This is a genomic window from Azospirillum sp., from assembly GCF_035627195.1.
In the GTDB taxonomy this organism is placed as follows: Bacteria; Pseudomonadota; Alphaproteobacteria; order Azospirillales; family Azospirillaceae; genus Azospirillum.
The window spans coordinates 1-53,783 of record NZ_DASPMG010000070.1 but is presented as its reverse complement, the minus strand read 5'-3'; the positions used below and the strand labels follow the sequence as shown (position 1 = coordinate 53,783).

Here is a 53,783-nt window from a genome sequence, read left to right as displayed (position 1 = left end):
GCACCTCGGCGATGCTGGTCGCCATTCGCTTGCCGCCGCTCGCCATCAGCAGCGCGGCGCCGACGTTGACCACCAGCAGCGCGATCACCGCAGCGAAGCCAAGCATCAGGCGCCGGCTTATGCGCAGGTCGTTGTACCAAGTCATGAGCATCCCCCGTCTGAAGCGTGCGCCCGTTCGTTTTGTTCGTATGACGCACAATGAGGATGGGTGGAGTCTCTTAACAGAGCGTTTCAGTGGGGTATAGGGGCGTCCTGATTTTTGGCGTTTGCTGCGATAATTCACAAAAAAACTTACAAAACGACTAAAACCTCTCCACCGCAGGATGTATATTGCAAACTGTTTGTCAGAAGATTTCCTCGCTTAGGAGGAGGCAATTGCATGGGAGCACGTTGCAACCTAGTCCGATCTTGGGTTTCATCGCCCGCTCCTGGTCGAGTAGCTCAGCCATCCGGCTATCACCCTCGCAGATTGGGGAGTGGGGGTTTCCCGCGCCGGATTCTCCCCGAAGGCGAGTTGCATCATGCCGGAGGAGACGTCTATGGGCGCGTGATCTGAGGAACTGGCGAGGGGAAGGGCGCCGTCAGAGCCCTGAACTCGTTCCATCCCATCCGGTGGTTGTGCGACAGGTCTATTCCTGGAGGAACTCGCCGGCCTCAGGTCACAATCAAAACGTGCGCAAAGCTGTTTACGCCGCGGACGGCGCGCTGGTTTGCTTGGCTGCAAGAATATCCGTTCCCGTAACCCACCCACGATCAGAGCTGTTCGACCAGCCGCTTCGCCAAGGGTCGGTCGAGTCCGCTGCCCCGCCGTCCATCCACCGCCTCACCCATTTGCCCGAACGGCAAAGGCTCTGAGAAAGGCTGCGGGAGCGATGTCAACTCCGGTGTCGGTACCCGCAGCAGCGGCCGGCCGCTGAGATCGTGCAACGCGTCCACCGGCTAGGCTATGGCCACCCGGTTGCGTCCAGACCGCTTCGCCTCGTACAGGGCGCCGTCGGCCCGCTGCAGCACGGTTTCTACCGTGGCGTCGTCCGGCTCCCACGTGGTGACGCCAACGCTGATGGTGACGGCAAGCTCGCCCATGGACCATTCCGGCGACGCCCGCTCCACCGTTTCCCGCAGCCGCTCGGCCACGGCGACGCCTGCAGCGCTGTCGGTTTCCGGGAGCAGGACGGCGAACTCCTCGCCGCCGAGCCGCCCGAGGACGTCCTGGTCGCGCAACGCCATCACGCAGGTGTCGGACAGGCGTGACAGGACCTGGTCGCCGGCCGCGTGGCCGTGGGTGTCGTTGACCTGCTTGAAGTGGTCGATGTCGAAGAGGATCAGCGACAAGGGATGGCCGTAGCGATGGAAGCGACGGCTCTCCGCCTCGGCAGTCTCCATGAAGTGGCGGCGGTTCGGCACGTTGGTCAGCACGTCGATGGTCGCCAAGCGCCGCAGGTCCTCCTCGAGCTGCTGGCGCCGCGCGATCTCGACGTTGAGGTCGACGTTCTTCTGGGCGAGTTCCGCCAGGACCCACTGAAGGGCGTCCTTGTTGTTGAAGAGTTCGAGGAAGACCCCGACCTTGGCCAGCAGCACCTGATCGTTGATCGGCTTCTCGATGTAGTCGACGGCCCCGGTCCCGTAGGCGCGCAGGCGGTGCCGCTCGTCCTTGTACGCGGCCGTCAGGAAGATGATCGGGACGGCTTTCGTGCGCTCCTCGCCGGACAACAGCTCGGCCAGTTCGTAGCCGTCCATCTCCGGCATCTGCACGTCGAGCAGGAACAGGGCGAAGTCATGGTCCAGCGTCAGCGCCAAAGCCTCATTGCCCGATGCCGCCGCGATGACCTCGGCATCCACGCGGGCCAGCAGCCGCTTGAGGACAACGAGATTGGCCAGCGTGTCGTCGACGACCAGGATCTTCGGCCGCACATGGCCGGGACCGCCGCGGTCGGCCTGGGTGTCCATGCGCAGGATCGCCCGCTCGCAGGGCTCGGAACAGACCGCGATCTGGCAGATTTGATTGTCGTCGCTCATCGGCCGCCCCGTCGTTTCCGAGCTGTGGTGCTGTCCGGCATGGCGTGTGACGCCGCCGACAATAGTAAGCTTTCTACTCAAATTATTCCAGTTCGCTGGTGCTCCCGTGCGAGCGCCGAGCACAGGAAGCCGGCGATGCCGCCGAGCGGAACAACGTGGACGGCGGCGCCGATGTCGATGGCCGCCTGCGGCATGGTGGCGACCGCCGCCGTCGCCGGATCCTGGGCGACGGTCAGGCCGCCGGCCCGCCGGATGGACAGCAGTCCGCAGCTGCCGTCGCTGTTGGCGCCGGTCAGCAGAACCCCGATCAGGCGCTCGCCGTAGGCATCGGCCGCCGTCTCGAACAGCACGTCGATGGCGGGACGGCAGTTGCAGACCTTGGGGTCGACGGACAGCGAGAAGGTCCCGTCCGCTTCGAGGAGCAGATGGTAGCCGCCCGGAGCGAGATGGACGTGGCCGGGAACGGCCGGCGCCTTCTCCTCGGCGGCGGAGACCTTGAGCGCGCTGTCGCGCTCCAGCACCTGGACCATCAGCGCGTCGCCATCGGCCCCATGGTGGGCGACGACGATCATCGGCACCGGGAAGTCCGCCGGCAAGCCGCGCAGGATCTCCCGCAGCGCCTCGATCCCGCCGGCCGAACAGCCGACGACGATCGCGTCAACGCACGGTGGGGACAGCGACGTCGTCAAGCGCGGGAACCTTCCGGTAAATCTTCTGGGCCGCATCGAGGGTCTCGTAGCGGCCGGCGAGGTCCGAGAACGCCAGGGTCTCCTTGCGGCCGAGGCACAGCACGCCGTTGCGCGCCAGACTGTCGTGGAAGAGGTGCAGCACCCGGTTCTGCAAAGCCCGGTTGAAGTAGATCAAGACGTTGCGGCACAGCAGCAGGTTCACCTCGCAGAAGACGCCGTCGGCGGTGAGGTTGTGGTGCGCGAAGGAGATGTTGCGCTTCAGCCGGTCGTCGACCTTGGCGAAGCCGTAGCGGGCGTGGACATACTCCGTCAGCGAGCGCCGGCCGCCGGACTTCAGGTAGTTGTCGGCGAAGCCGCGCATGCTCGTGAGGGGGAAGACGCCCTCCTCGGCGCGGGCGAGGGCTTGGTCGTTGATGTCGGTCGCGTAGATCTGGACGCGGTCGTACAGCCCCTCCTCCTCCAGGAGGATGGCCAGCGAGTAGACCTCCTCGCCATAGGCGCAGCCCGCCTGCCAGACGTTGATCCGGTCGTAGGATTGCAGCATCGGCACCACCTGGGTGCGCAGGCTGCGGAACATCGGCGGGTCGCGGAACATCTCCGATACCGGCACCGACAGTTTGCCGAGGATCCGCGGCAGCACCCCCTCCTCGTGCAGGATCAGCGGGATGGTGTCCGCGATCCGCGCGCAGCCGAGGTCGGCGGCGATGCCGGCGATGCGGCGCTTGAGCGACGCCCGCGCATAGTCCCCGAAGTCGTAGCCGTGGCGGCGGCGCAGGGCGTCGACGAACAGCTCGACTTCGATGGCTTCGATGTCTGCCGTCTTCATGGCGCGCTCACCCCTCCCCTTGTCTCCAGCGGCCCTCAATGGGCGCCGAGCCAGACCCGCATCATCGACAGCAGGCGCTCGGTGTCGATCGGCTTCGCCAGATAGTCGTTGGCGCCCGCCTCCAGGCACAGCTCGCGGTCGCCCTTCATCGCCTTGGCGGTGAGCGCCAGGATCGGCAGGCTGGCGAATTGCCGCTGCTTGCGGATGTTCCGGGTGGTCTCGTAGCCGTCCATGCCGGGCATCATGATGTCCATCAGCACGATGTCGACCTTCGGGTTGGCGTCCAGCTGGTCGAGCGCCTTCTGCCCGTCCTGGGCGATCAGCACCTTGAGCCCGCGGGCGCGCAGCACCTTGGACAGGGCGAAAGCGTTGCGCATGTCGTCATCCACCACCAGGGCGGTGCGGCCACGGAACACGCCTTCCGCGTCCTCCCCGGTGAGGGCCATGACCCGGCGCTCCTCCTCCGGCAGCTTCGCCTTGACGCTGTGGAGGAACAGCTTGACCTCGTCGAGCAGCCGTTCCTGCGAGCGGCCGCCCTGGACGATGATGCTGTCGGTGTACTCGCGCACCCGCAGGCTCTCGTCCTTCGACAGCGGGCGCCGCGCGTGAACGATCACGGACGGCAACACCGGCACCGCCGCCCTGGCCCGCTCCAGCAGCGTCGCCCCGTCGGTGTCGGGCAGATCCAGATCGAGGACGATGCCGTCGACCGCCATGCGCCCGAGAATCGCCAGGGCCTCCGCGCCGGTATCGGCACCAACGACCTCCACAGCCTCGTTCTTGAGGAGATCGGCCGCGGCCTGCCAGCCGCCGGGCTCGGGATCGACGACGAGCACCCGCTTGGTGCCGTTCGTTCCACAGCGGGAGGGGGCCAGCCGGTCGAGCAGGGCATCGAGCTGCTCCTTGGTCACGGGCTTGGTGAGGAAGCTGGCCGCGCCCTTGAACAGGCCCTTCTCCTGCTCGCCCGAGGCCGAAATGAAGTGCACCGGAATGCGGCACAGGTGCGCGTCGTCCTTCAGCCGGTCGATCACCGCCCAGCCGTCCATGCCCGGCAAGCCGACGTCGAGGATGATGCCGCTGGGCCGGTGCTCGCCGGCAAGCCGCAGGCCGGTTTCGCCGTCCGCCGCGGTGAGCGTCCGGAAGCCCCGCTTCGCGGCGAGATCGGACAGCACCATGGCGAACACCGGGTCGTCCTCGACGATGAGGATCAACCGCTGCCCCCCGTCCGGGGAGGGGCCAGCCATCGCGTCGAGCGTCCGATCCACAGTCGAAACCGTGGGCTTGGCGGCATCAACGGCCGTTTCGCCGGGCGTGAGCGGCACCAGCAGCGTGAACGCGCTCCCCTTGCCCACCTCGCTGCGCACGCCGATGTCGCCACCGAGCAGCCGGGCCAGCTTCTGCGAGATCGACAGGCCCAGTCCTGTTCCGCCGAACCGGCGGCTGGTCGTGCCGTCCGCCTGCTCGAACGCACCGAAGACGCGGTCGATCTTGTCCGGCGGGATGCCGATCCCGGTGTCGGTGACGGTCACCGACAGCATCGGCGCACGGCTGTCCGGGGCCTCGGCGCGGCCGAAGCGAACGAGGACGCGTCCCTGTTCGGTGAACTTCAGGGCGTTGCCGACCATGTTGGTGATGATCTGGTCGACCTTGCCGCCGTCGGTGCGCACCGTGTGCGGCAGGTCGGGAGAGATCTCCACCTCCAGCCCCAGGCCCTTGGACTCCGCCATGCGGCCGAATTGCCGGGTGACGGTGTCCGCCACGGCCCGAATGGAGACGTCCTCCGGCCGGACGTCCATCTTGCCGGCTTCGACCTTCGACAGGTCGAGGATGTCGTTGATCAGGCGCAGCAGGTGGCTGCCGCTCTCGTGCACGATCGTCGCCGACTCGACCTGATCGGGGTTGAGGTTCCCTTCCTCGTTGTCCGCCAGCATCTTGGACAGGATGAGCATGCTGTTGAGCGGCGTGCGCAGCTCATGGCTCATGTTGGCCAGGAATTCGGATTTGTACTGGCTGGCGCGGCTCAGCTCCTGCGCCTTGTCTTCGGCCTCGGTGCGCGCCCGCTCCAGGGCGATCTGCTGCTCCTCCAGCGCGGCGGTCTTCTCGGTGAGCTCCTCGTTGATCGCCTGCAGCTCTTCGCGCTGCGCCTTGAGCTCCTCCTCGGACGCCCGCAGCTCCTCGGCCTGGTCGGCGAGATCCTGCGACTTCAGGCGCAGGCCCTCGTTGGCCGTCTTCAGCTCGGCCTGCTGCGCGGTCAGCGCCTCCTCCGACTCCCGCAGCGCCGTCGCCTGGCGCTGGGTCTCGCCGAGCAGCGCCTGGGTCTTCAGGGAGCGGTCGAGGTTTTCCAGGATCAGCGCCGCCACCGGCAGCGCCTCGTCGAGCAGCGCCTGCTGGAAGTCGGAAAACTCCTGGAAGGCGGCGATCTCGAGCACGCCCAGCAGGGTGTCCTTGAAGCACATGGGGGCGGCAATGATGCGCCGGGGCGAGGCCTCGCCCAGACCGGAACTGATTCGCACGTAGTCGTCCGGTACTACGCTGAGCACGATCGGCTTGCGCTCCAGCGCGCATTGCCCGACCAGCCCCTCGCCCAGCGCGAAGCTGTTGCTCAGCGACTTGCGCTGCGTGTAGCCGTAGGTGCCGAGCAGGGCGAGCCGCTCCGTCCCGCGGTCGTAGGTGTAGAAGACGCCATGCCCGCCGTGCAGCAGGGGGACCAGGGTCTGAACCAGGGTCTGCGCGAAGTCGCGGTGCGTTTCCGTCTGCTGCAGAGCGCGGCCCAACTCGGCGACGCTGGTCTTCAGCCGGTGCTGCGCCTCGGTGCGCTCCGCCATCCGCTTGAAGACGTCCGCCGCCCGCGCCATGTCGCCGATTTCGTCGCGGCGCTCCATGCAGGGGATCTCGACGGACCGGTTGCCGGAGGCGAGGCCGTTCATCGCTGCCGTCAGGCGCACGATGTGCGGCGCGATGCTGCGCGAGACGACGGCGGTGAGCAGGGTCAGCAGGGCGGCGGCGAGCACGGCCACGACGATGCCGACCCGTTGCGACCAGGCCAGGGTCCGCACCGCCTCGTCGCTGGTCTCCGACGCCCGCGACCACGCGGCCTCCCGGGCTTCGCCGGCGGTGCGGGCGATGGCCTGGACGGCCAGATCGAGATCGTGCAGCCCGGCCTTGAGGATCTCCTCGTTCTGCAGCCACGTGGTGATCAGGCGCAGGTAATCCTGGGTGACCGCGCGCAGCTCGGCAAGGCGCTTGCCCAGGTCCGCCGGGATCCGGCGCTGCTCGGTCTCGCGCAGCACCGCCAGCAGTTCGGCGCCCTTCGCCCGGACGGCCTCGTAGTCCTCGGCCAGCCCGTAGATGATGTGGTTCTTTTCCGAGATCCGCATGTCGAAGGCCAGCCGTTCGATGCGGACCGCGGCCTTGTGCAGCTCAGCGCCGGCGAAGACCTCGCTGAGTTCGGCCCGGCCCGTCGCGGTGTCCTCGACGCGCTCGGCGGCCGCGGCCAGCTCGTTCGCCTGGGTGAGGACGGCGATGCCTTGTTGGCGCAGCTTGGCCTCGGCCTTGGCGTTGTCGTCGATGGCGCTCAGGCTGCGCTTGGTGATCTCGGCGAAGGCCTGGGCGTCGCGCCGTGCCCGTTGCGCGATCTCGAGCGTGCGGGCGTCGTTGATGCCCCGGGCCACGTCGACGAGGCGGTCGAGCGCCCCGTAGATGCGGTCGAGCGCCTGCAGCATCTCGGCCTTGCTCGCGTCATCGCGCTTGTTGAGGAAGCGCTGGGCCTGGAGCCCGGCGACGAGCGCCTGCTCCTCGACGTCAACGACGGCGGTGATCTTCGGGAAGATCTGTCCGGTGATCCGGCTGACAATTCCGTCGACCGCGCCCATGGAGACCATGCCGACGCCGCCGGCCAGCGCCACCAAGCCCAGGGCGGCCACGAAGCCGCCGAGAATGCGCACCCCAATCCGCATACCGCCATCCCCAAGATGTCCGCGCACCGACACACCGGGAGCGGGTGCCGCCAGATGCCCATCAAAAAAAACCACAATCGCCGGACAGGCATTAAGGATCGGTAAGGGGCAGGCCGGAGGGTTCCGTTCTGGCCATCGTGGAAGACGTGAATCGCGCCAGGGTTGTTGGTGTGGGCGGCTTACGGCGTTGCAAGCTTTCCGTTACAGCATCCGGACGTGGATGAAGAGGGCCTTGGATTCAATAAGTTCAGGCGGGGGCGCTGAACAGGGCGGGGATCGCCGAAGCTGTGGCCAAGCTGCAGTTCCCCGATTGGCCGGCAGACTTCCGTCGGATCGAATGATGATCAAGGGGACCGCCACGGCGCCTTTCTGAGTGCTGCTAAGGCTGGCTTTTGCCCGACCTCGGGTCCAGGGGGTTTGTCAGGCCTGAACTGAACCGTGCCGTGTTTGCGCTCGCTTCCAGGCCTGATGCCGCGCCTGTTCGGCAGCCCGAATGCGGCGAGCGAGCACCGCCTTGCCCAAAGCCCGAAGCGTTGCATTTGCCTCAGGAGCGGACCACGGCCGCCGCAACCGGAGCGCCCCCTTCCTGAGGACAGGATGCGCCGGCGGGCGGCATGCCGGGCGCCGGCGCACCCAGCTTGGCGCCCGGGTGCGGAAAGCGGATGGTGTGGACCATGCCGTCATCTTCGACGGTGCGGAGTGTGCCGTCGATGCCCTGCACCAGGGAGCGCACGAGCGACATGCCGAGGCTCCCGTCGCGGGGCGCCTGCCCCTCCATGCCGACACCGTCGTCGCGGATCACCAGCTCGCACGCGTGCGGTTCGCGACGCATGCTGATGTCGACCCGGCCGCTCCGCCCGTCGCGGAAGGCGTACTTGAGGGCGTTGGTCAGCAGTTCGTTGACGACCAGCCCCATCGGCACGGCGTGGCTCAGCGGCATGGTGACCGGGTCGGCCTGCACCCGGACGGCCACCGGCTGGACGCCGACCAGCGTGTTGCGCAGGTCGTCGCACAGGCCTTCGAGAAACTCCTTCATGTCGACGGTCGCCTCGGTGTCGCGCCGGGTCAGCCGTGCATGTACCCGGCCCATGACGCCGACCCGGTCGGCGGCCGTGGCCAGGGCTTCCCTGGCTTCCGGATTGCCCAGTGTCCGCCCTTGCAGGTGGAGCATGGCCGAGACGAGTTGGAGGTCGTTCTTGATGCGGTGATTGACCTCGCACAGCAGGACGTCCTTCTCGGCGTCCGCCGCCTGGAGGCGCCGCACGAGGTCCTGCAGATCCTGTCCGCGCTGGTTGACCGCATCCACGGCCTTCCGCAGATCCTCAATGATGCGGACCATCAGCAGGGCAATGGGCACGTACAGGGCCAGCGCGACGCCGTTGGGCAGATCCGGCCAGTCGAACGAGAAGCGCGGAGGAATGAAGAGGAACCAGGCGCACACCGTGCCCAGGACGGCCGCGTAGAGGCCGGTGCCGTGATCGAACAGCAGGGCGATCAGCATCACCGCGGGAAGCAGGATGAGGAACGGGTAGCCCGGCAGGACCGTGTCGAGGGCGAGCCGGACGACCACGAACACGGCGAGGATGGCTGTCGCCGCCGCGTACTGCTGAAAACGGGTGAACGTCCTCAGGGCGGAGGCCCGGGCGATGATGCGGTGCATGGAAGGCTGGGTTTACGCTGGTGTGCCGGAGTAAAGAACCGTTCAATGCCCGCAGGAGCGCCGGGATCTGAATAGCTGGGGATACCGGCAGGCCCCGGCCAGGGGGGCGGTGTGATGAAAATGGAACAAGGGCCGGAGTTGGGCGGCCGGAGCCGGCCCCGCTCCCTGCCAACGCCAACGCGCCAAAAGAAAAGCGTCAACGGTCGTTTCCAGCAATCACCCAGCAATCACCATACGGGAAAATCGCGCGCAATCCGGCGCCTCTCGTGGCATCATCGCGGCGATCAAGTGCTTGATAGAGAAGATATAGTAGCGTCTTGTCGCATATCGGCGCTGCTCCGTCCCATCAATGGCATTGTAGAGGTCAGGAGTTCGATCCTCCTTGGCTCCACCAAACAAGACAAGGGCTTGGCTCAGAGATGGGCCAAGCCCTTGTCGTTTTCGGGCCACCGGCTGGCCACCGGCCGGAAGCGTCGGGGCGTGCCATTTTGCGCTCCGGGCTGTTCCCTTCATGCCTGACGAACATCCGGCATACGTCTGAAGAAAGACCGGGAGCATCCCATGACTCACCATGGACGGTTCGGCATCGGCCCGGCGCGCGCCGGGGCCGCTTTCAGCCAGGGCGGCATCGACGCCTCGGCGCCGCGCCTGCTGGTCGTCGACGATCATGGGCTGGTGCGGCACGGACTGGCGTTGGCGATCCGCACGCGCTTTCCCGCCGCCGCCGTGTTCGAGGCCGCCTCCCTGGCCGAAGCGGTCCGGCGGGTGCGCTCCGTCGGCCACTTGTCGGCGGTGCTTTATGACGTGCAGTTGGGCGACGCCGACGGGCTGCCGGGGGTCGAGGCCATGCTGCGCGTCCTGGGCGACGTGCCGCTGGTGGTCATGTCCGGCTCGCAGGACGCGGCGCTGGTCGCCGCCTGTCTCCAGGCCGGGGCGCGCGGCTTCCTTCCCAAGGGCGGCGAGGCCGAGATCCTGGACCACGCCCTGCCCATCATCCTGGGCGGCGGCATCTACGCCCCGCTGCCGCGCCCGGCGACGGCATCGGCACCGACGGCGTCGGCAGCACCGCCCTCCAAGCCGCCGCTGCCGCACGGCGCGGTGGAGGCGCTGACCGACCGCCAGCGGGAGATCCTGCTGCTGCTGCTCCAGGGGCAGTCGAACAAGGAGATCGCCCGCTCGCTCGGCATCGTCGAGGGCACCATCAAGGTGCACCTGCGCAGCGTCATGCAGCGCCTGGGCGTACGCAACCGCACGCAGCTCGCCCTCATGGCCGCCAGCGCCGGCCTGGGCTCGCGAGGCGGTTCGTGAAGGGGGAGGACGGGTTCCGTCGCCCCGGCACGACACCGCCGGGCTGAACCGCCGCCGCCCCGATGAAGGCGCGCCGCGGAGACCGGGAGCGACCGGCGGCCACCCCAGGTGCGGCGCGTCATTTGCCGATCAGCACCTCGGAGGCCTTGATGATGGCGAGCGCTAAGCTTCTTGTTCGGCTTCCTTGAGTTTGGCACGATGCCGCACGGAGCAGGTGCCGCGCGAAGGCGCGATAACCAACCCATTGCGAAGACAATGCTGGTGTTCTTGCGCACATCGCCGGCCTAGCCGGACGACATGCACAGAAAATTGGCATTCTATATTTGATGCCAAACAGACCGTGCCTTGCCGATGCCGCGACGACGTGCGGACGACACCTTGGCTTGGCCGGCACAGCCGGTGTGAATGCGCAAAGAATACAGGGTTCCTTTCCGGCGTCAATGGCGTTATATAGTCACAGTACACATCGCCAGCACGCATCGGCCGCGACCGCCGGCCGGGAAAGGAGATCCGGAATGAAGAGGCTGCTGCTCGCCACCGCCCTGCCGCTGTTGGCCGCCGCCGGTGCCACCACGGCCGCGCACGCGGCGGAGACCAACGTCGCGGTGGCCGCCAACTTCACCGAACCGGCGAAGGAGATCGCCAAGGCGTTCGAGGCGAAGACCGGGCACAAGGCGGTGCTGAGCTTCGGCGCGACCGGCCAGTTCTACGCCCAGATCCGCCAGGACGCCCCCTTCACCGTGTTCCTGGCGGCCAACGACGAGACGCCCGCGAAGGCGGTGCAGGAGGGTTTGGCCGTCGCCGACAGCCGCTTCACCTACGCCATCGGCCGGCTGGCGCTGTGGAGCAAGGACCCGGCCAAGGTGACCGGCGAGGAGACGCTGAAGAAGGCCGCCTTCGAGAAGGTCGCCATCGCCAACCCGGCCACCGCCCCCTATGGCACCGCCGCCGTGCAGGCCATGAAGAAGATGGGCGTCTACGACGCGCTTGCCCCGAAGCTGGTGCAGGGCAACACCATCGCCCAAACCTATCAGTTCGTCGAAACCGGCAACGCCGAGGTCGGTTTCGTGGCGCAATCGCAGGTCATCGCGAAGAACGAAGGCTCGCGCTGGCTGGTGCCGGAGCCGTTGCACGAGCCCATCCGCCAGGACGCCGTCCTGCTGAAGAAGGGGGCTTCGGACGAAGCGGCCAAGGCCTTCCTCGCCTTCCTCAAGGGGCCCGAGGCCGGCGCGGTGATCGCCCGCTTCGGCTACGGCACGGCCACGCTGAACTGATGCTGCTCACGCGTCGTTGGCGGGGTGGCCGATGCGGGTGGCGAGGACGGCGGCGATCCGCCCGTCGGTCGGCAGCGGCCCCTGCCCCTTCAGGGCGTCGCGCATCATGCGGTTGATGGTGTCGTCCGGTCTCTTATCCCAAAGCAGCGCGTTGAACGTGTTGCCGAACACGGTGCGGTAGCGGCTCAGCAGGTCTCCGTCGATCATTCGGGCCTCCTTTCGTCCAAGGCCTGTTTCGACTTTGGGACGTCCGGCGGTCCGATCAAGCCCTCCGAAGGAGGAAGGGGAGAGCCGCCCGCCTCACACCGGGCGGGCGGGGGCAAGCGTCTCCAGCGTGCGCAGGAAGGTCGTGGCACCGCTGCTGCGCAGCGGGATGAAAGGCTTGCGCATGCGCCGGCACAGGCCCTTCACGCGCAGGCAGGCGTCGTGGCTGACGCAGTCGATGGGGCAGACGACGAGGTCGGCCCGCTCCACCAGTCCTTCCAGACAGTGCGTGGCCTGCTCGACTCCGCCGTCGTGGTGCAGCAGGTCGCCGTTCAGCGTCTGCACCGTCTCGCGCAGGCGCGGCACCAGATTGGGCCGGCCACCGACGTAGAGGATCGCCTGCCCGCCGAGGTCCGGCGGCGCCGCCGGCAAGGCCGGCGCGGCCGGGGTGGTCGGTTCCGGCACGGCGGCACGCTGGCCGACCGTTGGGACCGCGTCGAACAGTATGCGCAGGCGGGCGAGTTCGCCCTCGGCCGCGCGGGCGCGGGCGCGTTCGGCGGCGACCCGGCGGTTGGCGCGGGCGAGCCCGCGTTCCAGCCGCCCCGCCGAGGGCGACGGGCGGGCCGCCGGCCGGGCCGGGGCCGCCTGGGCGGCGCGGGCCTGGGCCAGTTCCGCCTCCAGCGCGCGGATGCGGGCGTCCTTCTCGGCGATGCGTTCGGCGGTCGAGCGTTCGGCGCGCGCCAGCCGGTCTTCCAGTTCCGCGCAGCGCGCCTCCAGCGTGTGCTGCTGGCGCAGCGTCCGGCGGTTCTGCGCACCCAGCAGGTGGGACAGCATGTGCACGTCACCGTAGGCGCGCATGGCCACGCTTTCCGGGACCCCGGCGTGGCTCAACACCGCCCAGTAGGCGGCGGCGACGCTGCCGGAGGCGACCGCCTGCTCCCACAGGGCCAGCCAGCCCTCCTCGTCGGTGGCGCGGGCGAATCGGCGCACCTCGCCGGCGTACTTCTCGTCCAGACGCTTGTGGAGCAGCCGGGCCGGCGCCCCGCTGTTGCCCACCTGCTCGACGAAGTAGCGGTGCAGGTCATAGTCGCGCAGGCCCGGCGGCCGTTCGATGCCCAGGCGGCGGCAGGCCCATTCCAGGTCCTCGTGGCTGAGGCAGGTGCCGACGATGGAACAGTGGTGCTTGCGGTCGATCTGCCAGATCTTGCGACGCTTGGCATGGCTGATCAGGCGCGCCGGTTCGGACTTCCTGCACTGCTCGCACATCGTCGCACTCCACAGACGACCTCGGTCCCTCCTTGATAATGCGAATGATTTGCATTTGCAAGCCTGCAGAGGGGCTGCGACATCGTGCGTTGACGCCGGTCAAGGCAATGCGGCACACCGGCGTGCCACAACGTCGCCCACCATCACTCGCAAGGCCCCCACCATGACCGAACCGCTCGGCGCCGACACGCGCCTGGACGCCCTCGCCGCCAGCGACCCCGCCGCCATCGCGCGGCTGGCGCAGCTCCACCCCGCGTTCCACCCGGAAGCCGGCCGCGAGATGGGCGTCCCGCCCGAGGCGAGCCTGGGCGACCTGGCGCGCGCCATCGGCCTGCCGGTCGACGCCGTGCTGTCCATCGCCCGTGGCGAAATCCGCGTCCAGGTGCACGAGGGCGGTGGCTGCGGCTGTTCCTGCGGGGGCGGCAAGCACTAGCGGAGGGAGGGGAAGCGCCTCACCTTCGGGCGGGTTGGCAGGCGGGCGCGGCCGCTTCATGGTGTGGGCATGTCGCTCGTCCACACCGCCATCGTGCTCCTTGCCGCCGCCGTCCTCGCGGTTCCGCTCGCCAAACGTCTGGGCTTCGGCAGCCCGCTGGGATACCTGGCGGCCGGGCTGGCCATCGGACCCAGCGGCCTCGCCCTCGTCACCGACGTGGAGGCCATCGCGCACGTCTCCGAACTGGGCGTCGTGATGCTGCTGTTCCTGATCGGGCTGGAACTGCGGCCGCAGCGCCTGTGGGTCATGCGCAAGGCGGTGTTCGGATTGGGTGGCGCCCAGGTGGCGCTGAGCGCCACGGCGCTGGCCGGCGGCGCGCTGGCGCTGGGCCTGCCGTGGCCGGCGGCGGTGGCGGCCGGCGCCGGGCTGGCGCTGTCGTCCACCGCCATCGCCCTGCCGCTGCTGGCCGAGCGCGACCTGCTGGCGACCCAGGCCGGGCGCGACAGCTTTTCCATCCTGCTCTTCCAGGATCTGGCAATCATCCCGCTGGTGGCGCTGCTGCCGCTGTTGGGCAACGGCGGCGCCATGCCGGACCACGGCGACGGCCTGGGATGGCCGATCGCCAGGGCGGTGGGGGCGGTGCTGCTGGTGCTGGCCGGCGGGCGGCTGCTGGTGCGGCCGGTGTTCCGGCTGGTGGACGCCGCCAAGACGCCGGAGATCTTCACGGCCACCGCGCTGCTCATCGTGCTGGGCACCGCGGCGCTGGTCGAGGCGGCCGGGCTGTCGATGTCGCTGGGCGCCTTCCTGGCCGGCGTCCTGCTGTCCGAATCGGAATACCGGCACGAGGTGAAGGCCGACATCGAACCGTTCGAGGGCCTGCTGCTGGGCCTGTTCTTCGTGTCGGTCGGCGTGTCGGCCGACGTCGCCGGCTTCCTTGCCAACCCCGGCGGCATGCTGCTGCTGGCCATCGGACTGGTCGCGGTGAAGGCGGCGGTGCTGGCCCTCCTCGCCCGCATCGCCGGGCACCGGCCGGGCGGCGCCGTGCGCATGGCGGCGGCGCTGTCGCAGGGCAGCGAGTTCGGCTTCGTCCTGTTCGGCGTCGCCGTCGCCGACGGCGTCATTGCGCAGCCTCAGGCCAACGCGGCCATGCTGCTGGTGACGCTGTCGATGATCGCCACCCCCTTCCTGTTCGCCGCCGAGGAGCGCTGGCTGGCGCCGCGCCTGACGCGCAAGGCGGCGCGGCCGTTCGACACGATCGACGACACCGCCGGGAACGCGACGCCGCCGGTCATTATCTGCGGCTTCGGCCGGGTCGGACAGATCGTCGGCCGCGTCCTGCGGCTGCGCCGCATTCCCTTCACCGCTCTGGAGAAGGACGCGGGCCAGGTCGATTTCGTGCGCCGCTTTGGCAACCAGGTGTTCTACGGCGATCCCACCCGGCCCGAGCTGTTGCGCGCCGCCGGAGCCGACACCGCGCGCCTGCTGGTGGTGGCGCTGGCCGACGTTCAGGAATCGCTGACGGTGGTGGACATGGCGCGCCGCCTGTTCCCGAACCTGCGGATCGCCGCCCGCGCCCGCAACCGGCGGCATGCGCACCAACTGATGGACCGCGGCGTCGAGGTCATCGTGCGCGAGACCTTCGACTCGAGCCTTCACCTGACCGAGCGGGTGTTGGAATCCTGCGGCCTGCCGCCCGACGAGGTCCGGCATACCATCGACACCTTCCGCACGCACGACGAGCGCACGCTGATCGCACAGCACGGCGTCCACCACGACGAGGAGCGCCTGATCCAGAGTGCCCAGGAAGCCGCACGCGAGCTGCGCCGGCTGTTCGAGGCCGACCGCCCGGACGGCTGAGGGCCGCGCGCCACACCTTCTGCTTGTGGGTTCGTGGACTCCAAACACTTCCTTAGCCTTCCAACCGATACATTCAATAAACTTCAAACGAATCCGGGGTAGCTAAAACGCAGGCTCGGCGTTCTCGCAGAATCTGCAATATTAGTGATTGATCAGCATCCGAAGTCCGGTAAAGCTGGCGGCACACGATGAAACGCACGGCTCTTCTCTGGATTGTCGCAGCAGGAACGGCGCTTCCCGTCGCCATTCTGGTGACGGTCGGCCTGCTGCTGTTCGGCGACCAGCACGCAGGCGCGGTGCAACGACAATTGATGCAGGCGTCGTATTCATCTGTTTCCGCCGTGGAGAATAAGATTTCCGGCGACCTCGATCTTCTGGAAACGCTGGCGCTGGACGCCGGCACGTCCTCCACGGATCTGTCCGCTCTCTACCGCAAGGCGAAACTGGTCGAGGCCCGGCGGCCGGACTGGCTGGGCGTGGTGCTGACCGACCAGCGCGGCCAGATGCTCAACACCACTCTGGCGTTCGGGGCGGCGCTGCCGCCGCTGATCGACGCGCGCGGCGTCGAAACGGTGCTGCGCACCGGCCGTCCGCACGTGAGCGGCGTCCTGCGCAGCGCGGCGACAATGAACGAGCCGGTGGTCGTCCTGCGCGTGCCGATCGCCATCGACGGGATGATCAGCCACACGCTGGCGGTGCTGACGCGCGCGTGGTCGTTCGCCGAACTGCTGCGCCAGCAGGGCCTGACGCCGGAGGGCAGCATCCTGCTGGCCGATCAGGACCACCGTCTGATCGCCCGCACGGGCGCCACCGATCCCCAGGAAGGGGCCATCGGCTCGCCGGTGCCGCAGTCTGTGGTCCAAGGCATGGAGCACGCGGGCGACGGCTTCTTCTACGCCACCACCGTCGACGGCACGCCGATGATGGGCGTCGGCGCCCGCGTGGCCGCGACCGGCTGGACCGTGCTGACCGGCATCCCGTCCGCCGCACTGGTGTGGCAGGCGCGCTGGTCGCTGGCGCTGGCCGTGCTGGGCGGCCTCGCCGTGCTGGGCACGGCGCTGGCGGTGACGGCGGTCATGCTGCGCGCCCGCCAGCGGCGGATCGCCGCCGAACGCGAACGGCTGGGGCTGAAGGCGGACCGGCAGGCCGAGCGGCGCCTCGCCGACATCGCCGCCAACTTCCCCGGCATCATCTACCGCCGCGAGCTGCGGCCGGACGGCCGCATGGCCTACACCTACCTGAGCCCGAACCGCGATCTGGTGGAGGCCGCCGGCCGGCCGCCCCCCACCCTCAACGACTGGCAGCCGCTCGACCGCGTGGTCGAGACCCTGCCGCGTGAGGTCCGTCTGGAATGGCTGGCGGCGCTGCGCCGGTCGGCGGAGACCCTGACGCCGTTCGTGTTCGAAAGCTCGATCACCGACGTGCACGGCCATGCGCGCTGGGTGCGCAGCACGGCCGGCGTCCACCAGCGCGGCGACGGCACGGTGGTGTGGGACGGCGTTTTCCTCGACGTCACCCACATCAAGCGGACGGAGAGCGCGCTGGCCGCGGCCATGCGCGACGTCGAGCGGGCCAACTCCGCCAAATCGCGCCTGCTGGCCGCCGCCAGCCACGACCTGCGCCAGCCGTTCCAGGCCATGAGCCTGTTCTCCGCCCTGCTGCTGGCGCACCTGCCCGACGACGGCCCGCGGCGCATCGCCGAGCGCCTGGACGAGGCGGTGCGCACGGCGCTGGAGTTGCTGAACGCGCTGCTCGACCTGTCCACCGTCGAGTCCGGCACCATCACACCGGTGGTCGGCCCGGTGGCGGTGGCGGACCTGCTGGAGCGGCTGCGGCGCGAGTACGAGCCGCTGGCGACGGCCAAGGGCCTGACCCTGCGCGTGGTGCCCTGCGGCACCGGTGTCCTGAGCGACCGTGCGCTGCTGGAGCGCATGCTGCGCAACCTGCTGGTCAACGCGCTGCACTTCACCGAACGCGGGCGTATCCTGGTCGGCTGCCGGCGGCGCGGGCCGGATCTGGCGATCGAGGTGTGGGACACCGGCCGGGGCATCCCGGACGACCAGCACGACGCCATCTTCGAGGACTTCCACCGCGTCAACGGACCCGAACCGGTACGCCACCGCGTCCGCGGCCTGGGCCTGGGGCTCGCCATCGTTCGGCGGCTGGCGCAGTTGCTGGGGCACCGGATCGGCGTGCAGTCGCGGCCGGGCCGGGGCTCCTGCTTCCGGATCGTGGCGGCGCGGGTGGAGGTGCCGCAACGCGCCATCCCGGCACCGGCTGTCGACCGCCCGGCGCGGGTCCAGCGCATCCTGGTGGTCGAGGAGGACGAGGCCCAGCGCACCGGCCTGCGCCTGACGCTGGAGGCTTGGGGCCACGTCGTGTGGGCGGCGGCCGACGCCGACGGGGCGCTGGCGCTGGCCCGCCGGAGCGGCGAACGGCCCACGCTGATCGTCAGCAACCACCGGCTGCCCGGCGATCGGTCCGGCGCCGACCTGATCCGGCAGATCCGCCGCGAACTGGACGAGGACATCCCCTGCATCCTGGTGACCGGCGACGAGGACGCCGCGCAGCTGGCCACCGCGCGGGCCGTCGGCTGCCGGCTGCTGCAAACACCCTTCCGGCCGGAGGATCTCGCGGACGCGGTGTCGTCGCCGGGCCACCGCGTCGCCTGAGTTGTCCCTCGCTTGACCGTGATCAAGTCCATTACATAAGGGTATTCTAACGTAAAGGGACAATGTCGGATTTGGGAGGACAACATGCCCGGAATGTTGCCGCGCACCGATGACGAAGGCTATCTGATCGACCCCGGCGACTGGACGGACGAGGTTGCCGAAGAACTGGCCCGGCGCGAGGACATAGACCTTACGGACGAGCACTGGGAAGCCTTGACGTTCATGCGCCGATATCTTGACGAGCATCAAGTTGCGCCGGACGCCCGCCACGTCATGAAGCACCTGACGCAGACGCGCGGCGCCGGCCGCAATCGGCTGTTCGAACTGTTCCCCTACGGCTACGTGCAGCAGGCCTGCAAGATCGCCGGCATGAAGCGCCCGCGGGCCTGGAGCACGGGGTGATCACCGCCTGAACCCAAGCTCGGCCAGCGCGGCGGCGATCTCCGGCGCCTCCAGGGCGGCCAGGAAGCGGCGGACGGCGGGGCGGTCCAGGCGGTCGCGGGGGATGGCGAAGTCGTAGTGCTCCTCCTGCAAGGGCAGGAAACCCAGGCCGTAGAGGCGCGCCACGCTGTCGATCGCCACGCCCCAGTCGGCGCGCCCCTGCGCCACCGCGGCGGCCACCGCGTTGTGCGATTTCGCCTGCGTCCAGTAGCCGACGGGCCGTAGGCTGCCCCCGACACCACCCAAGATCCGGTCCGTCAGGATCCGCGTGCCGCTGCCGGTGTTGCGGTTCATCATGATGCAGGCGGCGTCGGCCCCGGCGGCGGCGATGGCCTGTTCCGCCGTGCGGCCCTCGAACCGGGCGTCGCCGGGGCGGAACACCACGCCCTGCAGACGGCGGTAGCCGGCCACCAGTTCCAGCGCCGGGGTGAGGAAGGGGCGGTTGTAGGCGCCCGTGGCAGGATCCATCAGGTGGATGGGCGCCACGTCGCACTCGCCGCGCCGGGCGGCGTTGAGGCCGCCCATGCTGCCGACGTTCAGCGCCTTGACGCTCACCCCCGCTTCCACCAGCCGGCCGACGACGGCGTCCAGGCCGACGCAGTGGCTGCCGACGACGATGAGGTCGGCGGGCTCCACCCGGCGGCCGATCAGCTGCACCGACACCGGCGTGCCGGCCTCCACCGCCTCCGCCTGGGCGTCCACGGCGATGAAGCCGTCGGCCTGGGAGAAGGCGGTGACGGCGCCGGAGCCCTTGCCCATCGGGTAGGCCGCCAGCCCGTCCGCCCCGCCCACCAGGGAGACCATGACGTACTCGGTCCGTCCGCGCTCCGACGGCACGCGCAGCGGCAGGGTGGCGGGCACGCTCTCCTTCGCCGCGGGCGGCAGGCCGGCCAGGGCGCGGATCACCGGGGCCAGGAACTCGTGGAAGGTGAACATGGCGGAGGTGGGGAAGCCCGGCAGGATCGCCACCGGCTTGCCGGCGCTGACGGCGAGGCAGAGCGGCTTGCCCGGCTTCAGCGCCACGCCGTGCGCCACGATGCCGGGGTCGGCCAAGCGGCTGATGATGCGGTAGGACAGGTCCCCCGCCCCCTTGGACGTGCCGCCGGACATCAGCAGCACGTCGTGCTTCAGCCCTTCCTCGACGAGGCGGGCCAGCGTCGCCTCGTCGTCCGGGCTGACGCCCAGGCGGACGGGACGGCCGCCCAGCTCCTCCACCGCGGCGGCCAGGATGGCGCCGTTGGAGTCGTAGACGGCCCCGGTGCGGATCGGCTCGCCGGGGGAGACGATCTCGTTGCCGGTGGACAGGATGGCGACCGTGGGCTTGCGGACCACCGGCACGGTGGCGCGGCCGATGGCGGCGAGCACGCCGATTTCCCGCGCGCCGAGCACCTGGCCCTTGCGCAGGACGGTCTCGCCCCGGCCGATGTCGGAGCCGGCGGCGGCGACGAACTGGCCGGGAACGGCGGTCTTGCGGATCTCGACGCGCACGGCGCCGTCGTCCTCGCGGATGTCGGTGTGCTCGACCATGACGACGGCGTCGGCGCCGCGCGGCAGCATGCCGCCGGTGGCGATCACCGTGGCGGTGCCGGGGGCGACGGTGCCGGACGGCACGGTGCCGGCGGCCAGCACCTCGTCGTTCAGCGCCAGCAGGACGGGGCTGTCCTCCCCCGCCCCGGCGGTGTCGGACGCGTGCACGGCGAAGCCGTCGACGCCGGAACGGTCGAAGCCGGGCACGTCCACCCCGGCCACCACGTCCTGCGCCAGGACGCGGCCCAGCGCCTCGGCCAGTTCCACCTCCTCCGCGCCGCGCGGGGCGAGGTCGAGGTGGGCGGTGAAGCGCGCCCACGCCTCGTCCCGGCCGATCACCTCAAGGAACTGCTCCTGCCGCGCCGCCTGACGGACGAACCGCCGGACATCCTCGTTGGACACGCTGCCTTCTCCCGAACTGCACCGACCGTTGTTCTCATTTCAGCATAGCGCGTTCGGCGGGGGATCATAGAGCCAGACATTGGTCGGGGCTCCCGGCGCCACCCCCTCGCTCTCCGCCGGGATCAGCACGAAGCCGTCGGCGCGCGCCGCGGCGGCGAGGCCGGGCACGGCGGCCGACGCCAGCGGCTCGACCCCACCGTCGGCGGTGAGGCGCACGCGGTAGAGTTCGGCCGTGCCGATCTCCGACACCAGCTTGCGGGCGGCAATCCGCCGCACCACCGCGTAGGGCGGGCGGCCGTCCAGCCCGGCGCAGCGGCGCACGGCACGCGCCCCCAGCAGGTCGTAGGCGGCGAGGCAGGCCGCCGGCTCGCCCGGCAGCAGCACGGCAGGCATGGAACCCGCGAGCCCCAGACCGGCCGAGTCGCCGGGGCGCAGCGCCACGCCGTGGATGGCCAGGGTTCCGGCGTCGGCCAGCGCCAGGGGGGCGACGTCGTCCTCGCCCACGCCGGTGCGGCCGCACACCAGCACCACGTCGGCGCCCGGTTCGGCCAGCGCGGCGGCCAGCGCCGCGCGGTCGGCGGGCAGCGGGCCGCGCACCTCGGCCAGCCCGCCGTCGCGCGCCACCAGGGCGGCCAGCAGCGGACCGTCGGCGTCGGGACCACCCCCGGAGTCATCGTCGCGCGGCCCGCCGACGACCAGCACGCGCACCCAAGGACGCCGCACCACGGATACCCCGTCGAAGCCCAGCGCGGCGAGCAGGCCGACGTCCTGCGGCCGTAGCACCCGCCCGGCCGGCAGCAGGGGCGCGCCGGAGCGCGCCTCCTCCCCCCGGCGCTCGACGCCGTCGCCGGCGGCCAGCGGCGCCAGCACCTCGACGCCCAGGGGGGAGCCTTGCGCCGCCTCCACCGGCAGCACGGCGTCCGTGCCCGGCGGCAGCGGCTGCCCGGCCGCGACGGGTGTCGCGGCGCCGGCCATCAGCAGGACGGGGGCGTAGGCGCCGGCCCCCAGCGTTTCTTCCGCCCGCACGGCGACGCCGTCGCGCGTGGCGCGGTCGGCGGCCGGACGGTCGGCGGGGGCCGCGACGTCCACCGCCAGCACGCGCCCGACGGCGGCGGCCAGCGGCACCGTCTCGGCCGGCAGCGGGGCCGTGCGGGCGTCGATCCAGCGCGTGGCGTCGGCCAGCGCGGTGCGCCTGGGAAAGCCGCGCCCGCGCACGTCGTTTACCGGCCCGGCGGTCTGGGTGGGGGCGTCGTGTTGCGGCATGGCGTCACCGTCCGTCTCTCGCTCATGGTGTGCCATTGTGCACCGTTGTGCTGTCTGCGCGGAATGCACCGTTTGCACAACGCCGCCGGACCGGGCCACCGGTCCGGAGCGAATCGTAACGGGGAAAGCGGAACTTTTCAAGAACAACCGCGGTTGGATGGCTGCGGCGTTGGGTTTTCGCCGTGCTCAACCCAACCTCCGCGGAAGGCCCAACGTCACGCCTCGCGCAACGCGGCCAGTGCCCTGTCGGCGGCGTCCACGAGGGCAGTGGTAAGGGGCTGGGCGTCGGCGCCGCCGGTGCGGAGCGCGGCGCAGAGCGCGCGGGCGGCCGAGGACAGTTCGCGCAGGCCGACGTTGGCGGCCAGCGAGATCACCGCGTGCGCCTCGAAGCCCTGGCGTTCCGGATCACCCGTGGCGGCCTGCACGCGGGCGATCCGGGCGGGGAGTTCCGCGGCGAATTCGGCCACCAGGGCCCGGGCGCGCTCGGACCCGAACTCACGCTCCAGGGCCTGCAGAGCGGCGGGGTCGAGGACCGCCGGCTCCGCCGGAGCGGCGGGAGCAGCGGGAGCGGCAACCGGTAGGTCTCGGTTCTGCAGGGCATGGTCGATGGCGGCCAGCATCTCGTCCCGCTCGATCGGCTTGGCGACGTGGCCGTCCATGCCGGCGCTCCGGCAGCGCGCCACCTCCGGGGACAGGGCGCCGGCGCTCATGGCGAGGATGGGGATGGTGCCGGCGGGCGGCGGCAGCGCGCGGATGGCGCGGGTGGCCTCCAGCCCATCCATGACCGGCATCTGCACGTCCATGAGCACGAGGTCCCAGGCACCGCCGCTCACCGCATCCACCGCGGCGCGGCCGTTCTCCACGGCCTCCACCGTGTGGCCGGCGTTGCGCAGCAGCGTGACCGCCAACTCGCGGTTCATCGCCAGATCCTCGGCCACCAGGATGCGCGCGGCCCGACGACCGCCGCCCGCGACGTCGGCGGCGGGTCCGGTGCGCGCGGCTTCCGGCAGGGCGACCGTGAACCAGAAGGTGCTGCCCACGCCGGGCTGGCTCTGCACGCCGATGGCGCCGCCCATCCGCTCGACGATGCGGCGGCTGATGGCGAGGCCGAGACCGGTGCCGCCGCGCGTGCGGTCGATCTGCACGAAATGGCGGAACAGCTGCGCCTGCCGGTCCTCGGGAATGCCGATGCCGGTGTCGGAAACGCGCACCATCAGGGTCGGACCGCCGAACGCTTCCTCCACCCGCGTGACGTTCACGAGGATGCTGCCTCGCTCGGTGAACTTCACGGCGTTGCCGAGCAGGTTGAGCACCACCTGGCGCAGCCGGTCGGGGTCGCCGCGCAGCCGTTCCGGCACTTCGGGTGCCACGGTGACGTCGAGGGCGAGCCCCTTGGCCAGGGCGTCCGCGCGCACCACCGCCTCGCACCCCGCCATCAGTTCGCGCAGCGAGAAGTCGGCCGCGCGCAGGTCCAGCGTACCGGCTTCGATGCGCGAGAAGTCGAGGATGTCGTTGATCACGGTCAGCAGCGCCCGGCCGGCGTCGCGCACATGGGTGGCGTAGCGGCGCTGCTGGTCGTCCAGCGGCGTGCCGAGCAGCAGGTCGGCGAAGCCGACGACGCCGTTCATCGGCGTGCGGATCTCGTGGCTCATGGTGGCCAGGAACTCGTCCTTGGCGCGGCTGGCCGCCTCCGCCTCGACACGGGCCTGGACCAGGGCGCGCTCGTCCTCCTTGCGGGCGGTGACGTCGTCGATGATGCCGACGAACGCCTGCAGGTGCCCGTCCGCGTCCTGCACGGGGGAAACGTTCAGCTTGGCCCAGAACGGCCGGCCGTCCTTGCGGTAGCACAGCACCTCCAGCCACACCGGCCGGCCGGCCTCGCCCGCCTCCAGGATCCGCGCGGCGGCGTCCGGATCGGTGTCGGCGCCGTGCAGCATGAATCCGCTGCGGCCCAGCGCCTCTTCGGCGGTGTAGCCGGTGATGGCGGTGAAGGCGGGGTTGACGAAGACGATGGGGTGGTCGGCCCGGCGGGCGTCGGTGATGACGACCCCGGTGCCGGTGGCCTCGATGGCCTTGGCGAAGCGGGCGTTGAGGGCGCTGGCGCGCTCGGCCGCTTCCTTGGCCTCGCGCAGCAGTTCCTCCTCGCGCTTGCGGTCGGTCACGTCGACGAGGAAGCCGTCCCAGACGACGTCGCCGTTGGCGCGGCGGTGCGGCTGCGAGCTGCCGCTCAGCCAGCGCACCGTCCCGTCGGACCAGACGATGCGGAACTCCTCGTTCCAGGGCGTCAGCGCCCTGGCGGAGGCGCGGATCGAGGTGCGCAGCCACGCGACGTCGTCCGGATGCACCGCCTGCGTCAGCCGCTCGATGGTCACCGCCTCGCCGTCGGGAAGGCCGAACAGCTTGTAGAAGCCGGGGCTGCAGAAGGGATAGGTCAGACCGCCGCCGGCGGTGAGCACGCGCTGGTACACGCCGCCCGGCGCGTTGGCGACGATGGCGGCGAAGCGGCGCTGGCTCTCCGCCAGCGCGTCGGCGAGGCGCTGGCGCTGCACCTCGCGCATCAGCAGCCCGCCCAGCACCAGGATGCCCAGCGCGTTGGCGACGGTCAGCGGCACAAGGGCGGAGCGCAGCATCCGTTGCGCCATGTCCGGCGGCAGCAGCAGGAAGGCCGATGGCGTGATCAGTGTGACCGCGATGGCGAGCAGGGCGAGGTGCGGCCAGCGGAACGGGCGCCCGCTGCGGCGCAGCCAGACCTCCAGCCCGATCCCGGCCAGCGCGATCAGCGTGATGGAATAGACGCCGGGCCAGGCGCCGCCGCCGCCCAGCCACAGGCGGTAGCCGCCGATCGTCAGCGCGGCGACCACCCCGGCCAGCGGCCCGCCGAACGGGCCGGCCAGCGCCGCCATGACGTTGCGCCCGTCGACGATCAGGCCGGAGGCGAGGCGCACGGGATCCAGCATGCCCAGCACGGCCACGCCGCCGAACACGCAGCCCAGCAGCATCTGGCGCAGCAGCACTTGGCGCAGCGGCGCGCGGGCACCGTTCGTGGGCGCGCGCAGCCGCAGGAACACCAGCACCACCAGGGCGAACAGGCCGATGTTCTTGGCCAGGTCGAGGAGGAAGAGCCTTACGGTGTCATCCACGCGCACCCTCCCCTCTTGCCGCGTTCCGGGACCGGCCGGTCCATTGCGCCACCGCGTCCAGCAGCGCCTCGCGCTCGACCGGCTTGACCACCACGTCGTCCATGCCGGCGTCGCGGCACTTGGCGACCTCGTCGGGCATGGCGTTGGCCGTCATGGCGACGATCGGCACCTCGCGCGCCGGGCCGGACAGCGCGCGGATCGCCACCGTCGCCGCCAGACCGTCCATGACCGGCATGCGCACGTCCATCAGGATCATATCATATACCGTATCGTGCACCGCCGCCACCGCCGCCGCGCCGTCGGGCACCACGTCCACCGTATGCCCGGCGCGCCGCAGCATGGTGGCCGCCAGCTCCTGGTTCATCGGCAGGTCCTCGGCCAGCAGGATGCGGGCGGGCGCCGTGGTCCGCGGCGGCCCGTCCGGCGCCACCCCGGCGGCGGCGGCGCCCGCCGTCGCGGCCGGCAGCGGCACGGTGAACCAGAAGGTCGAGCCGACGCCGGGCGTGCTGAGCACGCCGATTTCGCCGCCCATCAGGGCGACCAGCTGCTTGGAGATGGCGAGCCCCAGCCCGGTGCCCGGGTGTGCGGACCCGAGCTGCGTGAAGCGCTGGAACAGGCGGGGCCGCTCCTCCTCCGCGATGCCGGGGCCAGTGTCGGTGACGGCGAACTTCAGCACGGCGGCGGCGCCGTCATCGAAGGCGCCGCCGGTGTCGCCAACGGAATCCGACGACACGGACAGCGCCACGCCACCCTGGCGGGTGAACTTCACGGCGTTGCCCAGCAGGTTCAGCAGCACCTGGCGCAGGCGGTCGGCGTCGCCCAGCACGCGGTCGGGCACGTCCGGCGCCACCGTGATGCGCAGCGCCAGCCCCTTGGCCGCGGCAGCGTCGCGCAGCACGGCCCCACAGGTGGACGCCACGTCGCGCGGGCTGAACGGGGCGGAGCGCAGAACCATGCGCCCGACCTCCAGCCGCGAGAAGTCGAGCACGTCGTTGATGACCGTCAGCAGGGCGCGCGCGGCGGCGCGCACGTTGTCCGCGTGGCGGCGCTGCTCCTCGCCCAGCGGCGTGTCGAGCAGCAGGTCGGCGAAGCCCAGGATGCCGTTCATGGGCGTGCGGATCTCGTGGCTCATCATCGCCAGGAAGTCGGACTTGGCGCGGTTGGCGCGCTCCGCCTCCTCGCGGGCGTGGGCCAGCTCCTGCTCGATGCGCTTGCGCCCCTCGATGTCGCGCAGGCCCATGACGAACTCATCCGCCTCCACGCCGGCCGGGTCGCGGACCAGCCGGACCGCCGCCTCCACCCAAGCGAAGCAGCCGTCGCCGCGCCGCGCGCGGTACTGGATGGTGGCGCGCTCCGCCCCCGGCCGCAGGGAGCGCAGCGCCGCCACCATGCCCTCCAGGTCGGCCGGGTGGCAATACAGCGAGGCCACCCGCCCCTTCAGCTCGGCCGGCGGGTAGCCCAGGATCTCCTGCGCGGCCGGCGAGACGTAGAGGAAGCGCAGCTCCGGGTCGAGCCGGGCGATCATGTCGGTGGCGTTCTCGGCCAGCAGGCGGTAGCGCCCCTCGCTGACCCGCATCGCCTCCTCGGCCAGGATGATGTTGGTGATGCTCTCGTGGCTGACCACGGCGCGCACCGGGCCGTCGCCGGCCAGCCGGCGGACGCGCAGGTTGTACCAGCGCCGCTCCACCCCGGCGTGGCTGGCGTAGGGCAGCAGGAATTCGTTGCGCCGCCCGTCCAGCACGGCGCGGATGCCGGCCGCGGCGGCGCGAGCGCCGTCGGCGTTCGGGTTGTCGGCATCCTGGCCGGCGGCGTCGCACGCGGCCAGGTAGTTGCCCCCCGGCGGCACGGCGCCGAGCAGGCCGCCGCCACCGGTGAAGCCGTGCCACGCCTGGTTGGCGGCGATGATGGCACCGTCGGCGTCGAGGATGACGATGTGCGCGCTCATGGAGTCGAGCACCGTGCGCACGAAGCCCGCCCCCTCCTCGGCGGCGCGGCGGGCCGCGTCCTCGCGCCCGATGCTGCGCAGGCCCAGGGCCGTCAGCCCGCCGAAGGCGAACAGCCCGACCAGCAGAATGCCGCCGTTGCGCAGCGTGCGCAGCCGCCAGTCGGCCAGCACGGCGTCGAGGTCGAGCCCGACCGTCATCACCATCGGCAGCGCCGCCGCCCGCCGGTAGGCCAGCACCCGCATCACCCCGTCGTGCGGCGAAGGGCCGATGTAGGTGCCGTTCGGGGTGCGGGGCAGATGGGCGCGGAACAGGTCGCCGTCGGCGATGGACAGGCCGACGTCGGTGTCCAGCATGGGCTGGCGGGCGATCACCTCGCCGGTCTCGCGGTACATGTTGATGGTGGTCGGAACGCCGATGTCGAGACCGGCGTAGAAGGCGCCGAAGTAGGAGATATCGAGGAAGGCCACTACCACCCCGGCGAAGCGCCCCTCGGCGTCGGTCAGGCGGCGGCTGAGCGTGAAGGAGCGGCTCTTCAGGATCCGGCTGACCACGGCGGCGCCGAGGTGGACCTCCTCGCCGCGGTCCCGGTGCGCGACGAAGTACTCCCGGTCGGGCACGGACAGCGTCGGCGGCGGGAACGACACGGCGCTGACCAGCACCCGCCCGCCGGCGTCGAGCACCACCAGCGAGCCCACCTGCGGCAGCATGTCGACGCCGCGGCGCAGCCGGTCCCATTCCTGGCGCGACACGGCGAAGCGCGCCAGCCCCTGTTCGCGGATCCGCTCGGCGACGCGCTGGATCAGCAGGTCGCTGGCGTCGAGCGCGCGCAGGGCGTGCTCCTCCAGCAGGCGCACGGTGTTCTCTGCCGCTAGCGAGGCGCGGTCCACCGTCTCGTCGTGGTCCTTCACCGTCTCCAGCGCCACCGCCCCGATGCCCAGCGCGGCGCCGGCCAGGAACACGGCGAGCAGGACGCCGCGCGGGCTGGGATGTCTCAGGCGGAAGGGGACCATGGCTGCTCGAAGGCTGGCGGCGCGGGCGGCGGAAGCGGAAATTATACCGTAAGTCTTAGGCGATTCGTATGCGTCACGATAACGTGGATGCGGGATAAAAGCCCGCCAAATCCCGACGTCCGGTTGCGGCCGCTCCGCTGGCCCCTTGCGCCGCGGCATCGAATACGGCCAATTTGCCCGGCGGCAGCGGGTCTGGCAGCGGGTCTGGAGGACGTGATGGAGCGGGTGGAGTGCGTGGTCGTCGGGGCCGGCGTCGTGGGCTTGGCCGTGGCGCGCCGGCTGGCGCTGGCCGGGCGCGAGGTGATCGTGCTGGAGGCGGCGGACGCCATCGGCACCGGCACCAGCTCGCGCAACTCGGAGGTCATCCACGCCGGCATCTACTACCCCACCGGCAGCCTGAAGGCGCGGCTGTGCGTCGCCGGCCGCGAAGCGCTCTACGCCTTCTGCCGCGAGCACGGGGTGGAGCACCAGCGCCTGGGCAAGCTGATCGTCGCCACCGACGACACGCAGGTGGCCAAGCTGGACGCCATCCGCCGGCAGGCGGCGGCCAACGGCGTGGACGACCTGCGCCCGGTCGATGCCGCCGAGGCGAAGGCGATGGAGCCGAACCTGCATTGCGTGGCGGCCCTGCTGTCGCCCTCCACCGGCATCGTCGACAGCCACGGCGTGATGCTGGCCCTGCAGGGCGACGCCGAGGAGCACGGCGCCATGCTGGCCTTCCACAGCCCGCTGGCCGCGGCCCGCGTCGAGGACGGCGGCATCACCGTGGAGGTCGGCGGGGCGGAGCCGATGCGCATCGGCTGCTCGGTCCTGGTCAACGCCGCCGGGCTGGGCGCCTGGGACGTGGCGCGCGCCGTCGACGGGCTGCCGGCGGGTGCCGTGCCGCCGCGGTTCTTGGCCAAGGGAAATTACTACGCGCTGGGCAAGGGGCGCTCGCCCTTTACCCGCCTCGTCTACCCAGTGCCCGAGGACGGCGGCCTAGGCGTGCACCTGACGCTGGACCTGGCGGGACAGGCGCGCTTCGGCCCGGACGTGGAGTGGCTGCCGGGATCGGACTTCGACTATTCGGTCGACCCGCGCCGCGCCGACGGCTTCTACGCCTCCATCCGCCGCTACTGGCCGGACCTGCCGGACGAGGCGCTGGTGCCGGCCTACTGCGGCATCCGCCCGAAGCTGAGCGGGCCGGGGGCGCCGGCCGCCGATTTCCTGATCCAGGGGCCGGCGGACCACGGGGTGCCGGGGCTGGTGAACCTGTTCGGCATCGAGTCGCCCGGCCTCACCTCCTGTCTCGCCGTCGCAGACGCGGTGGCCGACGCGCTGGGATGACGGTGACGGCGGCGTTCCCGCCGCGCCGCAATCTTGACCGGGGAGCCCGCCTCCCCATCTAATGGACTACGGGCAGCGCCGCCTTCTCGCGCGGGCTGCCTCCCACCGGGCGCCGGAGCACGGGCCCACGCTGCAACTCGCTCACGTCCGAGGAGGATGCGCCATGTCGACCCGCCTCTCCCTGTTCAACAGTCCGCTGCTGCTCGGCTTCGACCAGTTCGAGCGCACGCTGGACCGCATCGCCAAAAGCTCGGCCGAGGGCTACCCGCCCTACAACATCGAGCAGATCGGCGACGACGGCCTGCGCATCACGCTGGCGGTGGCCGGCTTCACCAACGACGACCTGTCGGTGCAGATCGAGGACAACCAGCTCGTCATCCGCGGCCGCCAGCAGGACGACCGGTCCCGCGTCTACCTGCACCGCGGCATCGCCGCCCGCCAGTTCCAGCGCAGCTTCGTGCTGGCCGAGGGCATCGAGGTGGTCGGCGCCACGCTGGACAACGGCCTGCTCAACATCGACCTGAAGCGGCCCATGCCCGAGCCGAAGGTGCGCACCATCAAGATCGAGCGGCCGACCGCCCAGGGCGACGAAGCCGCCGGCCCGCGCACCATCGACGTCGCCCCCGACCGCTCGGAAGGCTGAGCGTTCCCGGCGCCCGCCATTCCCCTTCTTGAGAGAGAGTTCGACATGAACCCCGCCGCCACCCTCCTGCGCCAGCTGTCGCCCCAGGACTTCGTCGCCTTCGGCGTCGACCACGTCGCCTACGTCAAGGCGGTGGAGGTCGACGGCAACGCCGGCTTCGCCGTGCACGCCGCCGACGGCACGCCGCTGACCGTCCTGCCGAACCGCGACGTGGCCTTCGCCGCCGTCCGGCAGAACGACATGGAGCCGGTCAGCGTCCACTGACGCGGGTCCACGCCTCCGCCGTCCGCGACCGCCTTCTCCGTCCTCCGCCTTTCCATCGCGGCCGGAAAATGTGCTATGCCCGTGGTGGGGCCGCCCTGCCATGGGTCGGTCCGACATGCGACGGGGCCGCTGCCCCACCTTGTTTCGAGTCCCGACAAGATTATCTTGGGGGGCATCGAGGGGGTAGCCCGAACGGTTTAGAGGAGAGTGGCCGTGGACGGCGGTCATCCAGCGAGCGAGCCAAGTGCCGACGCCGCGCGCCGCAAGTCCTGGGAGGACGAGGCGCGCGACGCGCTGCACATCATGCCGCTGTCGGCGATCCCGCTGGAGACGCCGGGGCTGCAGCAGGCGCGGCTGATCAAGAACGTCCGCCTGCAGACCGTCATCGAGATGTTCAACGACGTGTCGGCCGGCAGCGGCCAGATCGCGCCGCGCGACGTCGCCGTCTATTTCGAGTCCTACAAGGAACAGGTCGAGCGCGACCTCGTGAAGATCGAGAAGATCGCGCAGGCCGCCAGCTTCGACGTCTACACGCTGCGCCTGGAGCTGCGGCGGCTGAACATCAACATCAACGACCATGCCGCCCTGACCCTGTCGGACCGGAAGAAGTCCGAGCTGACGAAGTACATGACGGTGTTCACCCGGCCGCTGATCGAACACGTCTACGGTTCGGAAGACGTCAGCATCCAGAGCGTCGACGACATCATCCGCATGTTCGCCAACCCCAACCGGGAGGAGGCGCTGCAGAACCTGCGCATGATGGCCGACCGGTTGGACATCGGGCTGATGGACATCCCCAACTTCCTGGAGGAGTACGGCGACATCTTCCTGTCGCTGGCCTACTTCAAGAAGTGCCTGGACGACATCGTCCCCGAGGTGCAGCGGTTCCTGGCGTGGATGGCCGAGGTGCGCGGATCCAACGAGATCAAGCGCGACTTCCGGCAGGCGCGGATGCTGGACGACATCTCGCGCGACCTGACGGACATCACCACCTCGATCACCGGGCGGTTCGAGAGCTTCGACAACCGGTCCAAGGACTTCTGGCGCGACATCAACGCCCAGACCTTCCGGTCCATCCGCGAACTGATCACCGCGCACCACGTGACCATCGGCGGCGTGCTGTGCGGCCTTGCCGTGAAGATGGACCTGTGGAAGGCCCGCTTCGCGCGCGGCGGCGGCGGCCCCAACCGGCGGCTGGAGTTCATCAAGTCCGAGATCCTGCCGGGCCTGTCGCACATCAAGTCGCTGGAGCAGACGGCCGCCCGCGGACAGGTGGTGTGAGCCGGGCGGGATGAGCCGGCCTTCCTCCTGACACCATGCTGTCAGGAGGGGTGTCGTACAAAGGGGGCGTGCCGGCACGAACCCCTGACAACGACATCGCCAAGGAAGGACATTCCCCATGCAGACCCCCAACGCCGCCGTCTGGTTCGAGATCCCCGCCGACAACCACGACCGCGCCGTGCGCTTCTACGAGACCGTGCTGGCCGTCACTCTGACGCCGGAGGCCTGCCCGAACACGGGCATGCGGATGGGTGTGTTCCCCGGCGCCGGGGGCGCGTCCGTCAGCGGCTGCGTCGTCACCGGCGAGGGCTACGTGCCGAATCAGCAGGGCGTCGTGGTCTACCTGAACGGCGGCGACGACCTGTCCGAACTCCTCTCGCGCGTCGAGGCGGCCGGTGGCAAGATCGCCGTGCCGAAGACGCTGATCACCGAGGAGATCGGCTACTTCGCGCACATCATCGACAGCGAGGGCAACCGCGTCGGCCTGCACTCGCGCCACTAGCGGGACCCGCCATGCGCCGCGCCGACCGCCTGTTCGACATCGTGCAGGTCCTGCGCAAGGGCCGGCTGGTCACGGCCGCCACCCTGGCGCGGCGCCTGGAGGTGTCGGAGCGGACCATCTACCGCGACCTGCGCGACCTCGCCGCCTCGGGCGTGCCGGTCGAGGGGGAGGCGGGGGTGGGCTACATCCTGCGCGAAGGGTACGACCTGCCGCCGCTCATGTTCACGCGGGACGAGGTCGAGGCCCTGGTGGTCGGCGCGCGGCTGCTGCGCGCCTGGAGCGGCGGCGCGCTGGCGGAGGCCGCCGCCCGCGCGCTCGACAAGGTCGAGGCGGTGGTGCCGGACGGGCGGCGGCGCGAGCTGGCCGACATCCGCGTCTATGCACCCGACGACTGCGCCACCGCCGAGGTGCGCGAGCGCGTGGACCTGTTGCGCGCCGCCGCCAACGCGCGGCGCGTCGTCGCCTTCGACTACGCCCGCGGGGACGGGACGCCGTCGGTCCGCTCCGCCCGGCCGCTCGGCCTGTTCTTCTGGGGCCGGGTGTGGACGTTGGGGGCGTGGTGCGAGCTGCGCGAGGACTTCCGCACCTTCCGCGTCGACCGCATGGCCGAGGTGCGGCTGCTGGAACGGACCTTCGTGGAGGAGCCGGGCCGCAGCCTGGCCGACCTGTTCGCCCAATACGGCGTGGAGTGACGGCGTGGAGCAGGCCGGCGGCTATTGCGTCAGGCTCAGCGCCGTGGCGGCGGGGCCGGCGCCGACGGGGACGGCCAGCGCCTCGAAGGACGGCATGCCGAGGCCGGCCGAGGCGTCGCGGCTGAAGCCATAGGGCTCGGTCGGGATGCCGACGAGGTTGCGGTTGAGCTTGCCGTCGCCATCGACGTCCTGGTAGACGGTCAGGGCGTAGGTCCCTTCCGGCAGGTTGTGGAACGTGGCGGTCACCTCGCTTCCCGTGGCGGGCAGCTCCTGCCCGGCGAAGCGGCGCTCGGCCTTGTAGGCGGCGGCGCTCTCGTACACGCCGACCATCACCTTGCCCTGCTGGGGCTTGACGTTGCGGATGGTTGCGCGAAGCTCCCCGGCCGTGGCCGGGGCGGCCGCGGCCATTCCCAGGACCAGGACCAGGACCAGGGTGAGCAGGACAGCTTTGGACGTCATTCATGCCTCCGTCGTGGACGATTGCCGTTTCATGCCGCGACCGGGCCGCCGGCGGCCAGCGCGGCTGCGCGCGCGGACGGCGGCGCCTTCGCGAATCGCAGGGGACGGCGGTTGGCGATGCGTGAAATGACGGGGCCCGGAATGACGGAGCCCGGAATGACGGTCATGGACATGGCCGGGCGGCCGCGCACCCCCTACCTGCGGCGGCTGTTCGGGCGGCGTCTGCCGGTGCTGGCCGCCACGGTGGCGGTGCTGACGGTGATTGGCCCCTTCGGCACCTTCGCGGACCTGACGGCGGCGCAGCGGCTGGCCTACTGGGGCGGGCTGATCGGGCTGGGGGCGCTGGCCTTCGAGGCCGTGTCGCAGGCGGCCTTCCGCATCCTGAAGCGGCGGGCGCACGCGTGGCGGACGATCCTGGCCGGCGTGGCGCTGACGGTGACGGCGCTGCTGACCGTCTGCGTCGCCACGCTGGAGGTGACGCTGCGCGGGCTGGACTACCTGCACCCGTTGGGGCTGGCGGAGATGTTCGTCTACGTGGCGGTCATCACCGCGCTGGTGACGGCGGTGCCGCTGTGGCTGGAGCTGCGCGACCGCGGGCTGGTCGGCGCGCCGCCGATGCCGGCCGTGCCGGAAGCGGTCAAGGTGCCGGTTCCCGAACCGGCCGCCGGGCCGGTCCCGCGCGAGATCCCCTTCCTGGCGCGCATCCCGGCGCGGCTGGGCCGGTCGCTGGTGGCGCTGGAGATGGAGGACCATTACGTCCGCGTCCACACGGCCAACGGCAGCGACCTGCTGCTTATGCGCCTGCGCGACGCGGTGGCCGAACTGGAGGGATTCGACGGGCTGCAGGTGCACCGCTCCTACTGGGTGGCGGCGGCGGCCGTGACCGGGGTGGAGCGCAAGCCGGACGGCAAGCTGACGCTGGTGCTGTCGACCGGCCTGAAAGTGCCGGTGAGCCGCAGCTTCGCGCCCGCCGTGCGGGCCGCCGGCTGGCTGGAGCGGAGCGGGATGGGTGGGAGCGGGACGGGCTGACACGCGGTGTGCTGACGCGGGGCCGGGCGTGCGGCGGGGCATGCACGGGCCGTGCGGGGATGGCGGCGTCGTTGTGCTGTGTTGTGCTGTCCACGGCGCCAGCACCATCCACACAACGGGTATCCTCGCCGAGGGCATCGTGGCCGGGGGCACTGTCGCCATGGGCATCACGGCTGGCCGGCGGGGTGATCCAGTCCCGCGATTCGTCGGCGCACCAGGAAGGGGCGACCACGTCGGCCGCGGCGTTCAGCCGGGCGCGCGCCTCGCGCAGCAGGGCGTGGTATTCCCAGTAGGTGCGGATGCGGAAGTCGTCGTGCTCGACCCAGGCGTTGCGCAGCGTGCGGTCGTGCATCCGGACCTGCCACGCCACCCAGCGCAGCGGGTGGCCGGCCGCCAGCATCCGCGCCGCCTTGATCCAGTCGCGGTCGGAACGCGGCGAGCGCGGCACGATGCGCCCCTCCTCGCAGGTCGGCGCCGGCGGCTCGCCCAGCGCCAGCGCCCCGTCGAGCGGCGGGGGCCGCTCGCCCCGCGTGGGTGAGGACGGGAAGACGTCGCGCCGGTACGCCGGATCGTACAGCAGCCAGGGCGTCACCCGCCGCTGCCGTTGCGAGCGCAGGCCCAGCGCCGCGAAGCCGTCGGTCGTGTCGCGCGTGTAGGCGCCGTTCGGCAGCCGGAACCCCCAGGCCATGGTGACCATCTTCCTATCCCCTCAGCGCGGCAACGGCAGGTCGGGCTTGTACGCGTCCTGCCAGTCGAGCGGGACACGGTCGGGGCTTTCGTCCTCGCTCTCCGGCCAGGACTTCGGGTCGACCGGCTGCGCCGGGGCGGGCGGCGCCAGCACGCGCGACGGTCCCAGCCGGTCGAGCACCCAGTAGCTGGCCTTCAGGTCGCCCTCCTGCACCGCCTTCTCGATGTTGGCGGCGGCAAGGTGGACGGTGGAGGCCAGTCGCGTCTCCGCCTCGTGCCGCAGGCACTCCCGCTCCCACGCCACGCGGGCGCGGAAATCCTCGGAGATCTGGAGGGCGCGCCACACGGTGTTGCGGTGGCAGCCCATGGCCTGCGCCACCTGCACCACCGGCCAGCCCAACGCCAACCGGTGCGCCGCCAGCGCCCAGTCGCGGTCGGAATAGCGCGACCCCGGCACCAGAACGCCGTCGGCCGGGGCCGGCGGTTCGGACAGCGCGGGGTTGGCGGGCGGCGGGGTGGTGGCGGGCATGGGCGGGGCTCCGGACGCTGGCATTCACAAGGACTATTATCCTATATGGTGGGAGAGATTTTCGCAAGGGGTGGTGGATCGCCCGGCGTCCATCTGTGTCTATCTGTGTTCATCTGCGGCCAAAAACCGCTCACCCCGTTGCGTCCATCCGGGGGGAAGCGGGATTTTAGCCACAGATGAACACAGATGGACACCGATGAAGGAAATGGATTTTTGTCCTTCCGGGGGCGTGCAACCCCCTTCAAGGGCGCCGCGAAATGCGGCACACTGGCACTGTCCGCGTTGAGGAGGACGCACGATGGCCGATCCCGCGCACCGCATCGACCCCGTCACCCTCGAAGAGTTCGAGGCCATGAGCTTCGGCGACCGCAAGGCCGAGTTGATCGACGGCATGATCGTGGTCGCGCACGCCTTCCCGACGTCGCGGCATGGCGATGTCGCCGGCGGCATCCTCGTCGCCCTGACGAATGCACTGCGCAGGGCAAAGCGGCCCTGCCGGGCGCAGACGGGAACCGGCGTGCCCATTCGCCTGGATCGCGACTACAACCTCGGCCCGGATGTGCTGGTGCATTGTGGCGGCACCCGCGAGAAGGGCGGCAAGCCGGTGCTGGTCGTGGAAGTGCTGTCGCCGTCGAACAGCGCCACGGAGATGATGAAGAAGCTGCACGCCTATCAGGCCGTGGACAGCATCATGGACATCCTGCTGGTGGAGCAGGACGCCTACGCCGTCGACCACTGGACCCGCACGCCGGACGGCGCCTGGACCCTGCGCCCGCACCTGAGCGGCCCGGACGCCGTGCTGGCCCTGCCCGCCATGGGCGGGGAATGGCGGCTGGAGGATCTGTACGGGGATGGGTGAGGGAAATGATAATCATTGCCGGCGGCGCTACACGCTGCGCGAACTGCTGACAGGCTCTGCGTTCGAGGAGATGCGGACTGCGTTCGACTGCGGGCCGGATGTGGGACGCGAGGTGATCGACGAGGTGGAGCACATCGGTTTTTCGCGCAAGGATACTAGATCCAAGGGATCAAGCGCAGGGCAATCGCTGCTCTCAAAAGTCTAAATAAGGCAATGGAGAAGGTCGCGGACGAAGACGACCGCTCGATGTCCGCCATGATCAAACGCATCGTCAAATTCTGGCTGATCGAACACGGCTATCTGGTCAGGAAGGACCGCGAGTAGCGGAAAGCCCCTCACCCGGCGCCTTCGGCGCCACCCTCTCCCGGGACGGGAGAGGGTCTGCGCTGCGCGCAGGGTCCCCTCACCCGAACCCTCTCCCCGGAGGGGAGAGGGAACAGGAGGCGCGATCAACCGCACGCACCGTTGTTCCACCGGCACAAGCAGATAGTGGAGGGTGGCATGGGCGAGAAAAGCGGCGTCGAGGTGCCGGCCGGCGGTGCGCAGCGCAATCCGGGCGACGAGGACCGGCCGGGGGCGCGGCAGACGGGGGAGCAGGTGTGCCCGCGGTGCGGTGGCGGCGGGCGGGTGGACGCCGGGCCGTGCCCGGAGTGCGGCGGCAGCGGGCGGGTCGTCGCCATCGTCGGGGATGCATGAACCGGAGTCCGGGGGACCGGAGGCAGAGTCCGGGGCCCCGGCCGGAGGGAGCACGAGGGAGGCGGGGCCTCCCTCGTCGTCTCCACGGAACGTTATGCCGCCAGATTGCGCAGCACAAAGTTCAGCACGCCGCCGTGGCGGTAGTATTCCACCTCGTCCAGCGTGTCGATGCGCAGCAGAAGGCTGTGCGTCTCCGTGCTTCCGTCGGCGCGGGTGATGGTGAGCGTCACGTCCTTGCGCGGGCGCAGGTCCTGCTCGATCCCCGTCACGTCGAAGGTCTCGGAACCGTCCAGCTTCAGGGACTGGCGGGTCAGGCCGTCCTTGAACTGCAGCGGCAGGATGCCCATGCCGACGAGGTTGGAGCGGTGGATGCGCTCGAAGCTCTCGGCGATCACCGCCTTGATGCCCAGCAGCCGGGTGCCCTTGGCCGCCCAGTCGCGGCTCGACCCCGTGCCGTACTCCTTGCCGGCGATCACCACCAGCGGCACCCCCTCCTGGGCGTAGCGCATGGCGGCGGTGTAGATCGGCAGGCGCTCGCCGGAGGGATAATGCTTGGTCTCGCCGCCCTCGACGCCGGGGATCAGCTCGTTCTTGATGCGGATGTTGGCGAAGGTGCCGCGCATCATCACCTCGTGGTTGCCGCGCCGGGCACCATACGAGTTGAAGTCCTGCGGGCGCACCTGATGGCTGATCAGGTACTCGCCGGCCGGGCTGGTCTTCTTGATGGAGCCGGCGGGCGAGATGTGGTCGGTGGTGATGGAATCGCCCAGCAGCGCCAGGACGCGGGCACCACGGACGTCGGACACCGCGCCCGGCGTGCGCGGCATCCCCTCGAAGAAGGGCGGCAGCTTCACGTAGGTGGAGCCGGGCTGCCACGTGTAGGTCTGCCCCTCCGCCGTGGCGATGGAGCGCCATTCCGGCGGCCCCTCGAACACGTCGGCGTAGCGGGAACGGTACATGTCGGCCGACAGCGCGGCGGCGATGGCCTCGTCCACCTCGCGGCTGGTCGGCCAGATGTCCTTCAGGTAGACGGGCTGGCCGTCCTTGCCGGTGCCGATCGGGTCCGTCGTCAGGTCGACGTTCATGTTGCCGGCCAGCGCGTAGGCGACGCACAAGGGCGGGCTGGCGAGGTAGTTGGCGCGGGTGTGCGGGTTGACGCGCCCCTCGAAGTTGCGGTTGCCGGACAGCACGGCGGCGACCACGAGGTTGCCCTCTTCCACCGCCGCGGCGATCGGGTCGGGCAGCGGGCCGGAGTTGCCGATGCAGGTGGTGCAGCCGTAGCCGGCGAGGTTGAAGCCCAACTGGTCCAGGTGGGTTTGCAGCCCGGCCTTCTCCAGGTAGTCCGTCACCACCTGCGAGCCGGGGGCGAGCGAGGTCTTGACCCAGGGTTTGGTGGTCAGCCCCTTCTCCACCGCCTTGCGGGCGACGAGGCCGGCGGCGACCAGCACGGCGGGGTTGGAGGTGTTGGTGCAGGACGTGATGGCGGCGATGACCACGGCGCCGTGCTCAAGGGCATAGTCCGAGCCGTGCACCGGCACGCGGGCCTTGGGGTTCTCGGCCTTGTAGGCGCTCGTCATGTCCTTGGCGAAGAACGGGGCGGCGGAGGAGAGCGGCACGCGGTCCTGCGGGCGCTTCGGGCCGGCCAGCGACGGCTCGACCGTGGAGAGATCGAGTTCGAGCGTGTCGGAGAACACCGGGTCGGGGGTGGCAGCGTCGCGCCACATGCCCTGCGCCTTGGCGTAGGCCTCGACCAGCGCCACGCGGTCGGCGTCGCGGCCGGTGAACTTGAGGAAGTTGATGGTCTCCGCGTCCACTGGGAAGATGCCGCAGGTGGCGCCGTATTCGGGCGCCATGTTGCCGATGGTGGCGCGGTCGGCCAGCGTCAGCCCGTCGAGGCCGGGGCCGTAGAACTCCACGAACTTGCCGACCACGCCCTTCGCGCGCAGCATCTGCGTGACGGTCAGCACGAGGTCGGTGGCGGTCGATCCCTCCTTCAGCCGGCCGGTCAGCCGGAAGCCGACCACCTCGGGGATCAGCATAGAGATGGGCTGGCCCAGCATGGCCGCCTCCGCCTCGATGCCGCCGACACCCCAGCCCAGCACGCCCAGGCCGTTCACCATGGTGGTGTGGCTGTCGGTGCCGACCAGCGTGTCGGGATAGGCGACGAGTGTGCCGGACGGGTCGGTGTCGGTCCACACGACCTGGGCCAGGTATTCGACGTTCACCTGGTGGCAGATGCCGGTGCCGGGCGGCACGACGCGGAAGTTGTCGAACGCCCTCTGGCCCCAGCGCAGGAAGGCGTACCGCTCGCCGTTGCGTTCGAACTCAAGCTCGACGTTCTGGCGGAAGGCGTCCTTGGTGCCGAAATGGTCGACCATCACGGAATGGTCGATGACGAGGTCGACGGGCACCAGAGGGTTGATCCGGCGTGGGTCGCCGCCGAGGTCGGCCATCGCCTCACGCATGGCGGCGAGGTCGCAGACGGCGGGGACGCCGGTGAAGTCCTGCATCAGCACGCGCGCCGGGCGGTAGGCGATCTCGCGGTCCGAGCGCTTGTCGCGCAGCCACTGGGCCAGCGCCTTCACGTCGTCGGTGGTGACCGAGCGCCCGTCCTCGAAGCGCAGCAGGTTCTCCAGCAGCACCTTCATCGAATAGGGCAGGCGCGACAGGTCGCCGAGCCCCGCCTCCTCCGCCGCCTTCAGGCTGTAGTAGTCGTAGCCCTTGCCGCCCACGGTGAGGGTGCGGCGGGCCTTCAACGTGTCCTGACCGGTGAACGTGGTCACGGGAACGCCTCCATCTGGCTTCGTCGGAGCCGTCGTTGGGCCCCGGCGCTGCTCCGGGCGTCATCGTCGTGGGGCCAAGCCCTAATGTAGGCACGGCGCGGCGGGAGACGAGTCTGGGCGGGTGCGTCACCCGGTCACTTCGCCAACTCCTGCAGCGTGCCGTCCCAGACCTCGGAGTACATGTCCATCTGCTCGCTGTCGCAGGAGCGGAAGAACTGGATGCGGACGTTGGAGGGGACCACCACCTCCGGCGCGTCGAGCAGCACCGGGTCCATGTAGGTGTCGGACCCGCGCACGGGGTTGGCGTAGCGGGTATAGTTGGTCTGCAGCGCGGCGTTGGCCGGCTGGAGCAGGAAATCGATGAAGGCCAGCGCCGCCTCGCGGTTGGCGGCACCTTTGGGCACCGCCAGCACGTCCGACCACACGGTGACGCCCTCGCGCGGGTAGGCGAAGCGCAAGCCGGGCTTCGCCTCGCGCGCCTTCAGCGCGTCGCCGTTCCAGGTGATGCCGGCCGCGATGCGGCCGGACGTCAGCGCCTCGACGATGGTGGTGATGGTGTAGATGCGGTCCTTGTGCAGCTTGGGCCGCAGATAGGCCATCGCCTGTTCCAGGATGGCGCGGTCCGTCGTGCAGGCCGGCAGGCCGAGGTGGATGAGCAGCATGCGCAGCGTCTCCTCCGCCCCGATCATGAAGCCGACCTTGTCCTTCAGCTCCGCCGGCGGGTCGAAGATCAGGCGGGTGCTGTCGATGTCGCCGCGGTAGACGTCGGTGTCGACGACGAAGGAGGTGGTGCCCCAGTGGAACGGCACGCTCCATTCGTTGCGCGGGTCGTAGGGCGGCGAGCGCCAGCCGTCCAGGATGTTGGCGTAGCCGGGCAGGCGGGAGGCGTCGATACGCTCCAGCAGGCCCTTGGCGGCCAGCTCCGCCACCTGATAGTCGGCCGGGTTGATGAGGTCGTAGCGGGTGGGATCGGCGAGGAAGCGGGTGCGCAGCTCGGTGTAATTGTCGATGGTGTCCAGCACCAGGGTGACGCCGGTCTCCTTCTGGAAGCGGGCGGCCACCTCGGGTGCGACATAGTCGGCCCAGGTCAGCACGCGCAGCTCCGCCGCCATGGTGGAGGTGGGGAGCATCAGGGCGAGCAATGCCGCCGCTATCGCCGCCATTTGCCGCATCCGCGCCATGCCGACTCCTCCCCGACGAGTTTGTGGGTGACCCGTTCGCGCCGGATGATACGATGATGTGCGCGATGCCCCCACCCCTTTCGTCGGGTGGGGCGCAGGACACGGGTGTGACGGGCATGGCCGAGCGCAAAAAGAGCGTGCGCATGACGGTGGTTGCCGCGGCCTGCGTGGTCGCCGGCATGACCATCGTGGCCGGCGCGTCGAGCTGGCTGATCTACGCCCGCATCGAGGCGCTGCTGGTCACCGTGGCCGAGGAGCAGTCGACCGCGCTGGCCCAGGCGATCCGGCTGGCCGAGAGCAGCAACCGCTATGCCGCTGGCGGCGGCGAGCTGGAGGCGGCGCGCAACCAGCTCCAGCGGCAGAACGCCACGGTGGCGCTGGCCCAGCACGCGCAGAGCCTGCAGGCGGTCATCGCCGGGCTGCGCCGGCTGCGCCTCACGGCCGAGCACACGGGCCCCATCGAGCGGCTGGTGCAGGAGCTGGAAAACAACCTGCTGACGCAGAACCAGCAGGTGGAGGAGCGCATCCGCCTGGACGCCCGCGCGCGCCGCAACCTGACGGAGCTGTCGCGCATGCAGGTGGCGCTGGACGCGCTGCTGGCGCGCACCGCCCTGCCGTCGCCGGACGTGGCCGAGGACGAGGCGCCGCCGCGCCCGCTGGAAAGTGCCGGGACGCGCATGCTGCTGCGCCTGACCGAGGCCGGGCAGATCGACCTGCCCTCGGCGCTGCAGGCGGCCCGTGCCGACTACGAGGCGGCGCGCAGCCGCTTCGGCGCCGCCATGACGCAGTTGCCGCGCGGTTCGCGCGAGTATCTGGAGGCGCAACGCCTGCTGGGCGCCATCGACGCGCTGGCGGCCGGGCCGGACGGCGTGTTCCCGGTGCGCGAATCGGCGCTGGCCGTGCGCGCCGCCATCGCCGCCACCGCCGCGCAGGGCCGCGAGACCGTCACCCGCCTGGGCATCGCCGTGTCCCGCCTCGTCGCCGCGGTGGAGGGGGAGAACGACCGCACCAAGCAGGCCGTGGGCGCGCAGATCGACACCGGGCGGCGCTGGCTGCTGGCCATCGCCGCCGCCACCTTCATCGGCCCGCTGTCGATCGTCTGGCTGGCCGTCAGCCGCACCATCGCGCGGCCGCTGGCGCGGCTGGCGTCGGCGACGCGGCGCATCGCCGACGGCGACCTGACCGCCCCCATCCCGCCGGCCGGCCACGCCGAGTTCCACGCCATCGCCGAGGCGCTGGCCGTGTTCCGCGACAACACGGCCGCATTGGCCGAACGCACCGAGGAGCTGTCGCGCAGCGAGGAGGCGCAGCGCCAGGCGCGCGAGGCGGCCGAACAGGCGCTGGCCGAACTGCGCGAAACGCAGGAGCAGCTGATCCAGAGCGAGAAGATGGCGGCCCTGGCCGGCGTCGTGGCCGGCGTCGCGCACGAGGTGAACACGCCGCTGGGCATCACGCTGACCAGCGCCAGCCTGCTGACCGACGAGTTGAACGCCATGGCGTCGATGCTGGAGCGCGGCTCGCTGCGCCGTTCCGACTTCGAGGAGTTCCTGGGCCGGGCGCGCGAGATCGCCGAGCTGATCCAGGGCAACATGAACCGCGCCGCGGCGCTGGTGCAGGCCTTCAAGCAGGTGGCCGCCGACCAGTCGAGCGAGCGGCGGCGCGTCTTCGACCTGCGCGAGACCATCGAGCAGACGGTGATCAGCGTGAAGCCCGCCTGCGACAACGCCGGCCACGCCATCGTGCTGGACTGCCCGGCCGGCATTGAGGTGGACAGCTACCCCGGCGCGCTCAGCCAGGTGCTGACGATCCTGGTGATGAACTCCCTGGACCACGCGTTCGAGGCGGGGCAGCGCGGCACCATAACTATTAAGGCGGCGACGATCACGGCGGCGGCGGACACGCCCGACCGGCTGCGCATCGACTACCGCGATAGCGGGCGCGGCCTGCCGCCGGCCCTGCACCGCCGCGCCTTCGAGCCGTTCTTCACCACCCGCCGCGCCCAGGGCAACACGGGTCTTGGCCTGCACATCGCCTTCAACATCGTGCAGAAGAGCCTGAAGGGCCGCATCGACCTGGCGCCCGACAGCGGCCGGGGCGCGCATTTCGTACTGTCCTTCCCCGCCCGCCTGCCGGCCGAGGAGGTGGAGGAGGCGGTGGTGTAGACGGATGGTTTTTCGCGCGGGTGGGTTGCCGGAGGACGGGATCGGCGCTATATTGGAAGCACCGGTAGACAAGGGCATCACCCTTGATTATGTGCTCTCGCCGCAAGGCGAGATGAAAGAGGGGCGGCGTTCCCGCGCCGCCCCTCCCCATTTCCGGCTACAGCACGGCGACAATGACCGCGAGAACCGCGGCGATCGTCTGGATGACCGTGCAGATCACCAGAAGCTCACCGGTTGACACAGGGCATGCACCCCCTTCCTGCCGCCGGATTCGATCCGCGGCAGCCGCGGACCGGCGGCAGGAGCTTTATAGCCCGAAAACGCGCACACGATGGCATGTTTTTCGCGCTTCACGCGCATTGCACGCTTTGACGCAATCCCCTGCCCTCACGCCGGCTTGTAGGCCACGAAGCGGTAGAAGCCCAGGCCCTGGCCCAGCACGCGCAGGCGGGCCCACCACAGCGACAGCTCGCGCGCCAGGGCCTTCATCAGGGGCGGAGGGGGATTGGCGTTCTGCAACAGGTTTGCGAGGCGGCGCACGCGGGCGACGATCTGGCGGCGGAGCACCGCCGTCAGGTCCTCGGTGATGCGGACGTCCATGTTGCGCTGGGTCAGCTCCTCCGCCGTGCGCTGGACGGTCCAGGGATAGACCTCCTGCGGCTCCATCTTGCGCCAGTGGGCGACGGTGTCGGGGTTGGCCGGGGCGTCGTCGAAGGCGAAATCCATCATCAGGACGCCGCCCTTCGGCTTGACGCAGGCGCACAGGTTGTCGACGAAGGTTTCCTTGTCGCGCACGCGGTGAGTGATGCGGTCGGCGAGCACGAGGTCGTAGGTGCCCGAGGGCTGGAACTGCTCCGGGTCGTAGTTCAGGACCGGCGCCTTGCGGTCCAGCCCCAGGATCTTCGACCGCGCCATCGCGAGATTGGCCAGCACCGGCGAGGGGTCGAGCCCGGTCACCCAGGTGTCGAAGGTGGAGGCGATGGCGCGCGTCGCCCCGCCCAGCCCGGCGGCGAGGTCGAGCACGCTGTTGGACGGACCCAGCCCGAAGGGACGCACCAGATCCACCGTCCATTCGGCGTCGCCGGGGCCGATGGCGTCGTCGCCCCAGATCATCTCGGCCCCCTGCACCCGCTCCACCGACCACAGGGGCCAGCCGCTGCGGTCGAGCTGCAGGCACTCCAGGCCGCGCGCCTCGGTGAACTCGTCGGCTGCGGCAATGGGCGGGACCTCGGCGGGTCCGTCGGTGGAGGCGGAGGCGGAAGCGGCCGCTGCTCCGAACCCGGACGCGAGCGGGCGGCGGATGCCCGGCCGGTGGTCGCGGATGGAGCGCAGCGTGCGCGCCCGCTTCTGCAGGCCGCCGAGGTCGTACCCCTCCCACCACGCTTCCAGCCTGGCCCGCCAGTCGGGGTCCAGCCAGCGCTCCATCTCCCGCGGGGTCATGGCGCGACCCCACGCGACGAAAAAGCATCAAATTTTCGGAAACATTGCGACCACATGGGCGCCTTCCGAACCGTCTTGGATTTTAGAGAAAGGCAGTCAAGTCTTTCCCTACCCGTTATAAAGAGGTAACAACGGGCATCCCGCTCTGTCAATAAATACTCTTTTAACTGAATTGCTCTTGGATTTGTCTTGTGCGCCCGAAATGAGCTTTTGGCATGGCTGCCCCTTGCGCCGCACCGGAACGGGGGCGCGGCACGCCGGGCCGGCGCCGCCGGTATTACTTCATCAAAGTGTAGGTCACGAAGGCCGCAAGCACGCCGGACAGGGCGCTGAACGCAACGTTCACCAGCAGCGCCGTCCACCGCGAGCGGCTGAGCGACCGCTCCCAGGCGGCACGGTCGGGCATGTCGGCGAGGATGCGGTCGAACCGCATGAGGAAGGTGTCGTTTTCCTCAAGCTTGTGGCGCAGTTCCGCGATCTCGCGCTCCCGCACGTCGCCCAGGCCGGCGGTGAGCGCGGCGAGGTCGCTCCCCAGGCGCGCGACGTCATGCCGCACGCCGTCCACACCCTGCGACGACGCCCCGGCGATGCGGAGCGCGTTGTTGCTCTGCGCGGCGAGCGCCCCGGCCACCCCCTCCAGCGCGGCGATCCGTTCGACGAGACCGTCGACCAGCGGCGACGAAACCTGCAGGTCGCTGCGCGGCAGCGGAAAGCCGGTCTCCGCGACGATCACGGACAGTTCGATCGGCGGGATGTCGCCGACTTCGGGCGGCAGGAGGAATCCGAACGCGTGGCCGCCGTCGCCCACACCGTTGTCGGCGAGATCCTGGCGGAACACGTCCGCCATGCAGACCGCGACGACCTCCGCCCCCCTGCGGAGTTCCAGCACCAGCCGGGTATCCGGGCTTTCCGGGCACCAGGCCCAGCCGTACACCCCGTCCGGCCGGAAGGCGTCCACGTGCCCGACCACCTGCATCGCCGCCGGCATGTCGCCGTCGGGCACGGCGCTTTCCGAGGGGGCGGCGCTTTCCGAGGGGGCAGCGTCCGGCATTTCGTTCTTCGGCATTTCGGCTTCGCGATCCAGATTCACGGGGTCCAGGTTCACGGGGGCCAGATTCACGGGGGCCTGGCTCATGGCGCGGCGCGCCCCGCCGCGACCACGTCGTGATGATGGTCCCAGCGCCGTTCGGACAGCAGGAGCACCGACAGGCCAAGCTCGGCAAGCCGGCCGATCATCCACTCCGGACGGATCAGGGAAATGCCGTAGCCGTCCTGATTCGGATAGTCGGCGTAGCCGTAGCCCGCCGCCGTCCAGTCCGCGACCATGCCCGGCACCCGTTCCGCATCGACGCCGTACGGCACGGCGTCGATGCGCCCGGCCACGAAGCGCCCGTGGAAGGTGACCACGAGCATGCCGCCTTCGCGCAGCAGGCTCGCGGCCCAGCCGAGGAAGTCGCGCGTCCGCGCCTCCGGCAGGTGGGTGACCAGGGAACCGACCCAGATCAGGTCGAAGGGCTCGGGAAAGGTGACGCGCGCGAAATCGACGTCGCCGTAGACCGGCGTGCAGCCGAACGTGTCGCGGCAGAAGTCCACGCCGTCACGGTCGATGTCGCAGGCGGTGATCTCCGCCTCCGGCCAGGCGGCGCGCAACGTGCGCGTCACGCGCCCGTGCCCGCACGGCAGGTCGAGGATGCGCCGCGGCGCCGGCCCGCCGGCGAGCGAGCGGGCGGCCTCGATCACCGCCAGCGCCGAGGTTCCGACCGCGAAATAATGATCGCGGTGACCGGAATACATCCCGTCCCGTTCGGAAATGGTCTGGACGATGCGGTCGCCGTCGATCATGCCTTTGCCCTGCAAGGTCGGGCCGCATCTGAAGGCACGTGGAACGGCCTGTCAATCACCCACTGCGGTCAGGGACAAGCGAGATCAGGGACAGGCGCGATCAGGGGCAGGCAGCCTCGGCGTGCAGGTCGGCCATGACCGCCCGGGTGGCGTCGAGGTGGCGCAGGATGGCGTCGTCCGTCTCGTCGTTCAGGTCATAGACGCCGAACTCCTCATCGGCGCGATGGCGGTTGGCGGCGCCCGCCGGCTTGTCGGCCTTGCCGCGCCGGCGCTTGGCCGTCCACTCGGCGTAGGACTTGGTGAAATAGTGATTGACCTGCGCCAGCGCGTGGCCGGCGCGGTCGTGCACGCCGCCGCCTTCCTGCGGCACCAGCCCGTGCGCCTCGTCGACGATCGAGCCCTCGGCGAGCACCGGCACGTGGATGCCGGCCCGCGCCACGCAACGCGGCCGGACGATCGATTTGACGATTCGGCTGACGTCGTGCGCGGTCGGCGCGCAGCGGGTGAAGCGCTCCATCACCAACCCGTCCTCCCGCTCCGTGCGCCCGGAGGAACCGAACATCTTCCAGTTCACCGCCACCGCCGCGGCGGTGGCGTAGCGCGCCAGGAACGGCTGGACGGTGGCGTCGCGGTGCAGCACCAGGAACTCGTCGGCGTCGAGGAAGGCCATCCAGTCGAAGTGCCCCCCGGCGGTGTCGAGCGCGTGCTGGTAGGCGGCAAGCTGGGGATTGGCGCCGTCGCCCGGCCAGTCCACCACGGTGGCGAGGCCGCGCCGGGCCAGGGCGCGGAGGAAGGCGGCGGTGCCGTCGGTGCTGCCGTTGTCGTACAGGAGGAAGTGGTCGAAGCCGATGACGCGGTGGTAGGCGACCCATTCGGCGATGTAGGGCCCCTCGTCCTTGACGATGGCCGCCAGGGCCACGGTGGGGATCCCGGCGGGCGCCGCGACCGGGCGAAATCCCCCCTCCCCGGAGAGCACGGCGGCGGGCAGCGGGCTGCGGACCAGATGCTCCCCCGTCTCGGCGAAGGTGACGGCGACCGCATGCGGCCGGCCGTCGAGGAGGTGGTCGGGAAGCCGGAAGCGGAAGGCGTGGCGGCCGTCGCCCAGCCCGGCGTCCACCAGATCGTCGCGGTGGCCGTCGGCGACGGCCGTGCCGACGACGACGCCGTCGACGGCGATGGCGACGACGACGCGGTCGCCGGGACGATCGGGGTGCGCGGCCCAACCGTCCACGTTGCCGTTCCGCACATCGTCGACAAAGCCCTGCATCGGCGTCTCCCGTGATCTTCGCGCACCCGGCCGTTGGGCCGGATTGAACCCCGGCGGCCCGGCACGTTACAAGGGGGCGTGTGCGCGGCCGCACCCGGCACCGCGCAACGCCCCGACGGAGTCCCTGGTGCCAGACAAGTCGAACCCGAACAAGACGGCCAATCCCTGGACGGTCCTTTCCACCCAGCCGATCTACCAGAACCGTTGGATCCGCGTCGTCGAGCACGACGTGCTGAACCCGGCCGGCAAGCCGGGCATTTACGGCGTCGTGCACATGCAGCACATCGCCACCGGCGTGCTGCCCATCGATGCCGACGGCTGCACGACGCTGGTCGGTCAGTACCGCTTCCCGCTGGGCGTCTACAGCTGGGAGATCCCGGAAGGCGGCGGCGCGCTGGACGAGGACCCGCTGGAGGCGGTGCAGCGCGAACTGGCCGAGGAGACCGGGCTGATGGCCCGGCGCTGGCACCCGCTGCTGCGCATGCACCTGTCGAACAGCGTGACCGACGAGGTGGCCCACTGCTTCCTGGCCTGGGACCTGGAGCAGGGCATCGCCGAGCCCGAGGAGACGGAGGACCTGCAGGTGCGCCGCGTGCCCTTCCGCGAGGCCTATGACATGGCGATGCGTGGCGACATCACCGACGCCATGGCGGTGGCCAGCCTGATGAAGGCCCGCCTGCTGGCGCTGGACGGCAAGTTGCCGAAGGACGTGACGGCGCTGATTTTGAAGTGAGAACCGAACCCTCCCCCGCCGGAGGCACTACGTGATGCACACATCTTCTGGTGGAAGGTAGTGTCTTGATATAGCGAAGAAAAAAGCCCCTCTCCCTTGAGGGGAGAGGGGTTGGGGTGAGGGTGGTTACGGCCGGATGGCCGGAAAAGAGTCTTTGTCCGCCCTACCGGGCGTAAATACCCCTCATCCCAACCCTTCTCCCTCAAGGGGAGAAGGGCTTTTCAGCCTCCACCGAAATGTGTGCATCACGTAGCGCCGGAGGCAGGGGAGGGAGACAATCACGCCACGGCGCGGTGTTCGGGGAACAGGCCCAGCAGGCCGGCCTCGGTGGCGGGGCAGACGCCGCGTTCGGTAATCAGCGCGGTCACCAGGCGCGCCGGGGTGACGTCGAAGCCGTAGTTGGCGACCGGGCTGCCGTCCGGCGTCACGCGCACCGTCTCGATGCGGCCGTCGGCGGTCTTGCCGGTCAGGTCGGTGACCTCGCGGCCGTCGCGCTCCTCGATGGGGATCTCGCGCACGCCGTCGCGCATGCGCCAGTCGATGGTGGGCGACGGCAAGCCGACGTAGAAGGGCACGCCGTTGTCGTGCGCCGCCAGCGCCTTGAGATACGTGCCGATCTTGTTGCAGACGTCGCCGGTGGCCGTGGTGCGGTCGGTGCCGACGATGCACAGGTCGACCTTGCCGTGCTGCATCAGGTGGCCGCCGACGTTGTCGGCGATCACCGTGTGGGGCACGCCGTGGTGGTTCAGTTCCCACGCGGTGAGGCTGGCCCCCTGGTTGCGCGGGCGCGTCTCGTCGACCCAGACGTGCAGCGGGATGCCCTGTTCGAACGCCACGTAGATGGGGGCCAGCGCCGTGCCCCAGTCCACCGTCGCCAGCCAGCCGGCGTTGCAGTGGGTGAGCACGTTCACCGGTTCACCCGGCGCCTTGCGCGCCGCCGCTTCGCGGATCAGGGCGGCGCCGTGCTCACCGATGGCGCGGTTGATGCCGACGTCCTCGTCCGCCACCGCCGCCGCCTCGGCATAGGCCGCGGCCGCGCGTGCGCCTTCAGGGAGGGCGTGCAGGTGGCGGCGCATGCGCTCCAGCGCCCAGCGCAAGTTGACGGCGGTCGGGCGCGTCGCCAGCAGCGCGTCGCAGGCGCGGTCGAGTGACGCGTCGGAGGCGTCAGCGCGCAACGCCAGGGCCACGCCGTAGGCCGCCGTGGCGCCGATCAGCGGGGCGCCGCGGACCAGCATGGCGCGGATGGCGTGCGCGGCCTCCTCCAGCGTGGTCAGGCGGGCGACCGCGAAGGCGTGCGGCAGCTTCGTCTGGTCGATGATCTCCACCGACCAGCCGTCCGCCGCCGGCCAGATGGTGCGGTAGGCGACGCCGTCGATCTTCATATCCCCTGCCCCCTCGCTTGCCCCCCGAACCCTTGCGGGGTGCCGATTCGAGAATAGGGAGCACCCGGCGGGCGATCAACCGCAAGCGCCCGCGCGCCGCGGCACCGCAGCGCCGAAGATCGGCCGAGCTCCAGTGGCCAGACCCCTGGCGGATCATGGGGCGGAACATCGGGAGAGCCGGCGTGTTGGCCTGTCCGTCACCTCGTACCGCATTGCAACCCGCCCGACGCCGGTTCCCCATGCCGCTGCGCACGCTCCGGTCCCACCCGTCGCCCTTGTACCGCCTGCCCGGCACGGCGCTGGTGCTGATCGCCTGCGCGCTGGCGGTGCTGCTGACCACCGCCCTGCTGGCCGTCTTTGCCTGGCGCGACCGCGCCGCCACGGTGGAGCGGGTGGCCACCGTCGCCACCACCGCCGGCATGCTGGTGGCCGAGCACGCGGCGCGGCTGGTGGAGACCAGCGACCTGATCCTGCGGCGCGCCATGGAGATGGCCGGCCCGCCCGGCGCGCCGCTGCCCGCCGACCGCGCCACGTGGGAGCGGCTGGGCGAGCTGGCGCGCGCCACCCCCTATGTCACCGCCATCTGGCTGGGTGACGCCGAGGGCAACGCCGTGCTGACGACGCACGACTTCCCCACGCCGCGCCTCGGCGCCGCCGACCGCGACTATTTCCAGGCGCATAAGGCGGGCGAGGCAGGGCTGTTTGTCGGGCGGCTGGATTCCAGCCGCTACGACAACGCGCCGGCGGTGGTGCTGAGCCGGGCGCTGCGCAACGCCGACGGCGGTTTGCGCGGCTTCGCCACGGTCACCGTCTCGCAACGCTATTTCCGCGAGCTGTACCGCGGCATCGACATCGGCTTCCCCGCCACGGTGTCGCTGATGCGCGCCGACGGCACGGTGCTGGTGCGCGAGCCGCCGGACGGCGGGGCGGCGGACGGCGGTGCCGGGGGCGGCGGTGGAGCCGCGGACGGCAAGGCCGTCACCGCGCAACGCGCCATCGACCGGTTCGGCCTGCGCACCGAGGTGTCGATCGGCCACGACGCCGTGCTGCTGCCCTGGCGCGGACGGCTGGACACCTACGTCTCCTATGGCGTGCTGGCGCTGCTGATCGTGGCGGGCATGGGGGCGCTGGCCATGCAGCGGGCACGGCGCGAGCGCGAGGCGGAAGACGCGCTGCAGCGCGCCTACGACACGCTGGAGGAGCGGGTGCACCAGCGCACCGCCGAGCTGCAGGACGCCAACGCCCGGCTGGAGGGGGCGGTGGCCGACAAGGAGATCCTGCTGAGGGAGGTGCAGCACCGGGTGAAGAACAACCTGACGGTGATCTGCAGCCTGCTGCGCCTGCAGGCCGGCCGCCTCGACGAGCGCGCGCGCTTCGCCTTCGACGAGAGCCTGCGGCGCATCCAGTCCATGAGCCTGGTGCACGAGCTGCTGTACCGCTCGCCCGAGCCGGCGCGCATCAACTTCGCCGACTACCTGCGCCAGCTGTCCGACAGCCTGCTGCGCGCCGCCGGAGCGTCGCCCGTGCGCGTGGTGGTGGAGGCGGACGACTGGATCGTCGACGTCGACCGTGCCATGCCGCTGGCGCTGATCGCCAGCGAGCTGATCTCCAACGCGCTGCGCCACGCGTTCCCGGACGGCCACGCCGGCACCGTGCGCATTGCCCTGCACCCGGACGGCGACGGGGTGACGATAAACGGGGTGACCATGGCCGTGTCGGACGACGGCGTCGGCCTGCCCGCCGACCTGCCCGCGCCGGCCAATGCCCGCCGGCGCGGCGGCCTGGGGCTGATGCTGGTGCAGTCGCTGGCCAACCAGGCGCACGCGGCGCTGCACATCGAGCGCGGTGGGGGCGACCGCGCGGGCGGCACCACCTTCACGCTGACCCTGTCGACGGCCGAGCGGCGGTCGTCCAAGGCGGCGTAGGCGGGTTGACGTTGGGTTTTCGCTGCGTGTTCAGACCGGACACTTGGTTTACAGGTGTTCGGAGACATGGTTGACAGGTTGGACCGAACCGAGGCGATCGCGCAAGTCGACTTGCGCGATCGCCTCGGCGGCGAAATGGACGGTCCAGAGACCATCGGTCGCGGTCGGGCGCAGGCCGACGTAGAAGCCGGCGAACGCCTCGGGCAGCTTGAGGCGGCGGCCCTGGAAGTGGATATAGCCGTGCTGGTTGACCTTGCGCGGGCGATCACCGCTGCCGTACTCGGGCAGCGGCAGCGCCTCGGGAAAGGGGCGCGGGCTGGGCGCGTAGCGGCTGGCCGGCACCGCCAGGCCGAGCGCCTCATGCGGGCGGTCATGGTTGTAGACCACGCGCCAGGCATCGAAGGCGCGCTGGCAGTCCTCCAGCCCGGCGAAGAAGCGGCCCTGCAACACCTCGATGGCCAGCGTGCGGTGGAAGCGCTCGTCCTTGCCCTGCGTCTGCGGGTGGTAGGGCCGGCCGTGATGCAGCCGGATGCCGAGCCGCAGCAGCCAGACCCCCAGCGCGGTGAAGCTCGCCGGGCGCGACGGCGCCCCCCAGGGCGGGCCGTTGTCGGCGAGCAGCGCCTCGGGCAGGCCGTAGCGGCGGAACACCGCCTCCAGATGGGCCCGCACGGTGCGCCCCCGCTCATCGGCGCAGGCGATCAGGGCGAGCGCGAAGCGCGAGTGGTCGTCGAGCACGGTGAGCGGATGGCAGCGCCGCGTCGCCGTGGCGAAATGGCCCTTGAAGTCCATCTGCCACAGCTCGTTCGGGCGGGCGCGCTCGAAGCGGGTGACGTGGGCGTTGGGCGCCGGGGCGTCGGCATCAAGGGCGGCGTGCCGGTGCAGGATCGCCGTCACCGTGCTCGCCGCCGGCACCCCGGCGTGCCCGCCATCTTCCAGCCGACGCTTGATCTTGCGCCCGCCCCAGCACGGATGCGCCGCGCGCACCCCCAGCACCGCCGCTTCCACATCCGGCGCACTGCGCCGCGGGCTGCTGTGCGGCCGGCGCGAGCGCTCGCACAGACCCGCGGCGCCGGCCTGCCGGTAGCGCTCCAGCCACTTGTAGCCCGTCGGCCGGCTGATGCCGTAGCGTCGGCACAACTGCGCGATATTGGCCGCCGGCTGCGAGGCCAGCGTCACAAACTCCAGACGCAGGGACATCTTCGACACCTCCTGGAATGGCATGGCCAAGCCCTCGCTAAGCTTCGTCCACGCCCATATGTGTCAATGATGTCCCCGAACACCTGTAAAGGATGTCTCCGGTCTATACAATCGACCTGCGCCGCCGCATCGACGCCCTGCTGGGGGCGGGCTGATCGGCGACCCTTCCGCCAGGAGTGTGCCTAAAGTGCGAGGGAAAAACTCGTCGTGCCGGCGGGGGAACGGCGCCATTGTGGCATTTCGGACGCAGGCAGTTGCTCCGGCCGTCATGTGGTGGGAATCGTCACGGTGACGTGTTGACGATTGTGTCACTCTGGTCCAGGGTATCCGGACTTTCACCTGGGACGGGGCGGTATCGTGGTTTCCACAGTCTTGACGGGCGAACAGCTGCGCGCCCATCGCGAGGGCCGCTCCATGGGCCAGCAGGAGTTGGCCGAGTGGCTGAACCTTCACCTCAACCGGCGTTACGACCGGAACCGGGTCAGCCGGTGGGAGAACGGCAGCGAGCGCGTTCCGCAGATCGTCGCCCAGTTGATCTCCGTCAGCGGCGCCACGCCGGGCGGTCCCAAGGGCCTTCCGGGCGCCGTTGCGGCAAGCCCGTCCGCCGGGGGCGGCCGCATCGCGACGAAGATCGCCGTCGCCAACCAGAAGGGCGGCGTCGGCAAGACGACCACCACAGTCAACCTGGCCGCCGGCCTTGCGAAGGTCGGCCAGCGCGTCCTGATGGTGGACCTCGACCCGCAGGGCAATGCCACCATGGGTTCGGGCATCGACAAGCGAAAGCTCGAACTCACGGTGTACGACGTGCTGCTGGAGGCCGCCTCGATCGCCGAGGCGCGCGTGCGCTCCGACAAGTGCGGCTACGACGTGCTCGGCGCCAACCGGGAACTCGCGGGCGCCGAGGTCGAACTGGTGGAAGTGGACCGCAGGGAGCGCAGGCTCAAGGACGCGCTCTCTCCTGTCAACGCGGACTACGACTTCATCCTCATCGACTGCCCACCGTCGCTCTCGCTG

43 protein-coding genes are annotated in these 53,783 nt (G+C 70.5%); 22 read left to right on the top strand and 21 right to left on the bottom strand.

Annotated elements, in window-relative coordinates:
- Positions 1–939 precede the first annotated feature (939 nt).
- The 5 genes from VED21_RS06040 to VED21_RS06020 all read right to left on the bottom strand — a co-directional run bounded on the left by VED21_RS06040 (position 940) and on the right by VED21_RS06020 (position 9,147).
- Positions 940–2,016, bottom strand: coding sequence for a diguanylate cyclase (locus tag VED21_RS06040; RefSeq protein ID WP_324881423.1), 1,077 nt, complete (start codon positions 2,014–2,016; stop codon positions 940–942).
- A gap of 77 nt (positions 2,017–2,093) precedes the next feature.
- Positions 2,094–2,705, bottom strand: coding sequence for a chemotaxis protein CheB (locus VED21_RS06035; protein ID WP_324881422.1), 612 nt, complete (start codon positions 2,703–2,705; stop codon positions 2,094–2,096).
- Positions 2,674–3,531, bottom strand: a complete 858-nt coding sequence (locus VED21_RS06030; protein ID WP_324881421.1) for a protein-glutamate O-methyltransferase CheR — start codon at positions 3,529–3,531, stop codon at positions 2,674–2,676. The genes VED21_RS06035 and VED21_RS06030 overlap by 32 nt, the downstream gene beginning before the upstream one ends.
- A 35-nt stretch (positions 3,532–3,566) precedes the next feature.
- Positions 3,567–7,487: a response regulator gene (locus VED21_RS06025; protein WP_324881420.1), complete on the bottom strand. Its 3,921-nt coding sequence runs from the start codon at positions 7,485–7,487 to the stop codon at positions 3,567–3,569.
- Between the two features lie 544 nt (positions 7,488–8,031).
- Positions 8,032–9,147, bottom strand: coding sequence for a sensor histidine kinase (locus VED21_RS06020; RefSeq protein ID WP_324881419.1), 1,116 nt, complete (start codon positions 9,145–9,147; stop codon positions 8,032–8,034).
- A gap of 561 nt (positions 9,148–9,708) precedes the next feature.
- Here VED21_RS06020 and VED21_RS06015 point away from each other — a divergent pair.
- Together VED21_RS06015 and modA are read left to right on the top strand one after the other, a co-directional pair.
- A complete protein-coding gene (locus VED21_RS06015) occupies positions 9,709–10,455 on the top strand; it encodes a response regulator transcription factor (RefSeq protein ID WP_324881418.1) in 747 nt (248 codons plus the stop codon).
- A gap of 515 nt (positions 10,456–10,970) precedes the next feature.
- Positions 10,971–11,729: a molybdate ABC transporter substrate-binding protein gene (gene modA / locus VED21_RS06010; RefSeq protein ID WP_324881417.1), complete on the top strand. Its 759-nt coding sequence runs from the start codon at positions 10,971–10,973 to the stop codon at positions 11,727–11,729.
- 6 nt (positions 11,730–11,735) lie between these two features.
- Here the strand turns inward: modA and VED21_RS06005 are convergent, their stop codons facing one another.
- Together VED21_RS06005 and VED21_RS06000 are read right to left on the bottom strand one after the other, a co-directional pair.
- Positions 11,736–11,936, bottom strand: coding sequence for a hypothetical protein (locus VED21_RS06005; RefSeq protein ID WP_324881416.1), 201 nt, complete (start codon positions 11,934–11,936; stop codon positions 11,736–11,738).
- A 93-nt stretch (positions 11,937–12,029) separates the two neighbouring features.
- Complete coding sequence (locus VED21_RS06000) at positions 12,030–13,199, bottom strand: DUF2325 domain-containing protein (protein ID WP_324881415.1); 1,170 nt, start codon at positions 13,197–13,199, stop codon at positions 12,030–12,032.
- Between the two features lie 163 nt (positions 13,200–13,362).
- Between VED21_RS06000 and VED21_RS05995 the strand changes: the two genes are divergently transcribed.
- From VED21_RS05995 to VED21_RS05980, 4 genes are all read left to right on the top strand, one after another.
- The gene (locus VED21_RS05995; RefSeq protein ID WP_324881414.1) at positions 13,363–13,632 is read left to right on the top strand and encodes a hypothetical protein; all 270 of its coding nucleotides are present in this window, start codon (positions 13,363–13,365) and stop codon (positions 13,630–13,632) included.
- Between the two features lie 69 nt (positions 13,633–13,701).
- Positions 13,702–15,489: a monovalent cation:proton antiporter-2 (CPA2) family protein gene (locus tag VED21_RS05990; RefSeq protein ID WP_324881413.1), complete on the top strand. Its 1,788-nt coding sequence runs from the start codon at positions 13,702–13,704 to the stop codon at positions 15,487–15,489.
- 188 nt (positions 15,490–15,677) lie between these two features.
- Positions 15,678–18,161 carry an ATP-binding protein gene (locus VED21_RS05985; RefSeq protein WP_324881412.1) on the top strand — a complete coding sequence of 828 codons (2,484 nt, stop codon included), beginning with the start codon at positions 15,678–15,680 and terminating at the stop codon, positions 18,159–18,161.
- Between the two features lie 84 nt (positions 18,162–18,245).
- The gene (locus VED21_RS05980; protein ID WP_324881411.1) at positions 18,246–18,563 is read left to right on the top strand and encodes a TusE/DsrC/DsvC family sulfur relay protein; all 318 of its coding nucleotides are present in this window, start codon (positions 18,246–18,248) and stop codon (positions 18,561–18,563) included.
- Here VED21_RS05980 and VED21_RS05975 read toward each other — a convergent pair whose 3' ends face one another.
- The 4 genes from VED21_RS05975 to VED21_RS05960 all read right to left on the bottom strand — a co-directional run bounded on the left by VED21_RS05975 (position 18,564) and on the right by VED21_RS05960 (position 27,890).
- Positions 18,564–20,531, bottom strand: coding sequence for a molybdopterin biosynthesis protein (locus VED21_RS05975; RefSeq protein WP_324881410.1), 1,968 nt, complete (start codon positions 20,529–20,531; stop codon positions 18,564–18,566). It abuts the gene before it with no gap.
- Between the two features lie 39 nt (positions 20,532–20,570).
- The gene (locus VED21_RS05970; RefSeq protein ID WP_324881409.1) at positions 20,571–21,794 is read right to left on the bottom strand and encodes a molybdopterin molybdotransferase MoeA; all 1,224 of its coding nucleotides are present in this window, start codon (positions 21,792–21,794) and stop codon (positions 20,571–20,573) included.
- A gap of 215 nt (positions 21,795–22,009) precedes the next feature.
- Positions 22,010–24,934, bottom strand: coding sequence for a PAS domain S-box protein (locus VED21_RS05965; RefSeq protein WP_324881408.1), 2,925 nt, complete (start codon positions 24,932–24,934; stop codon positions 22,010–22,012).
- Complete coding sequence (locus VED21_RS05960; protein ID WP_324881407.1) at positions 24,927–27,890, bottom strand: ATP-binding protein; 2,964 nt, start codon at positions 27,888–27,890, stop codon at positions 24,927–24,929. The genes VED21_RS05965 and VED21_RS05960 overlap by 8 nt, the downstream gene beginning before the upstream one ends.
- Positions 27,891–28,106: 216 nt before the next feature.
- On the opposite strand from VED21_RS05960, the gene VED21_RS05955 reads away from it, so the two are divergent.
- From VED21_RS05955 to VED21_RS05930, 6 genes are all read left to right on the top strand, one after another.
- A complete protein-coding gene (locus tag VED21_RS05955; protein ID WP_324881406.1) occupies positions 28,107–29,216 on the top strand; it encodes an NAD(P)/FAD-dependent oxidoreductase in 1,110 nt (369 codons plus the stop codon).
- A 163-nt stretch (positions 29,217–29,379) separates the two neighbouring features.
- Positions 29,380–29,859, top strand: a complete 480-nt coding sequence (locus VED21_RS05950; protein WP_324881405.1) for an Hsp20 family protein — start codon at positions 29,380–29,382, stop codon at positions 29,857–29,859.
- Between the two features lie 45 nt (positions 29,860–29,904).
- Positions 29,905–30,123, top strand: coding sequence for a DUF1150 family protein (locus VED21_RS05945; protein ID WP_324881404.1), 219 nt, complete (start codon positions 29,905–29,907; stop codon positions 30,121–30,123).
- Between the two features lie 213 nt (positions 30,124–30,336).
- Positions 30,337–31,404: a hypothetical protein gene (locus VED21_RS05940; RefSeq protein ID WP_324881403.1), complete on the top strand. Its 1,068-nt coding sequence runs from the start codon at positions 30,337–30,339 to the stop codon at positions 31,402–31,404.
- Between the two features lie 118 nt (positions 31,405–31,522).
- Positions 31,523–31,906, top strand: a complete 384-nt coding sequence (locus tag VED21_RS05935; RefSeq protein ID WP_324881402.1) for a VOC family protein — start codon at positions 31,523–31,525, stop codon at positions 31,904–31,906.
- Between the two features lie 11 nt (positions 31,907–31,917).
- The gene (locus VED21_RS05930) at positions 31,918–32,598 is read left to right on the top strand and encodes a YafY family protein (protein ID WP_324881401.1); all 681 of its coding nucleotides are present in this window, start codon (positions 31,918–31,920) and stop codon (positions 32,596–32,598) included.
- A gap of 21 nt (positions 32,599–32,619) precedes the next feature.
- Here the strand turns inward: VED21_RS05930 and VED21_RS05925 are convergent, their stop codons facing one another.
- The gene (locus VED21_RS05925) at positions 32,620–33,057 is read right to left on the bottom strand and encodes a DUF2141 domain-containing protein (RefSeq protein ID WP_324881400.1); all 438 of its coding nucleotides are present in this window, start codon (positions 33,055–33,057) and stop codon (positions 32,620–32,622) included.
- 156 nt (positions 33,058–33,213) lie between these two features.
- On the opposite strand from VED21_RS05925, the gene VED21_RS05920 reads away from it, so the two are divergent.
- Positions 33,214–34,086 carry a LytTR family DNA-binding domain-containing protein gene (locus tag VED21_RS05920; protein ID WP_324881399.1) on the top strand — a complete coding sequence of 291 codons (873 nt, stop codon included), beginning with the start codon at positions 33,214–33,216 and terminating at the stop codon, positions 34,084–34,086.
- Positions 34,087–34,385: 299 nt separating this feature from the next.
- Positions 34,386–34,742 (top strand): hypothetical protein, encoded by a 357-nt coding sequence (locus tag VED21_RS05915; RefSeq protein ID WP_324881398.1) that lies wholly within the window; start codon positions 34,386–34,388, stop codon positions 34,740–34,742.
- Between the two features lie 53 nt (positions 34,743–34,795).
- Here the strand turns inward: VED21_RS05915 and VED21_RS05910 are convergent, their stop codons facing one another.
- Positions 34,796–35,302 carry a helix-turn-helix domain-containing protein gene (locus tag VED21_RS05910; protein ID WP_324881397.1) on the bottom strand — a complete coding sequence of 169 codons (507 nt, stop codon included), beginning with the start codon at positions 35,300–35,302 and terminating at the stop codon, positions 34,796–34,798.
- 298 nt (positions 35,303–35,600) lie between these two features.
- On the opposite strand from VED21_RS05910, the gene VED21_RS05905 reads away from it, so the two are divergent.
- From VED21_RS05905 to VED21_RS05895, 3 genes are all read left to right on the top strand, one after another.
- Positions 35,601–36,161: a Uma2 family endonuclease gene (locus VED21_RS05905; RefSeq protein ID WP_324881396.1), complete on the top strand. Its 561-nt coding sequence runs from the start codon at positions 35,601–35,603 to the stop codon at positions 36,159–36,161.
- The gene (locus tag VED21_RS05900) at positions 36,154–36,366 is read left to right on the top strand and encodes a hypothetical protein (RefSeq protein ID WP_324881395.1); all 213 of its coding nucleotides are present in this window, start codon (positions 36,154–36,156) and stop codon (positions 36,364–36,366) included. The genes VED21_RS05905 and VED21_RS05900 overlap by 8 nt, the downstream gene beginning before the upstream one ends.
- A 296-nt stretch (positions 36,367–36,662) precedes the next feature.
- Positions 36,663–36,857 carry a hypothetical protein gene (locus tag VED21_RS05895; protein WP_324881394.1) on the top strand — a complete coding sequence of 65 codons (195 nt, stop codon included), beginning with the start codon at positions 36,663–36,665 and terminating at the stop codon, positions 36,855–36,857.
- Positions 36,858–36,949: 92 nt separating this feature from the next.
- On the opposite strand, the gene acnA is transcribed toward VED21_RS05895, so the two are convergent.
- Together acnA and VED21_RS05885 are read right to left on the bottom strand one after the other, a co-directional pair.
- The gene (gene acnA, locus VED21_RS05890; RefSeq protein ID WP_324881393.1) at positions 36,950–39,640 is read right to left on the bottom strand and encodes an aconitate hydratase AcnA; all 2,691 of its coding nucleotides are present in this window, start codon (positions 39,638–39,640) and stop codon (positions 36,950–36,952) included.
- A gap of 134 nt (positions 39,641–39,774) precedes the next feature.
- On the bottom strand, positions 39,775–40,803 hold the full coding sequence (locus tag VED21_RS05885) for an extracellular solute-binding protein (protein ID WP_324881392.1): 1,029 nt from the start codon (positions 40,801–40,803) through the stop codon (positions 39,775–39,777).
- Between the two features lie 134 nt (positions 40,804–40,937).
- Between VED21_RS05885 and VED21_RS05880 the strand changes: the two genes are divergently transcribed.
- Both VED21_RS05880 and VED21_RS05875 read left to right on the top strand, forming a co-directional pair.
- Positions 40,938–42,983 carry an ATP-binding protein gene (locus VED21_RS05880; protein WP_324881391.1) on the top strand — a complete coding sequence of 682 codons (2,046 nt, stop codon included), beginning with the start codon at positions 40,938–40,940 and terminating at the stop codon, positions 42,981–42,983.
- Between the two features lie 4 nt (positions 42,984–42,987).
- Entirely contained in the window at positions 42,988–43,221 is a 234-nt protein-coding gene (locus tag VED21_RS05875) for a hypothetical protein (protein ID WP_324881390.1), read from the top strand.
- A 149-nt stretch (positions 43,222–43,370) separates the two neighbouring features.
- Here VED21_RS05875 and VED21_RS05870 read toward each other — a convergent pair whose 3' ends face one another.
- The 4 genes from VED21_RS05870 to VED21_RS05855 all read right to left on the bottom strand — a co-directional run bounded on the left by VED21_RS05870 (position 43,371) and on the right by VED21_RS05855 (position 47,532).
- Entirely contained in the window at positions 43,371–44,423 is a 1,053-nt protein-coding gene (locus tag VED21_RS05870) for a class I SAM-dependent methyltransferase (protein WP_324881389.1), read from the bottom strand.
- 277 nt (positions 44,424–44,700) lie between these two features.
- On the bottom strand, positions 44,701–45,489 hold the full coding sequence (locus tag VED21_RS05865; protein WP_324881388.1) for a hypothetical protein: 789 nt from the start codon (positions 45,487–45,489) through the stop codon (positions 44,701–44,703).
- A gap of 65 nt (positions 45,490–45,554) precedes the next feature.
- Positions 45,555–46,265 carry a class I SAM-dependent methyltransferase gene (locus VED21_RS05860; RefSeq protein ID WP_324881387.1) on the bottom strand — a complete coding sequence of 237 codons (711 nt, stop codon included), beginning with the start codon at positions 46,263–46,265 and terminating at the stop codon, positions 45,555–45,557.
- Between the two features lie 100 nt (positions 46,266–46,365).
- The gene (locus tag VED21_RS05855; RefSeq protein ID WP_324881385.1) at positions 46,366–47,532 is read right to left on the bottom strand and encodes a glycosyltransferase family 2 protein; all 1,167 of its coding nucleotides are present in this window, start codon (positions 47,530–47,532) and stop codon (positions 46,366–46,368) included.
- A gap of 127 nt (positions 47,533–47,659) precedes the next feature.
- Between VED21_RS05855 and VED21_RS05850 the strand changes: the two genes are divergently transcribed.
- Positions 47,660–48,265 carry an NUDIX hydrolase gene (locus tag VED21_RS05850; protein ID WP_324881384.1) on the top strand — a complete coding sequence of 202 codons (606 nt, stop codon included), beginning with the start codon at positions 47,660–47,662 and terminating at the stop codon, positions 48,263–48,265.
- Positions 48,266–48,543: 278 nt separating this feature from the next.
- Here VED21_RS05850 and mtnA read toward each other — a convergent pair whose 3' ends face one another.
- Positions 48,544–49,647 (bottom strand): S-methyl-5-thioribose-1-phosphate isomerase, encoded by a 1,104-nt coding sequence (gene mtnA, locus VED21_RS05845; protein WP_324881383.1) that lies wholly within the window; start codon positions 49,645–49,647, stop codon positions 48,544–48,546.
- A 239-nt stretch (positions 49,648–49,886) separates the two neighbouring features.
- Between mtnA and VED21_RS05840 the strand changes: the two genes are divergently transcribed.
- Positions 49,887–51,572, top strand: coding sequence for a sensor histidine kinase (locus VED21_RS05840; protein WP_324881382.1), 1,686 nt, complete (start codon positions 49,887–49,889; stop codon positions 51,570–51,572).
- A gap of 48 nt (positions 51,573–51,620) precedes the next feature.
- Here VED21_RS05840 and VED21_RS05835 read toward each other — a convergent pair whose 3' ends face one another.
- On the bottom strand, positions 51,621–52,793 hold the full coding sequence (locus VED21_RS05835) for an IS481 family transposase (protein ID WP_324881381.1): 1,173 nt from the start codon (positions 52,791–52,793) through the stop codon (positions 51,621–51,623).
- A 333-nt stretch (positions 52,794–53,126) separates the two neighbouring features.
- Between VED21_RS05835 and VED21_RS05830 the strand changes: the two genes are divergently transcribed.
- Positions 53,127–53,783, top strand: a 657-nt coding sequence (locus VED21_RS05830; protein WP_324881380.1) for an AAA family ATPase, incomplete at its 3' end; no start/stop codon positions are given.

What these genes read in the sequence shown, in the direction of transcription:
- VED21_RS06040 (WP_324881423.1), bottom strand. Translation starts at nt 2,016, where the DNA reads ATGAGCGACGACAATCAAATCTGCCAGATCGCGGTCTGTTCCGAGCCC.
- VED21_RS06030 (WP_324881421.1), bottom strand. Translation starts at nt 3,531, where the DNA reads ATGAAGACGGCAGACATCGAAGCCATCGAAGTCGAGCTGTTCGTCGAC.
- VED21_RS06025 (WP_324881420.1), bottom strand. Translation starts at nt 7,487, where the DNA reads ATGCGGATTGGGGTGCGCATTCTCGGCGGCTTCGTGGCCGCCCTGGGC.
- VED21_RS06020 (WP_324881419.1), bottom strand. Translation starts at nt 9,147, where the DNA reads ATGCACCGCATCATCGCCCGGGCCTCCGCCCTGAGGACGTTCACCCGT.
- VED21_RS06015 (WP_324881418.1), top strand. Translation starts at nt 9,709, where the DNA reads ATGACTCACCATGGACGGTTCGGCATCGGCCCGGCGCGCGCCGGGGCC.
- modA (WP_324881417.1), top strand. Translation starts at nt 10,971, where the DNA reads ATGAAGAGGCTGCTGCTCGCCACCGCCCTGCCGCTGTTGGCCGCCGCC.
- VED21_RS06005 (WP_324881416.1), bottom strand. Translation starts at nt 11,936, where the DNA reads ATGATCGACGGAGACCTGCTGAGCCGCTACCGCACCGTGTTCGGCAAC.
- VED21_RS06000 (WP_324881415.1), bottom strand. Translation starts at nt 13,199, where the DNA reads ATGTGCGAGCAGTGCAGGAAGTCCGAACCGGCGCGCCTGATCAGCCAT.
- VED21_RS05995 (WP_324881414.1), top strand. Translation starts at nt 13,363, where the DNA reads ATGACCGAACCGCTCGGCGCCGACACGCGCCTGGACGCCCTCGCCGCC.
- VED21_RS05990 (WP_324881413.1), top strand. Translation starts at nt 13,702, where the DNA reads ATGTCGCTCGTCCACACCGCCATCGTGCTCCTTGCCGCCGCCGTCCTC.
- VED21_RS05985 (WP_324881412.1), top strand. Translation starts at nt 15,678, where the DNA reads ATGAAACGCACGGCTCTTCTCTGGATTGTCGCAGCAGGAACGGCGCTT.
- VED21_RS05980 (WP_324881411.1), top strand. Translation starts at nt 18,246, where the DNA reads ATGCCCGGAATGTTGCCGCGCACCGATGACGAAGGCTATCTGATCGAC.
- VED21_RS05970 (WP_324881409.1), bottom strand. Translation starts at nt 21,794, where the DNA reads ATGCCGCAACACGACGCCCCCACCCAGACCGCCGGGCCGGTAAACGAC.
- VED21_RS05960 (WP_324881407.1), bottom strand. Translation starts at nt 27,890, where the DNA reads ATGGTCCCCTTCCGCCTGAGACATCCCAGCCCGCGCGGCGTCCTGCTC.
- VED21_RS05955 (WP_324881406.1), top strand. Translation starts at nt 28,107, where the DNA reads ATGGAGCGGGTGGAGTGCGTGGTCGTCGGGGCCGGCGTCGTGGGCTTG.
- VED21_RS05950 (WP_324881405.1), top strand. Translation starts at nt 29,380, where the DNA reads ATGTCGACCCGCCTCTCCCTGTTCAACAGTCCGCTGCTGCTCGGCTTC.
- VED21_RS05945 (WP_324881404.1), top strand. Translation starts at nt 29,905, where the DNA reads ATGAACCCCGCCGCCACCCTCCTGCGCCAGCTGTCGCCCCAGGACTTC.
- VED21_RS05935 (WP_324881402.1), top strand. Translation starts at nt 31,523, where the DNA reads ATGCAGACCCCCAACGCCGCCGTCTGGTTCGAGATCCCCGCCGACAAC.
- VED21_RS05930 (WP_324881401.1), top strand. Translation starts at nt 31,918, where the DNA reads ATGCGCCGCGCCGACCGCCTGTTCGACATCGTGCAGGTCCTGCGCAAG.
- VED21_RS05925 (WP_324881400.1), bottom strand. Translation starts at nt 33,057, where the DNA reads ATGACGTCCAAAGCTGTCCTGCTCACCCTGGTCCTGGTCCTGGTCCTG.
- VED21_RS05920 (WP_324881399.1), top strand. Translation starts at nt 33,214, where the DNA reads ATGACGGTCATGGACATGGCCGGGCGGCCGCGCACCCCCTACCTGCGG.
- VED21_RS05915 (WP_324881398.1), top strand. Translation starts at nt 34,386, where the DNA reads ATGCGGAAGTCGTCGTGCTCGACCCAGGCGTTGCGCAGCGTGCGGTCG.
- VED21_RS05910 (WP_324881397.1), bottom strand. Translation starts at nt 35,302, where the DNA reads ATGCCCGCCACCACCCCGCCGCCCGCCAACCCCGCGCTGTCCGAACCG.
- VED21_RS05905 (WP_324881396.1), top strand. Translation starts at nt 35,601, where the DNA reads ATGGCCGATCCCGCGCACCGCATCGACCCCGTCACCCTCGAAGAGTTC.
- VED21_RS05900 (WP_324881395.1), top strand. Translation starts at nt 36,154, where the DNA reads ATGGGTGAGGGAAATGATAATCATTGCCGGCGGCGCTACACGCTGCGC.
- VED21_RS05895 (WP_324881394.1), top strand. Translation starts at nt 36,663, where the DNA reads ATGGGCGAGAAAAGCGGCGTCGAGGTGCCGGCCGGCGGTGCGCAGCGC.
- VED21_RS05885 (WP_324881392.1), bottom strand. Translation starts at nt 40,803, where the DNA reads ATGGCGGCGATAGCGGCGGCATTGCTCGCCCTGATGCTCCCCACCTCC.
- VED21_RS05880 (WP_324881391.1), top strand. Translation starts at nt 40,938, where the DNA reads ATGGCCGAGCGCAAAAAGAGCGTGCGCATGACGGTGGTTGCCGCGGCC.
- VED21_RS05875 (WP_324881390.1), top strand. Translation starts at nt 42,988, where the DNA reads ATGGTTTTTCGCGCGGGTGGGTTGCCGGAGGACGGGATCGGCGCTATA.
- VED21_RS05870 (WP_324881389.1), bottom strand. Translation starts at nt 44,423, where the DNA reads ATGACCCCGCGGGAGATGGAGCGCTGGCTGGACCCCGACTGGCGGGCC.
- VED21_RS05865 (WP_324881388.1), bottom strand. Translation starts at nt 45,489, where the DNA reads ATGCCGAAGAACGAAATGCCGGACGCTGCCCCCTCGGAAAGCGCCGCC.
- VED21_RS05860 (WP_324881387.1), bottom strand. Translation starts at nt 46,265, where the DNA reads ATGATCGACGGCGACCGCATCGTCCAGACCATTTCCGAACGGGACGGG.
- VED21_RS05855 (WP_324881385.1), bottom strand. Translation starts at nt 47,532, where the DNA reads ATGCAGGGCTTTGTCGACGATGTGCGGAACGGCAACGTGGACGGTTGG.
- mtnA (WP_324881383.1), bottom strand. Translation starts at nt 49,647, where the DNA reads ATGAAGATCGACGGCGTCGCCTACCGCACCATCTGGCCGGCGGCGGAC.
- VED21_RS05840 (WP_324881382.1), top strand. Translation starts at nt 49,887, where the DNA reads ATGCCGCTGCGCACGCTCCGGTCCCACCCGTCGCCCTTGTACCGCCTG.
- VED21_RS05835 (WP_324881381.1), bottom strand. Translation starts at nt 52,793, where the DNA reads ATGCCATTCCAGGAGGTGTCGAAGATGTCCCTGCGTCTGGAGTTTGTG.